The sequence below is a fragment of the Longitalea arenae genome (assembly GCF_016924755.1).
Lineage (GTDB): Bacteria > Bacteroidota > Bacteroidia > Chitinophagales > Chitinophagaceae > Niastella > Niastella arenae.
The window spans coordinates 1-57,671 of the sequence record NZ_JAFFJX010000025.1 but is presented as its reverse complement, the minus strand read 5'-3'; the positions used below and the strand labels follow the sequence as shown (position 1 = coordinate 57,671).

At 41.8% G+C, this 57,671-nt stretch carries 57 protein-coding genes (1 of these 57 running past the window's edge); 14 read left to right on the top strand and 43 right to left on the bottom strand.

Annotated features, from left to right (window positions below):
- The 22 genes from JT717_RS26780 to JT717_RS26680 all read right to left on the bottom strand — a co-directional run.
- A protein-coding gene (locus tag JT717_RS26780) for a Z1 domain-containing protein (RefSeq protein ID WP_205514353.1) crosses the window boundary here: on the bottom strand, positions 1-919 show its beginning. 1,859 nt of this gene lie to the left of the window's left edge; the window shows 919 of its 2,778 coding nt (coding positions 1-919); the start codon lies at positions 917-919; its stop codon lies beyond the left edge, outside the window.
- Positions 920-925: 6 nt separating this feature from the next.
- On the bottom strand, positions 926-2,392 hold the full coding sequence (locus tag JT717_RS26775; RefSeq protein WP_205514351.1) for an ATP-binding protein: 1,467 nt from the start codon (positions 2,390-2,392) through the stop codon (positions 926-928).
- A 1,618-nt stretch (positions 2,393-4,010) separates the two neighbouring features.
- Positions 4,011-4,346 (bottom strand): DNA-binding protein, encoded by a 336-nt coding sequence (locus JT717_RS26770; protein ID WP_205514350.1) that lies wholly within the window; start codon positions 4,344-4,346, stop codon positions 4,011-4,013.
- A gap of 95 nt (positions 4,347-4,441) precedes the next feature.
- The gene (locus JT717_RS26765) at positions 4,442-4,786 is read right to left on the bottom strand and encodes a hypothetical protein (RefSeq protein WP_205514348.1); all 345 of its coding nucleotides are present in this window, start codon (positions 4,784-4,786) and stop codon (positions 4,442-4,444) included.
- 167 nt (positions 4,787-4,953) lie between these two features.
- Entirely contained in the window at positions 4,954-5,088 is a 135-nt protein-coding gene (locus tag JT717_RS28705) for a hypothetical protein (RefSeq protein WP_255553058.1), read from the bottom strand.
- A 64-nt stretch (positions 5,089-5,152) separates the two neighbouring features.
- Positions 5,153-5,920, bottom strand: coding sequence for a hypothetical protein (locus tag JT717_RS26760; RefSeq protein WP_205514347.1), 768 nt, complete (start codon positions 5,918-5,920; stop codon positions 5,153-5,155).
- Between the two features lie 117 nt (positions 5,921-6,037).
- Positions 6,038-6,856 carry a conjugative transposon protein TraN gene (gene traN, locus JT717_RS26755; protein WP_205514346.1) on the bottom strand — a complete coding sequence of 273 codons (819 nt, stop codon included), beginning with the start codon at positions 6,854-6,856 and terminating at the stop codon, positions 6,038-6,040.
- Positions 6,857-6,886: 30 nt separating this feature from the next.
- Positions 6,887-8,179: a conjugative transposon protein TraM gene (traM, locus tag JT717_RS26750; protein WP_205514345.1), complete on the bottom strand. Its 1,293-nt coding sequence runs from the start codon at positions 8,177-8,179 to the stop codon at positions 6,887-6,889.
- An 8-nt stretch (positions 8,180-8,187) separates the two neighbouring features.
- A complete protein-coding gene (locus JT717_RS26745; RefSeq protein WP_205514344.1) occupies positions 8,188-8,685 on the bottom strand; it encodes a hypothetical protein in 498 nt (165 codons plus the stop codon).
- Between the two features lie 2 nt (positions 8,686-8,687).
- Positions 8,688-9,305, bottom strand: coding sequence for a conjugative transposon protein TraK (gene traK / locus JT717_RS26740; RefSeq protein ID WP_205514343.1), 618 nt, complete (start codon positions 9,303-9,305; stop codon positions 8,688-8,690).
- A 31-nt stretch (positions 9,306-9,336) separates the two neighbouring features.
- A complete protein-coding gene (gene traJ, locus JT717_RS26735; protein WP_205514342.1) occupies positions 9,337-10,407 on the bottom strand; it encodes a conjugative transposon protein TraJ in 1,071 nt (356 codons plus the stop codon).
- A gap of 52 nt (positions 10,408-10,459) precedes the next feature.
- Positions 10,460-11,098: a TerB family tellurite resistance protein gene (locus tag JT717_RS26730; RefSeq protein WP_205514340.1), complete on the bottom strand. Its 639-nt coding sequence runs from the start codon at positions 11,096-11,098 to the stop codon at positions 10,460-10,462.
- An 11-nt stretch (positions 11,099-11,109) separates the two neighbouring features.
- Positions 11,110-11,751: a hypothetical protein gene (locus JT717_RS26725; protein WP_205514338.1), complete on the bottom strand. Its 642-nt coding sequence runs from the start codon at positions 11,749-11,751 to the stop codon at positions 11,110-11,112.
- A 59-nt stretch (positions 11,752-11,810) separates the two neighbouring features.
- Positions 11,811-12,485, bottom strand: a complete 675-nt coding sequence (locus tag JT717_RS26720; RefSeq protein WP_205514336.1) for a conjugal transfer protein TraI — start codon at positions 12,483-12,485, stop codon at positions 11,811-11,813.
- Between the two features lies 1 nt (position 12,486).
- Positions 12,487-12,702 (bottom strand): hypothetical protein, encoded by a 216-nt coding sequence (locus tag JT717_RS26715; protein ID WP_205514335.1) that lies wholly within the window; start codon positions 12,700-12,702, stop codon positions 12,487-12,489.
- Positions 12,703-12,962: 260 nt separating this feature from the next.
- Positions 12,963-15,422 carry a TraG family conjugative transposon ATPase gene (locus tag JT717_RS26710; protein WP_205514326.1) on the bottom strand — a complete coding sequence of 820 codons (2,460 nt, stop codon included), beginning with the start codon at positions 15,420-15,422 and terminating at the stop codon, positions 12,963-12,965.
- A gap of 40 nt (positions 15,423-15,462) precedes the next feature.
- Positions 15,463-15,783: a DUF4133 domain-containing protein gene (locus JT717_RS26705; RefSeq protein WP_205514324.1), complete on the bottom strand. Its 321-nt coding sequence runs from the start codon at positions 15,781-15,783 to the stop codon at positions 15,463-15,465.
- A 353-nt stretch (positions 15,784-16,136) separates the two neighbouring features.
- Positions 16,137-16,478 carry a DUF4134 domain-containing protein gene (locus JT717_RS26700; RefSeq protein WP_205514323.1) on the bottom strand — a complete coding sequence of 114 codons (342 nt, stop codon included), beginning with the start codon at positions 16,476-16,478 and terminating at the stop codon, positions 16,137-16,139.
- A 114-nt stretch (positions 16,479-16,592) separates the two neighbouring features.
- Positions 16,593-17,054, bottom strand: coding sequence for a hypothetical protein (locus JT717_RS26695; RefSeq protein ID WP_205514322.1), 462 nt, complete (start codon positions 17,052-17,054; stop codon positions 16,593-16,595).
- 560 nt (positions 17,055-17,614) lie between these two features.
- Positions 17,615-18,763 carry a hypothetical protein gene (locus tag JT717_RS26690; protein ID WP_205514321.1) on the bottom strand — a complete coding sequence of 383 codons (1,149 nt, stop codon included), beginning with the start codon at positions 18,761-18,763 and terminating at the stop codon, positions 17,615-17,617.
- Positions 18,764-19,116: 353 nt separating this feature from the next.
- On the bottom strand, positions 19,117-19,683 hold the full coding sequence (locus JT717_RS26685) for a Crp/Fnr family transcriptional regulator (RefSeq protein WP_205514320.1): 567 nt from the start codon (positions 19,681-19,683) through the stop codon (positions 19,117-19,119).
- Positions 19,684-20,384: 701 nt separating this feature from the next.
- On the bottom strand, positions 20,385-20,663 hold the full coding sequence (locus JT717_RS26680) for a helix-turn-helix domain-containing protein (protein WP_205514319.1): 279 nt from the start codon (positions 20,661-20,663) through the stop codon (positions 20,385-20,387).
- A 410-nt stretch (positions 20,664-21,073) separates the two neighbouring features.
- On the opposite strand from JT717_RS26680, the gene JT717_RS26675 reads away from it, so the two are divergent.
- The 3 genes from JT717_RS26675 (at position 21,074) to JT717_RS26665 (ending at position 22,955) form a co-directional block, all read left to right on the top strand.
- Positions 21,074-22,051, top strand: coding sequence for a hypothetical protein (locus JT717_RS26675; protein ID WP_205514318.1), 978 nt, complete (start codon positions 21,074-21,076; stop codon positions 22,049-22,051).
- A gap of 70 nt (positions 22,052-22,121) precedes the next feature.
- Positions 22,122-22,724, top strand: coding sequence for a S24 family peptidase (locus tag JT717_RS26670; RefSeq protein ID WP_205514317.1), 603 nt, complete (start codon positions 22,122-22,124; stop codon positions 22,722-22,724).
- An 18-nt stretch (positions 22,725-22,742) separates the two neighbouring features.
- The gene (locus JT717_RS26665; RefSeq protein WP_205514316.1) at positions 22,743-22,955 is read left to right on the top strand and encodes a hypothetical protein; all 213 of its coding nucleotides are present in this window, start codon (positions 22,743-22,745) and stop codon (positions 22,953-22,955) included.
- Positions 22,956-23,787: 832 nt separating this feature from the next.
- Here JT717_RS26665 and JT717_RS26660 read toward each other — a convergent pair.
- On the bottom strand, positions 23,788-24,267 hold the full coding sequence (locus JT717_RS26660) for a hypothetical protein (RefSeq protein WP_205514314.1): 480 nt from the start codon (positions 24,265-24,267) through the stop codon (positions 23,788-23,790).
- Positions 24,268-24,553: 286 nt separating this feature from the next.
- Here JT717_RS26660 and JT717_RS26655 point away from each other — a divergent pair, with 286 nt between their 5' ends.
- Positions 24,554-25,816 carry a WG repeat-containing protein gene (locus JT717_RS26655; protein ID WP_205514313.1) on the top strand — a complete coding sequence of 421 codons (1,263 nt, stop codon included), beginning with the start codon at positions 24,554-24,556 and terminating at the stop codon, positions 25,814-25,816.
- A 31-nt stretch (positions 25,817-25,847) separates the two neighbouring features.
- On the opposite strand, the gene JT717_RS26650 is transcribed toward JT717_RS26655, so the two are convergent.
- The 3 genes from JT717_RS26650 to JT717_RS26640 all read right to left on the bottom strand — a co-directional run bounded on the left by JT717_RS26650 (position 25,848) and on the right by JT717_RS26640 (position 29,495).
- Positions 25,848-26,996 (bottom strand): serine hydrolase domain-containing protein, encoded by a 1,149-nt coding sequence (locus JT717_RS26650; protein WP_205514311.1) that lies wholly within the window; start codon positions 26,994-26,996, stop codon positions 25,848-25,850.
- Positions 26,997-27,173: 177 nt separating this feature from the next.
- Positions 27,174-27,605 (bottom strand): hypothetical protein, encoded by a 432-nt coding sequence (locus tag JT717_RS26645; RefSeq protein ID WP_205514309.1) that lies wholly within the window; start codon positions 27,603-27,605, stop codon positions 27,174-27,176.
- Between the two features lie 921 nt (positions 27,606-28,526).
- The gene (locus tag JT717_RS26640) at positions 28,527-29,495 is read right to left on the bottom strand and encodes a hypothetical protein (protein WP_205514308.1); all 969 of its coding nucleotides are present in this window, start codon (positions 29,493-29,495) and stop codon (positions 28,527-28,529) included.
- A gap of 144 nt (positions 29,496-29,639) precedes the next feature.
- Between JT717_RS26640 and JT717_RS26635 the strand changes: the two genes are divergently transcribed.
- Positions 29,640-29,954 (top strand): hypothetical protein, encoded by a 315-nt coding sequence (locus JT717_RS26635; protein WP_205514307.1) that lies wholly within the window; start codon positions 29,640-29,642, stop codon positions 29,952-29,954.
- Between the two features lie 1,016 nt (positions 29,955-30,970).
- Here the strand turns inward: JT717_RS26635 and JT717_RS26630 are convergent.
- The 3 genes from JT717_RS26630 to ligD form a co-directional block, all read right to left on the bottom strand.
- The gene (locus JT717_RS26630) at positions 30,971-31,282 is read right to left on the bottom strand and encodes a hypothetical protein (RefSeq protein ID WP_205514306.1); all 312 of its coding nucleotides are present in this window, start codon (positions 31,280-31,282) and stop codon (positions 30,971-30,973) included.
- Between the two features lie 257 nt (positions 31,283-31,539).
- The gene (locus tag JT717_RS26625) at positions 31,540-31,893 is read right to left on the bottom strand and encodes a response regulator (RefSeq protein WP_205514305.1); all 354 of its coding nucleotides are present in this window, start codon (positions 31,891-31,893) and stop codon (positions 31,540-31,542) included.
- 1,893 nt (positions 31,894-33,786) lie between these two features.
- Positions 33,787-34,665 carry a non-homologous end-joining DNA ligase gene (ligD, locus tag JT717_RS26620; RefSeq protein WP_205514304.1) on the bottom strand — a complete coding sequence of 293 codons (879 nt, stop codon included), beginning with the start codon at positions 34,663-34,665 and terminating at the stop codon, positions 33,787-33,789.
- Between the two features lie 47 nt (positions 34,666-34,712).
- Here ligD and JT717_RS28980 point away from each other — a divergent pair, with 47 nt between their 5' ends.
- A complete protein-coding gene (locus JT717_RS28980; protein WP_439650918.1) occupies positions 34,713-34,955 on the top strand; it encodes a DUF6965 family protein in 243 nt (80 codons plus the stop codon).
- A gap of 429 nt (positions 34,956-35,384) precedes the next feature.
- Here the strand turns inward: JT717_RS28980 and JT717_RS26615 are convergent, their stop codons facing one another.
- Positions 35,385-35,735, bottom strand: coding sequence for a hypothetical protein (locus JT717_RS26615; RefSeq protein WP_205514303.1), 351 nt, complete (start codon positions 35,733-35,735; stop codon positions 35,385-35,387).
- Complete coding sequence (locus tag JT717_RS26610; RefSeq protein WP_205514302.1) at positions 35,690-36,019, bottom strand: hypothetical protein; 330 nt, start codon at positions 36,017-36,019, stop codon at positions 35,690-35,692. Before JT717_RS26610 ends, JT717_RS26615 begins: the two co-directional genes overlap by 46 nt.
- A gap of 168 nt (positions 36,020-36,187) precedes the next feature.
- Here JT717_RS26610 and JT717_RS26605 point away from each other — a divergent pair, with 168 nt between their 5' ends.
- From JT717_RS26605 to mobC, 6 genes are all read left to right on the top strand, one after another.
- Positions 36,188-37,084: a DUF8464 domain-containing protein gene (locus tag JT717_RS26605; RefSeq protein ID WP_205514300.1), complete on the top strand. Its 897-nt coding sequence runs from the start codon at positions 36,188-36,190 to the stop codon at positions 37,082-37,084.
- Between the two features lie 222 nt (positions 37,085-37,306).
- A complete protein-coding gene (locus JT717_RS26600) occupies positions 37,307-37,696 on the top strand; it encodes a plasmid mobilization protein (RefSeq protein ID WP_205514299.1) in 390 nt (129 codons plus the stop codon).
- The gene (locus tag JT717_RS26595) at positions 37,681-38,079 is read left to right on the top strand and encodes a relaxase/mobilization nuclease domain-containing protein (protein WP_205514297.1); all 399 of its coding nucleotides are present in this window, start codon (positions 37,681-37,683) and stop codon (positions 38,077-38,079) included. Before JT717_RS26600 ends, JT717_RS26595 begins: the two co-directional genes overlap by 16 nt.
- Positions 38,080-38,632: 553 nt before the next feature.
- Complete coding sequence (locus JT717_RS26590) at positions 38,633-40,441, top strand: reverse transcriptase/maturase family protein (protein ID WP_205514295.1); 1,809 nt, start codon at positions 38,633-38,635, stop codon at positions 40,439-40,441.
- Complete coding sequence (locus JT717_RS26585; protein ID WP_205514293.1) at positions 40,425-41,552, top strand: relaxase; 1,128 nt, start codon at positions 40,425-40,427, stop codon at positions 41,550-41,552. The genes JT717_RS26590 and JT717_RS26585 overlap by 17 nt, the downstream gene beginning before the upstream one ends.
- Before the next feature lie 15 nt (positions 41,553-41,567).
- Complete coding sequence (gene mobC, locus JT717_RS26580; RefSeq protein WP_205514291.1) at positions 41,568-43,553, top strand: conjugal transfer protein MobC; 1,986 nt, start codon at positions 41,568-41,570, stop codon at positions 43,551-43,553.
- A gap of 22 nt (positions 43,554-43,575) precedes the next feature.
- Here the strand turns inward: mobC and JT717_RS26575 are convergent, their stop codons facing one another.
- From JT717_RS26575 to JT717_RS28935, 10 genes are all read right to left on the bottom strand, one after another.
- Complete coding sequence (locus JT717_RS26575; RefSeq protein WP_205514289.1) at positions 43,576-45,618, bottom strand: hypothetical protein; 2,043 nt, start codon at positions 45,616-45,618, stop codon at positions 43,576-43,578.
- 1,088 nt (positions 45,619-46,706) lie between these two features.
- The gene (locus JT717_RS26570) at positions 46,707-47,294 is read right to left on the bottom strand and encodes a hypothetical protein (RefSeq protein ID WP_205514287.1); all 588 of its coding nucleotides are present in this window, start codon (positions 47,292-47,294) and stop codon (positions 46,707-46,709) included.
- 212 nt (positions 47,295-47,506) lie between these two features.
- Positions 47,507-48,580: an alpha/beta hydrolase gene (locus JT717_RS26565; protein WP_205514285.1), complete on the bottom strand. Its 1,074-nt coding sequence runs from the start codon at positions 48,578-48,580 to the stop codon at positions 47,507-47,509.
- Between the two features lie 354 nt (positions 48,581-48,934).
- Positions 48,935-49,015: a hypothetical protein gene (locus JT717_RS28940; protein ID WP_369411764.1), complete on the bottom strand. Its 81-nt coding sequence runs from the start codon at positions 49,013-49,015 to the stop codon at positions 48,935-48,937.
- A 17-nt stretch (positions 49,016-49,032) separates the two neighbouring features.
- Complete coding sequence (locus tag JT717_RS26555) at positions 49,033-49,515, bottom strand: transposase (RefSeq protein ID WP_205514283.1); 483 nt, start codon at positions 49,513-49,515, stop codon at positions 49,033-49,035.
- A gap of 48 nt (positions 49,516-49,563) precedes the next feature.
- A complete protein-coding gene (locus tag JT717_RS26550; protein WP_205514282.1) occupies positions 49,564-50,133 on the bottom strand; it encodes a transposase in 570 nt (189 codons plus the stop codon).
- A gap of 9 nt (positions 50,134-50,142) precedes the next feature.
- A complete protein-coding gene (locus JT717_RS26545; protein WP_205514280.1) occupies positions 50,143-50,523 on the bottom strand; it encodes a transposase family protein in 381 nt (126 codons plus the stop codon).
- Positions 50,524-50,909: 386 nt separating this feature from the next.
- Positions 50,910-51,779 carry a hypothetical protein gene (locus JT717_RS26540; RefSeq protein WP_205514279.1) on the bottom strand — a complete coding sequence of 290 codons (870 nt, stop codon included), beginning with the start codon at positions 51,777-51,779 and terminating at the stop codon, positions 50,910-50,912.
- A gap of 273 nt (positions 51,780-52,052) precedes the next feature.
- On the bottom strand, positions 52,053-52,253 hold the full coding sequence (locus JT717_RS28700; RefSeq protein WP_255553055.1) for a hypothetical protein: 201 nt from the start codon (positions 52,251-52,253) through the stop codon (positions 52,053-52,055).
- 28 nt (positions 52,254-52,281) lie between these two features.
- A complete protein-coding gene (locus JT717_RS28935) occupies positions 52,282-52,533 on the bottom strand; it encodes a hypothetical protein (protein ID WP_205514277.1) in 252 nt (83 codons plus the stop codon).
- A 680-nt stretch (positions 52,534-53,213) separates the two neighbouring features.
- Here JT717_RS28935 and JT717_RS26525 point away from each other — a divergent pair.
- Positions 53,214-54,464 carry a homocysteine S-methyltransferase family protein gene (locus JT717_RS26525; protein WP_205514275.1) on the top strand — a complete coding sequence of 417 codons (1,251 nt, stop codon included), beginning with the start codon at positions 53,214-53,216 and terminating at the stop codon, positions 54,462-54,464.
- A gap of 391 nt (positions 54,465-54,855) precedes the next feature.
- Positions 54,856-56,403 (top strand): right-handed parallel beta-helix repeat-containing protein, encoded by a 1,548-nt coding sequence (locus JT717_RS26520; RefSeq protein WP_205514272.1) that lies wholly within the window; start codon positions 54,856-54,858, stop codon positions 56,401-56,403.
- A 78-nt stretch (positions 56,404-56,481) separates the two neighbouring features.
- On the opposite strand, the gene JT717_RS26515 is transcribed toward JT717_RS26520, so the two are convergent.
- Together JT717_RS26515 and JT717_RS26510 are read right to left on the bottom strand one after the other, a co-directional pair.
- Positions 56,482-56,811 (bottom strand): DUF3875 domain-containing protein, encoded by a 330-nt coding sequence (locus tag JT717_RS26515; protein WP_205514271.1) that lies wholly within the window; start codon positions 56,809-56,811, stop codon positions 56,482-56,484.
- Between the two features lie 12 nt (positions 56,812-56,823).
- Positions 56,824-57,087, bottom strand: coding sequence for a DUF4133 domain-containing protein (locus JT717_RS26510; RefSeq protein ID WP_240348445.1), 264 nt, complete (start codon positions 57,085-57,087; stop codon positions 56,824-56,826).
- Positions 57,088-57,671 lie beyond the last annotated feature (584 nt).

Genomic DNA, 57,671 nt, shown 5'->3' with positions numbered 1-57,671 from the left:
GAAGATTATTTATAACCGGTTCACGACCTTCGGGGTGCAGCACATATTCATCTCCCAGGGTATCCAGGCATTCACGAAAATATCTGATAAGATTACCAAGCACAGAAACATTCTTTTTTATAATCAGGATCATTGGCCTGTCGGAACCTGGCTGAATACCACCTACCTGATAAGCAAAGCTTCTGGAGAAATCACCGCGGTCATCCTGCGTTGTGAATGTATCGACATTAATATACCCTTCGCCCGGCAGCGTAGCCACGCCAATTTTTTTTACCTGTGCCTGATCGCTGGTATCCCTTCCTATCACCTCTTCATCTATTCTCATCTGGGTCTGGCTTCTGAGGTTTTTATGTAACCCGCTCAGCACAACTATAACCCTGTATCCGGCGTCGATGGATTTATTAATCAATCCGGTGAAATTGGCGGTTTTACCTGATTGTACATATCCTACAACCAACCCTCTTCTGTCAAATGGCCTGTTTTTCACGGTGGGATCTTCCAGTCTTTCCAGAATATCATCAGTAATCTCATCAAGCCGGTCTGCAGTAACTGACGACCAGCCTTTTATATTGATCAGGTATTTTTTGTACCGCTTCCAGAACCTGAACCGGATCTCATCTGATGCAATTTTTTCGCGGTACCACGGGATGTGATTTTCGTAGTCGGTAAGCGAGCTGTAATCGCCGGCCTCAATCCCCTGATTAATAATTACTTCATACTGAAGTTCAGACATAAGCAGGTCTTTGATATCCTGCTTTGAACCAAACACCATATTGGGGTGGATAATTGCGGTATATTCAAGCCCGGCAATAACAGTATCTATAGCAGATTCTATGGCCTGCCCGTAAGGCTTCGAATCCTTAAACAACTCATACATATCTTTGACGATGCTTTTTATGTTATTATATGGCCGGCTCATCTTACATTAATTTAATGGTTGAAAACAATCCAGTTTTTTTAGCTTTTCTATGGCTTCATTTTCAGGCATTCCGTTATCTGTCAACGCGCAGAGCGCATTATGATAAATTTCTTTCAGGTCATCTTTTGAATCTTCAAAAAAATCCTTCATAATGACTGACGGATCTGCAAAATCTGATACTATGAGGTTAACAGGTAAAGTCTCCCCTATCAGTGTCATATAATCGTTGAATACAGTTGCATTATCCTGGAGATACTCCGCTATGAGTTTATACAGGGGATGTGCCTTATTGGGCTCATAATATTTTTTTCCCTGCTTTTGTTTTGCCATCCACAGATAAGTGATTTCCTTTTGCCCGCTTTTCCGCTTTAAATAGGCGCCCCTGTGTGTGTATACCTTAACAGCTTTCTCGATGGAGGCCATGCAGATTCTTTTAACCCTTTTGCGGATGTTATCAGGAATTTTTGCAGATGCTTTTTTTACATCTATCTGCCACTCCTGATCCAGCGTATTGGGAATATCAATTCTTATTCTGCAAAGGCGCTGATTTTCCTTTTTTTTGAATTCAAGGTCAAGCCATGAACCATCGGAAATCAACCGCTTATTTCTGTAAAGAAAGATGCCCTGATGTTCAGTCCATCCTCTTATAATTTCCAGGTTTCTGCGGTCCTTTTCCTGTAATTTTGATTCATGAGGAAGAATAAAAGGCTGAATCTGAATGTGTTGGCCTTTGATGGACAAATGTTCCTCTGCCAGCTCCGTGGATGGATACGCGGGAGAAATATGGAAGGGATTGATTGGTTCTATCTCATCTCCCAGAACAGATATTAAGATAAGCCTGTTTTCAATATACCGGTGAAAGATCAACCCGAGATGCCTGCGGACATTTTCAAATTTTCGGTAAAAATGCTCTTTGTCAGCATTACTTTCCATTGATTCCACCAACCGGTCAAGTTTCTCCCACAAAATGATTGTCCCTGATCCGGTCATGGTGAATTCACCAGTATTAGTTTCAGAAGTTTTATCGGCATATGTACGAAGAAGTACCCAATCCTGTTCTTTGGCTACCAGGTCCAGATCCCAGCAACGTATGAACTCTTTTCCTGACTGATCCCTGGTTTTTACTGTCAGGCGCCTGCACTGGGAAAACGAGGCTGTTTTCAATCCCAGACCGAACCGCCCTAAATCCTCCTCATTTCTTTTAATAAGGGGGTTCACACTACCGACTTTCATGGCATTTAACAATTCCTTTTCATTCATACCGGTACCATCATCCTCTATTCTTACGAATGACGAATATTGATCAATCCCGTAGTTGATTTTTACCTGATTTGCTTTTGCCGTAATACAGTTATCAATCAGATCGGCGATTGCAGTTTCAATGGAATATCCAAATGATCTTGCAGACTGAAGCAGGCTCCCGGGATCAGGTCTTACAATGTCATACTGTTCGGCATGGCCGTTTACTTTCATTTTAAGTAAAAGGGGTTTAGATTATAGTGCTTTAGGGTTTCGGATTATCAGCGCTTTAAGTTATAAATAATTTGCCCAATATGAAAGCATAAAGGGCTTGACATAAATCAAGTTTTGTTCAATTTAAGTAACCCTACATTACATGCGAAGCCTGAACGGGGAACGACACAGCCTGACCAAATAATATTATACGTTAGCATAATATGTTCCCTTGTTATGAAAACAATTTCATTGCATTTTATAGTTATTTCAAAGTAACAGTTATGAGCATTTGAAAACTAAAACCTTCATTTTAAAAAATGTAGTCATTTCCGTTTTTACAGTGTTAAACTGTATTGAAATAAAAAAGTTAGGCCGAACCGCAAAGTAACTACCGGATTTAGTTTTCTTTTGAGCCAGCATAATACTGATCGAGTTAATTTTTATAACTTTAAATAAAACCGTTATATGTGAAGATTCAATTTGAGGTGTATGGGATACTTCCTAACAGGTGAGCACACCTGGATATTAACATCTAAAGATCAATTTTATTGTTTAACATGAGAAGTTCCTCCAGCTTGTTTGGCATTTTCGTGGCCTTTGCCCGTATCATTTACACTACACTACTACAGCCGGCTTGCGTTAGGTACCTGCTTTATTTAGTCTAACGGCGTTTATTTTGTTTGTAAATTCTTGCCCATCGTGGAAGTAGGTACTAGCGAACAGGAAAAGTTGGCAATGCAAGTAGAAAAAAACATACTAGTGTAAACGCAGACAGTTCCAGGCGCCTACGCTTATTATTATATATTGCGTCAGCTCTAGAATAAGTAACACACCGTTACTTCCTGCCAATGAGCAATCGGTAGCACTCCTTAATAAGCTCGATGGCTCAGACAAAGACAAATTAAACAGAACCACTCCACGTTGTATAGACTATCCAGTCTTTCGGCTAAACAGCGTGCTGAAATGCTTAAAGGAGTTGAAAATGCAAAGGTTTCTTTTCAAGGACACAGCAAACGTCGGCTTTTCCATCATCCTGGGAACTTGAAATGAAATTGAGACAATAATTTGAACTTAAATTCTCGTATTATTCTCAACATACGGAAATGCTTTTAGCAACGCATGTATTCTTTCAATATCAACGGACGTTTGCTGCCTGTAGGTAAACGTGCGCTTCTTACAAAAATTAAATAAACCCTGTATTTCGCTCTTGAAAGTGCTACAAAACCAGGTTAACGATACGTCCAAAACCCACCGTCTTCCAACCAAAGAAAATAACAGTATGATACTCCAGGTCCTTTGCTCTTATACGAGGTCATGACCGGAATTACATTTATTTGCCAATCAGCGCTTCCAACGCGCTAAGCATACTACCATTAGTCATAAGCTTATTCGATACGTCGGCTTTGCCAAAATCCTGGATGCACTTGAAATGAAATTGAGACAATAATTTGAACCTAATTCTCGTATTATTCTCTGATTTTCAAATTTCTAATACTCAGGAACTTGTGGTAATTTCAGGGTATGGAAGGTGGAAAAGATATTGGCATTCTGTTTCCAAAGTATGCATTTTGGCAATTCAAAAGTTTCGCTCGATGAGCTGCTTTTCGCAAGCTGCCAGCATGAATTGGATGTGCGCCTACAACTGCTTTAATAACACCTCTATATCTGACCATAAAAAATAAATTTTTCCCTTCATTTTCTTTAGCTTAAGTTTTCCGCATTTGACCCATTCATAAATCGTTGTACGACTTACGTTGCTAAATAGTTGCCGCATTTCCTTCATGTCATAGAGCGGTTTGTATTGAATGTCATTCCTATCTTGATCTTTCGGACTTTTTTGAGGCAGTTTATTGTATGCAATGAGGGACTGCAGCTCTTCCCGAACTATGCTTCGTACCTGCGCCCAAAATTTGTCCGTCTCAATAGAAATTAATATAGGTGTTTCAGAACTACCCATCACTTTCAAATTCACTGTACAAAAATTTGTTATTCCTAATGAAGGCGCTTTGAATCCGGCGGAGCAGACGTCTAACAATCTCGTAACTGCTACTTTAGAGTAAGGCTAGCCTAATTGATTTTGATCGGGTACACCGAACTGCCCGATACTGGGTTATACGAAGGGAGGTACTGTATGAAGCCATAGCGATGCAATTCCTGAATATACTTGTGATAAGTGTTTGATGCAGAAATTTTTGCCAGGCGCATCAAATCCCTGCTATATACAGAAATCGGCAGCTTATATTCCTGTAGTTTATATTGATGCAGGATAGCCACATAAAGACTAATATGTACGGGACCGATCCGGGGATCTTCAGCCGCCGCCCTTAAAAATTCGATCAAAAGCGTGTTAACGTCTTTTAAGTATTCTTTGTACTCTTTCATAATCTTGTAATTAAGTTTGATCATATCCATGACCAAAAGTGTTATCCAGTGTGTTGTCCTACATCTTGATGCGGTGCCTTGGTTTTGAAATTCTGTCAATAAGTATTTCTTTGTGCTTTGACCAAAGATGCTTCGGCTTCCTTCGCCTTATTAAAATCAGGGAAATCACTCTCAAGGCCCTTCCTTTATTGCCATCCTTATTCTACGAAGGTGTGAGGATGTTTTATATAGGGAACGCCGTTTTTGATCTGCTCCGCCAATTTAGCAGTAAAGGCATCTGCCTTACCAACTTTCTTAAATTCACTGGCTATATATTCAGCGGGAGTTATCATACATATAATTTTAATTATCACTTAATCATTTTCACGCTCCAGCCCCTGGACAATACGCCTTCGGCTACTGCAACCTACGGCGGTGCTTATGCTTTGTTTCTTTGGCAGGCGTTTCTGCTTTCGAGGTCATATGATTTTTCTTTTCATTCTCACAGAAGGCGTACTCAGGCCGGATAGAGGGGCGCTCGCGGTTTAGCTGTTGTTCCTGATACTGCGCCTTGAGAATTTCATGAGCCTGCGAAATTTTAATGTCGGCAGGAAATGAGCTTTTAGGGTAAAGATCATGGGCAGCTTCGATAGCGGCAATGAAGTCCGGCTTGGCTATGGTATTCAACGGAACATGGTTGTTCCAAAGTTGCGCGGCCAGGATCGTTCCTTGTTCATTCCGGGATAGTAGTCGTAAATCCAATTCGATAGCCTCCGAATTCTTAAAGCCGTTGATTAACTTCTCTTGGCTTTCAGCTATACTGTAATACCAATCTGCATTTTTCATCCGGTGGTCCAGCTCCCGGGTGTCAACACCATTGATCTGCCGGTGGGCGATCGGCGTATGATGAAGTAAGGTTACATCATAACCGGGGAAATCGAAACTGGAGCCCTGATTTATAAAATGTAGTTTGATACCGAGCTTATCGCCGCCGCTTTCAGTTTCTAAAGAAAGGTTAAACCGGTCGGTATCCTTTTGAATGTTGCTTTCTAATGCGGACCGAACATCCCTCTCAAGACCAATAGCATTTACTTGCTGCTGAAGCCGTTCTACGGTAAGGGCAAGCCCTACCCTGTTTTCAATCACAGGTGCAGTTTGCCTGAGCTGTTCTAACTTATGATCCATATTCTTGTGATTTAAAGAGGAAAAAAATTTCAATGGAGGACTTTTGCAGGCGATCACCCCAGAATCCGCTTGATGCAGTAGTGGAAAGTGCCGGCCAGAGTAGTAGTCCTGAACCCGTTATTGCAAGTTGGGAAGTACCTGGGCACGAACAATTTTGCGGTGGTTCACTCTCAGCCTTAAATGGCGCCCACCATTTTTTTCCATGATCTCGATAGCCAGGTACTTGGCGTCAGGTAAGGTGAACTTTTGCAAAGCGAATGACACGATGCTGCGACTCATGCCTTCTACCGATGTCGTATTGCCTGCAACATGAAGTGGTTTCACCTCTAATTCCTGATTGGCGGTACGTTTACTTTTCTTTTTGTCGCGGATGTAAAACCGGATAAAATCAACATCATAGTTAATGGTAGACTGGTTAAAAAGAAGCAACTGATAAAAAATGACATTATCCTTTATATAGATACCATCCACCCGTGCCATTACATCCCAACTCGCATCTGCAATACCACGCATGGTGCGGTGGTTATCCAGGATGCCCTTGCAATACGCTTCCAGATCCTGCGGTTTCAGGAGCTCACCCTGAAATGTGATGTCCGCATTGTTAGCAGCAGCGCAGGCGGACAGCCGGTGGACCAGCATGGAGGGACTCGGGTCATATACCACCTTAAAAGAGTAAAGTCGTCCATCAGCTGTTACCACCGTCAGGTTTGTTTCTTTAAAGTCAGCCTGACCCGCTTTCACGAGCAGCAGGTTTTCGGCCTCCTTTACCTGCTGGGCAAGCACATCCGGCGTGCCCAGGTCCACATGGCGGATAGCGGCCGGGAATAGCAGACTGGTCGTCTTGTCAGTGGTAATTCCCATGCGTAAGGCCACCGGTTGGGATAATGCAAACAAAGAAATCGAACACACAAAAATCAACATCACGAATTGTTTCATATAATGGTTATTTAAGATTGATGATCTATGTTACTGTTGATCGTTTTTACTAACTAGCAGCACCTTATAGCCAGCTTTTACCGTCACTTTCACCAGGCGTACTTTTCGGCTTAAAAGGTTTTTCGCCGCAGAAATACCAGCCTTGGCCGCCTGAACACCAATATTGGGATTCAAGCTGGCCATTTCAAGGCCCTGCATGCTGTTATCTACAGATTGATTGGCCACGTCCCGGATAATGCTACCGGGTACGTATACGCCGGCCATGCCATCTATGTCGTGTACCTCCAGTGCGGTGGGAAAAACGGATTGCCGGTAGCGAATAGAGTTGATGGTTATTTCCAGCCTTTCGCCATTGAGGGCGGCGCTACCATATACAAAATTGTCTTTAGGTATCAGTGTGCCCGCAATATAGATGTCGTTCAGCAGCCTGAATTTTACAACTGAACCGTTCACCAGGGTCTGCGTTTCATGCACAACCGCTTCAATGGCGTTGTTGGAATGCTGAGCAGCGTCAGGCTCAGTGACACCATGAAAACCGGACGGCCGAGGCTGCTTCTTTTTATCGCCTGTATCTTTTATTCCAAACCGGGACACCTTTTTGCTATCGTCATACCGGCTAACGGAGAACACCGTTTTTTTCTGCTGTAGCGACTTTTCCTTGAGTCGCTCCCTCACCCTGTCGGGGTGTTGTATATCCATTACTTTATCGAGCATTCCCTCGATACGCTCCATTTCCGGATCGTCCTGCGGGCGATCCTTCATCATATTCATCATCGCCTCCAGCCGGTCCACATCACCGGAAATAGGCGTCGTTTCTTTCAAGTAATCAGCACTCGGGGGAGGCGCGCTACGCTGCGGCTTGTCGATCTGGCTCTGGATCATCGAGAGCCGTTCCATAATTTTTTCCTCGCTGGGATCTTTGTACCCTGGCCCATGCTCCGGGGAAGGATTAAGGCCGGTGGTATACTTCGAGGGATATCGGGCCATCATACCCGCCAGCTCGTTGGTATCCCTGCGCGCCGTTCCCTGGTTGGGTAATTGATAGTAAGGGTCGTTTTTAATGGCGTCCACTGCCTTCTGCTCATCTTGCTGCGCCTTTTCATAGAAGCTTAACTTATCTTCCCGGCCTCTCTCCTTGATATTGGCTGAAGGAAGGTTCAGGTTGAGGCCATTTGACTTTTGAGCAACAGCTCCCGTAGGCTTTCCCTCGCCCCCACCCATGGCCCAGAACGCCATTGTGATAAACGGCACCACCAGAACAGGCAGCATCAACAGGAACTTTTTTTGATTCTGTAATTTTTTAGATCGCACATTGTTTTCCATACTCACATTCATTTTTGTTGTAATAAATACAGTTCTTCAAGCATACCGACCGTGTCCATCAGGCCGGGCCTGGCCCTCAGTATGCTGTCATAAAGGGATTTGCCGTTTACGGAGCTTTTCAGACTATCCATATAGCGTTTGAAGTTCCAGACCTCTTTCATATCTTCCTCGGTTACCAGCATACGTGGATGCAAGTTTTCATCCCCGGTTTTATTTGCATGTTCGGGAACAGAAATGGCCTGTGGCTTCAGCGATGAATCTGGTTTTGACGGATGCCAAAAGGGTTTGACCACTAAATACAGGCTCATACCGCCAAACACCAGGCATACAGCAAGCAGGAAAAGCTTTTTGGCGGTGACAGAGAGTCCTTCAGTTTTATAATTGAGATAGCCAGCGAGCTTTTTTTGCCTTTCAGCTACATAATTATTAATACCACTTGTAATCCTGCCTGACAAACGACCATCAGACGATCCATTTTCCTGCTTCTTTTTCCGATTCCACCACATAGCTACCGGTTTTCAGTTTTTAAATCCCTGTTTTCGAGGGTTTTCCAGCGCTCTATTAAAAACCCATGCGGGTTGTGATCGCTTCGCGCTACGCTACGCAGGTATCCTTCCGTTACCAGGCTGCGGGTAACGATCGTAGATGGACGGATAATCTTCTGCTCGGCGTAACACTGGAAGTAGACGGGATACTTATTCATATCCACCATAACACTGTCAATCGTTATCTCCTGGCTGATATTACCCGAAATCAGGTTACTGTAATAGCTGTTTTCTTTCAGGTTGTCATACTGGATTTTTGCCGACTGATCGGCGAGGTATAGTGCTTTTGTAATATTTGTCTGGATCACTTGCTCGTCCGGGTCGAGGGAGAAGAAGTAGTGATGAAACATCCGTACATGGTCACGCGCCTCCACCGGTATATTCTCCCTACGGTCAGAAGCCACAGCCTCCAGCACTTTGCCGTTCGCCAAAATATAGATGCGCTGGTTGGCCTTCTCCAAAACCTTTTCGCTTGTGTACAGCGAATAGCCGGCGATGCACACACATGCAAGTATCAGAAAAATGGAGAACAACCTGATATGCCGAAAGGCACTATCGATATTTTTTAACTGCTTAAACATCCTTCACACATTTTTCAATCCTTTCAATAATTTATCTGCCCGTAAGCCGGCTTACCAGGCTACTTCCCATACCTACTGTCGCCTGCCCGGCGGCGATCAATTTATTACCCAGGGCATTGCCACCACCACCTGCCTGTATGATATAGTTGGCAACCGTAGGCACTGAGAAATAACCGACAATTCCGATGACCATAAATACCATATATGCCGTATCCGTTGCACCAAAGGACGTATCGCCGTTCTGGTATACCTGCTTGATGTCGATCTTCAACATGTTTTCCTGGATCTTGCCGATAATTGCCCCGAATATATTGGCGACGGGTAACCACATATAAGAATTAATGTACCGGGCAAGCCAGGCCCTCAACGTATGTTGGAAACCATCGAAGACACTAAGGCCAAATACCAGCGGCCCGAGGATCGCAAGGAGGATCATATAGAATGTTCGGATCGTGTTAATACAAAGTGAAGCGGCTTCAAAAAGAATTTGTAAGACAGTACTTAACCACTCCTTTATGGAGTTACGCAAGTTATACATAACCTTTTCGGAATAGAAGGCGATACGGTTACCGATATCACCAAGCCAGCTCTGGTCTTCTTTGGGGGTGTATTTGTACCATTTGTCATAGTCGCCACTACCATTCGGCCCCGCATACATTTTCCATGCCTCGGTTCCCTTTATAGCTGCTTCCTTCATTTTCAGTAATTCGGCCACCGCTTTGTTCGAGTTCTCCACCATTGCACTGGTACCCGACACCGTGGGTTCCATTACAAACCGAATCATGTCAATGACCATAGTGAAATTTAAAATTGCAAAGCCGATAACAAAGGGCCTCAGCAACGGGTAAAAGTCTATGGGCTCTGCACGGGCAATATGTCCCCATACTCGATACGCTATATACCAGGTGGCCGCAAACCCGGCTATGCCCCTGCCGACGTCACGGAGCTCCCTGCAAAGCGGGTACATCTCCTTATATAGATCCGCCAGTACCTGATGCAGGCTTTTTATCTCTCCGGCCATAGCTCCCTGAGCAAACGTTAAGGCAGGTGTAATAAGCATTACTATAAGACACAGCAATGCCTGTATAAATGTTTTATTCATATACTTGATGATTTAGGCGTTCTCTTCCTCAAGTCCCAGCCCTGCTGGCAACTCATTTTATCCCCGATATAATTCGTGACATTTCCACTTCACTTTTTTCTTTGGCCCGCTGCTTACTCATTAGGTAGGCAATACTGTTGAAATGCCTGAGAAATCCCAACTGATCTTCGATGTCTTCAAAAATCGAGTCAATCGCTCTGATCCGCTCGTGATCCGACATCCGAAGTTTGCCGGCGGTAATTACCATCAGCAGATCATCGAGGTTATCGACACTGCGGTCAAATAGATTTTTGTACACTCTGGACATGTATTCGATTTCAGCAGTCGTGAAATTCTTGTCGTCTTTAAAATGTTTGTACGCGGCCTCATACTCCTTGACAATACGGATCTGATACTGGATAATATCCGCAACGCGCTTGTATTTCTGCACCGCAGGACTGACGCCCAGGAGATTCTGAAGGAACAGGTCATGTATACTGAAGTTGCCCTCGGAAATATTTTTAATCGTATTATAGCCTTTACTGACAATTTCGTAACCATCGTACATTTTTTGTAGTATACTCTTTAACTGGGCCAGCTTTTCAACATTCAACAGCAGTTGCTGAATTTCAAACTCCTGGGCAGCCAGGCGTGTTGGGTGCGCCAACAAGAATAATCCTAAACCACACAGATACACGCTCAACTTTTTCATACACTGCACATTTATTCAAAGCCATATAATTTTTTTAGCAGGAAGGACTCCCGGGCAGCCTGTGCGCGCTGATAAGCCAGGACGCCGGCCTCGCGGCAAAAGGAAGAAGTAAAGGATAGCTGATCCTTTGTATCCGCGTAAATCCGGTCAATAAACGCTATACGTTCATCATCCTTCATTTCGATTTCACCGGATGTTAAAACCCTTGTAAGATCACCCAGGTTTTGCAGAGAGGCCGATTTGATGTTCTGATATACAGCGGACATATACTGGCGCTCAGTTGTCGAAAAATGGCCGCTTTCAGCGGAGAACTTCAGAAACTCATTAAGATGCCGGACGATCGTTGCCTGATCAGAAAGGATAACGGCGATCCTGGAATAATTTCTTATCGCAGGGTTTACAGACCGTAAAGAACTAAAATACCCCTTGTGTAAATTGAAATCTCCTTGTTTTATGTCCCCGATTAACCGGGTGCCGTCCCTTACGATGGTATACCCTTTTTCCAAATAATCGGTATACACTTTTAATGCAGCAATCTGATTGAGCAGGTATCTGATCTGCGTTCTTCTCTGGCGAAACCACTCGTTCCAGGTTTGCCCATATACCACCTGCATACTTACTGTAAGGGTAAGCACCCACACCAACTTTTTCATTTTTATATGCTTTTACATTATCACAATATCTCGCTGCACCGCATATGTAACCAGGATGGTTATTGGAGACCATACAGCTTTTTCACTACCTCTATCTCACCTTTAGCCGTGGCCCGCTGGAGACTTACAAACTTATTTTGTTCATTGTATTGATCCAGGTCGCGTTTATGAATAGCAAGATTTTCCGCTGCCCTGTTGATGATCTCCATTCGTTTGGCGTCGGTCATTTGGGTTGCAAACGAATTGATCACGAGGTACACCTGATCTATATTTTTAAGGCTGGATTCCAGAATCGCCGAATACATTTGGTACATCCGGTCGATTTCCTCAGGTGTAAAGTTTTTATCCTGCCGGAACAATGCATAGGCTGTTTTGTAATTTGTTATAATCTGCCCCTGCATTTGAATGATCTCTTTTATCTTATGATAAGTGATCAAAGCATTTTTTACACGCCACAGTTCGTCAAAATAATTATCGTATAAATCTTTTTGTTTTTGGACCCAATCACTGATCTCATCCAATTTTAACTTCGACATGGTATTCTCCACCGTTTTTTGTGCGTTCTGCAGCCAGATCGTCGCATTTTGCAGCCGTTGAATCTGCAAGTCCATTGCTTTGATTGCCTTTACCACGGCCGCTTTTATTACTTCCAGGATCGGGTCTTGAGCCCTACTTTGAATTGGGATCACCATTGTCAACCCACACAAGATCACAACACACAATTTCCTGTTCATATCATTCAATTTTTTTAAATTCCATTTTTCCCATTTTTAAAAGGCGGTTCTTTACATCAAATGCAATGACACTTCCCGTATTGGTACTACTATATAAGGTTTTATCGCTGTCGCGGTAAGTGCAGGTCCAGGTCTCTGTTTCATATTTATCTGGTTGCTTTTTGCCTTCCCTGATACGGGCGATACGTGTAGACCGGTCAACGTGGGAATGTTTCACTGCCAGCCTGCGTCTGTTTTTCTATATGAAGTGTATCATTGCCACCGACACTTGTATTCTCATATATCTGCTTGTTGCATGAACGAACATATGTACCGGGAATAAAACCTTTAACGGCATTGTCACTGGTAGTGCTGCCACATGCGGTAAGAAATGGGATAATCGCGAGACTAAGAGTTATGTCTTTCATTTTAAAAAGGTGTTTGATTTCTAAAAAAAGGCCAGATTCTTTATCCACATTGGTGCACGAAAAAGACACATTATTTTTCGCTCTGTGAGGCTACATATTCAATGGCCTTCCGGTAGTCGCCCCCGAACTTTTCCACGGCCTCGAGCACTCGCAGTTTTTCTTTTTGGTCCGACGTGTAAGTAAAATATTCTTGTCGCGATACCTCCAGCCGGTACACCTTGGAATATGAGCTGCCCAACCCCACCCACAGTTCTTTATACCGCCGGCCTGGTTCCGGGGATTTATTCAGGCTTAAGATCTCGGCCTTTTGTTTTTCAGTGATACCGAGCATCTGTTGGATGAGGTCAAACTTGTTCTGGTACTTGGATTGGTCCAGCAGAATTTTTACATCGGCGTTATTAATGATAGCCTGCTTGATAATATCGGAACTGATAATGTCTTCGATCTCCTGGGTTACCAGGCCCACCGACCCTGCGAACTTACGGACCGTCTTAAATAAATATTTAATATATTCAGCCATGCCTTCACGCGCGATGGCCTTCCAGGCTTCTTCAATAACGATCATTTTCCGCACTCCCTTCAGCTTTCGCATTTTTTCAATGAACGTTTGCATAATCGTTATGGTCACGACCGGAAACAAAATCGGGTGATCTTTAATGTTATCCAGTTCAAAGACCAGGAACTTCTGGTCTAACAGATCCAGGTTTTCGGTGGCATTGAGCAAAAAATCGAACTCTCCACCCTTGTAGTATGGCCGCAACACGTACAAAAAGTTCGTAACATCAAAGTCCTTTTCCTTCACTTGTTCTGCCTTGAGCACATCAATATAGTCCGATTGCAGAAACTCATAAAACGTATCAAAGCAGGGAAACAAATCCGGGCGCTCTTTTAGCCGGTTGTAATAAAGTTGCAGGGCGTTGGACAGGGCCACATATTCGCTCCTGTTAAAGTTTTCATCACTTCGTTTCCAAAGGGCTAGTAACAAGGTCTTGATAGATTCTTTTTTTTCGGTATCCAGCGTTTCGCCTGCTTTAATGAAAAAGGGATTGAATTTGATCGGGTTGTGTTCATCATAGGTGAAGTAATACCCCTTCATCAACCCGCAGGTGATATTATAGGAATGCCCCACATCGACGATCAGCACATGGGTACCCTGCTCACAGTAGGAACGGACAATATGGTTGGTCAGAAAGGATTTACCGCCACCCGACCCAGACAGACAAAAAAGATTACGATTGGACGTTAGCCCCCGTTCCATTGGCTCCTGCCAAAGATCGGTATGTACGGGCCTGCCTGTCAGCCGGTCTCCAAACCGAAGGCCAAAAGGGCTGATGGAGCTGCGGTAGTTTGTCTCCAGGTTTAAAAAACAGCAGGCCTGTTCCGCAAACGTGTCAAATGTGTCGTTCAAGGGAAAATCACCACCATTACCTGGGATGCCCGCCCAATGGATCTGCGGCGCACCATCCACTTCGTGTTTGGGGACAGCGTCCATCTGGGCTAAGGCACTTGACACCAGGTTTTTAAGATCCTTCAGCCGTTCTTTTTCCTCTGTCCAGACCAGTACGTTAAAGTGTGCCCGTACCGGTAAGCGCTGCTGGCTGATGGCCTCATTTAAAAAATCGTTTGTAGCGTCACGCGCAATCGCGTTCTCACGCGAATAAGCGGACAAGGACTGCAGCCTAAGCCGTTTGCTTTCCAACTGCTTCATAGTTTTCTGCGGATCCTCGATAAAAATGAACTGGTTGTACAGGTGGTTACAGGGTAACAACTGACCCAGCACCGAAGCAAAGCCGACACTGAACTTCGTGCGCTCCGTCGAAAACTTGTCATAATTGATCCTGGAACCGCAGTGCGACGGAAGATCAGCAGCGTCCGCGAGTGTATACAGCTGGCAATACTTATCGCCCACCCGAATACCATCCTGAAAGTTGATATCGTTTAAATAAACGCCCTCGCCACCCGGTTGCAGGTTCATATACCGCTCAATCAGACCGGCGTGATCATCGGTACCGGCCAGTTCATCGCTCGTCAACCGGCGTAAGGATATAAAACCGCTATCCTCGAGAATTCGGCAGAACTGGCTGGCGGCATCAAAAAATTCTTGCAGCACTTTTGGCTTAACCGACTCCTGCGGCACAATAGAGCTGCGAATTAAATTCGACAGTAACGAACTACCAGCTTTGCGGCCCTGCGGCTTTTTTGTCAGCATGATGTAACAACTGTGGTTCAGGAAAGGCCGATCCATGAAAAACCGCTCACTGCTCCTTGCCAAAAAACTCCCCTCGGTCTCAAAATCGGCCTTCACCCTGTCCTCACAGAACCAGTCCTGCTTGTGAAACACACACTGCCTGGGCAAGACTTTGATTGCCTTGATAAACGTCTGGTGCAGGGTCTCATACTCCTGATCGCTCAAAGTGAAGAGTTCAGGAAGTGTCACCTCAAATGCTACCGTCACATCACCCTGCTTCGATACCACACAATCCTTCTCTATACCCAGTATGGGCATGATTTCCTTCAGCTTTTTTTCCATAACTCGCGGTGTTCAATCACACTGCTGTGGGCAGAACTGATTATTTTTTTAATCCTGTAAATTCCTTTCTCGAATAGCTTTTAACAGTGGCGGGAATGCTCCGCTTCGCCATATTTCTCAGCATTCCGTACTCACCATACTTATTACTTAGTTTGTAGACATATGATACTACACAGGCGCCAAGCGCTAAAATGATTCCCAAACAGATGAATGTATTAACACCACAAATAAAAAGGATGGCAAACAGAACCAGGAGCGCTAACAGGGCACCACCCAGGTACCATATATATTGGGCCTTCAGCCCTTTAAACTGTACGGGTTTGTTAATGCCCTTATTGATCTGGTATACGCTGGTTTGCATAAAGTATCTGTTTTAAGTTTGCATACGCGCTTCTGATCTTCGCTTACGTTCTTTTTAGTCTTTGCTGGGATGGTTGCGGCAGCACCCTCAGCAATGCCTGCTCCTGCTTGGATGGTTTTATCCCCATCAGTGCATGTTTGCGGATCATCACATGCACTGCCCGCAGATTTAGATCCTGTATGTCATCAGCAGACTGAATAAAAGTGAGCAACCTCCTTGTCATTTTTCAACCGGGAAAATGTAATGCTATACTTTGGATTGTTAGCAGCAATGAACTTTTTGCCTTCAATGTCATACAGGTACCGGGCGACTTTTTATCTTCACCACCTGTAGCTTGTTTTTCATACCACTGTTTATTGGATTCCGAAAAAGCTCTTAATCACAGTGGCCACGACTACCAGGAATACACAGCTACCAAACCATGCAGCGGCTACACGTCCCGTGTCCGGGTCACCACTGTTCCACTTTTGAAAAACTTTAACGGCTCCGATGAGCCCGACAACAGCGCCACAGGCATACATCAGATTGGTTCCCGCAGCATAATAGCTGCGCACCTTTGTATTGGCTTCGTTAATACCTGAAACCCCATCCTGCGCATAGATCGATGCGCTGACAAGTAGTAGCGCCACTGTAGACGCCGAGGCATAAACGATCCTCCTTTTGCTTTTTAAGCAATTCTTTACTCGGATTTTCATAACTCACTTGCTTATTTAGATTTGATTAATAATCATCCGTACACACTGGGCAACTCTGGTGAACCAACCGGGTTCCCCCTTGACGGGGGACCGGTGGCTCCACTTCCCGAGATCTTACCCCATCCATACACGCTGAATCTCCTCATCACTCAGATCAACAGCACAGTGATTTTCTGTTTCAATTCTTATGAATTCGTCAATGTAACTTCTGTAGTCTGTCTCTAAAAACTCTTTATACTCGCGTACAATCATCTGAAGACCCATAATTATTTCCTCCTTGATAAAGGATTTGCCGGCGATATCTTGTAGGAACCCGAGCAGTTCACCGGTGAGATCTTTTAATCGGTTTTCCGTTTGTGCCTGATTACTTAGCTTTGCAACGGGCTTTCCGGCCTGGGCAGCCGCTGGTACAGAAGAGGGCGACTGTGATTGGGTCCTGGTTGGCGCCAGCTTTTTAATTGCAGGTTTATTTAACAACCCGTTTTTGTATAACAGGAGAAAAACAATCGCATAATACACCGCAACCACTGCTATCACCGCCGTCCAATAGTCTGTCCAGGAGAATTTCTGTAACATCGTTTTTAAGTTTTGTTCGTGAATCGCTTTGGTAGATCAAAGAAACGACAAGAAATAAGGGCTTTTCACACCTAGTGCTCCTAGGAGCCCTTTTAAATCATTGAATATGATAGAGAAGTATTTTTAAAAAGACACTCGTTACCATGTGTAACGTAGCAACAGATCCGGATCAGGGAATTTTTCTGACAACTTTTACCATTTCCATGAGCAGATCGGTGACCTTGCGTTTGGTAGATTCTTCGACCGTATAGTACTTGCCGTGAAAGTTGGCGGGCGAAATGGATTCACTCCTTTGGGAAGTGTAATGTGCGGAAATGGAACGGAACAGTTCCTGGATGGGTACCAAAAGATGGCGCCAGCAAGATCAGGGAATTTTTCTGACCACCTTTACCATTTCCATCAGCAGATGGGTGACCTTACGTTTGGTAGATTCTTCGACTGTATAGTATTTGCCCGTGAAAGTTGGCAGGGGAAATGGATTCGCTCCTTTGATAAGTGTAATCTCCCGAAATGGAACGGAACTGTTCCTGGAGTGGTACCAAAAGATGGCGCTAGCAAGATCAGGGAATTTTTCTGACCACCTTTACCATTTCCATCAGCAGATCGGTGACCTTACGTTTGGTAGATTCTTCGACCGTATAGTACTTGCCGTGAAAGTTGGCCGGCGAAATGGATTCACTCCTTTGGGAAGTGTAATGTGCGGAAACGGAGCGGAACAGTTCCTGAAGATTTGTATTGGTGATAATACCCGATTCCTTGAACACCCGGGTTAAAAGTGCCAGAACAGGTACGGACACAGAAGTATTGATTTTTGGGACGGTATCTGCTGCTGTGGCGCTTTCCTTTTTTTGGTCAGTTTCACCGTATAAAAGCTCCTGCTCTGCCCAGGTTAATAGATACTCCCGGACGGCAGGTTGATGGGCATACAAACCGACTTGCTGCTGTATGGGAAGTTGAAAAAGGTATTTTTGAAATTGCTTTAACCAGTCCCTTTTTTCTTGTCCTGTTTGAAGGGAAGATAGTTTTTCAGAATAAGAAGCAAAACAATATTTTAAAAAGGATGACGAATTGAAATTTTTTACTATGCAATAATCAATTAGCCGGGAATGAAAACGTACAGGTATATTATCTGTAATGGCATCTACCGTGCCCTTCAGAAAGTCATTCAGGTAGGAATAATGCTTAAAGCTTAGTTGTCCAGCACAAATGTTTTTAATCTCGGCCAAGACCTGCTGACCTTCTTTGGCATTCTCCCCTAACTCGGCCAAGGTTTTCTTGATCTGGGGTTCAAGCAGCTGGAGATCTTGACGGAGTATATTTATATGGCTCTCGGGCGCGAAAGCAGCCTGGTCAATATACTTATGAAAATAGACATGAACAAACTCAAGGGTGGCCTCCAGATCAGTAATAACAATCTTGTATAATTTCTCAAATTCTGGCCGGTTTTCGCATTGGCTTAGATAGCCGTAAACTTGATTTATTAAAAAAGTAAGAAGTGATTGGTATCCAGTCATGATCACTTCCATCTCTGACTCTTTCCTCAGGCTAATCGCTTCGGCTATCAGACCGTTTATAAAATCTTCCCGAGCTTGAGCTGATTTTTTCAGGTAGAAAGAAAAATCTACGCTTTCAGCCATTTGAACAAACAAATGCGCTGGTGAGATCTCATTTCGGATAAAGTTTAGCCATATTTCTGCTTTCCTCTCCATAGATTCTGTTGCCCATTCAATATATAACCCAAGCAAAAGACAAGTAAAAGAATACGCCTACATATAAGTTTAGCCGTGAATCATTTTGTGACGGTCTATAGTTAGCAATCACAGTGTACAGTGAAAAAAAGCCTCTAGAATAGTTTACAAACAACGCCTATCCGTTTATCTAAAAACAGAACCAGTTAATCAGGTAACCAATTAAAACTATTATAGAAGGCTTGAATCCCGCAAGTGGATTCATCTACCTGAAAATAGAAAGATTGCTATAGTAATGGATAATAGCTTTCTTCAGATAGTAACTTTACAATTCAAAAGTAATTTTAAAGGACTTGCGGTCAGCTTGACATTTATCAAGATTTTTTACGAATACGACTTAAGGTTTCTTCGGTAACCCCCAAAAACGAAGCAATATATCGCATAGGCACCCTGGTGACGAGTTCTGGAAACGTACTTATAAACCAATCAAATCGGTCTTTCGTTGTCGTTACTTTTTGCAACTGAAAGGTATGTTCTTCCTTCAACATATAATACCTTTCAAGTTGTGAACGAATAATATAGTTTAACTCCAGGTAGTTACTATATGCTGTTTGCAATTCCTGGTAGGTCAGATAAACAAGCTCACACGGTTCCATAGCCTCTATAGTCTCATAACTTATTTTTTGTGTAAAAAAGCTCCCGACGCTTATTGCCAGCTTTCCTTCCTGTAAGAACCAGGAAGTAATCTTTCTGTCGTTTTCTGGATAGTAGCAATGAAGCAGGCCCGAGCACAAAAATGATCCGATTGTACATATATGGCCTTTCTTAACCAAAAGTTCCCCTTTCTTTAACTTACGAGATTTCAAATTGGTTGAGAGGTAATCTTGCAATCCGCTGCTCATTGGATATATAGAATCAAAAAGGTTGAATAAGGCTTCCATGGAATGTCTTCAAGTTAAAAAACGATCTGTTAAAACTTACTAATCGTAAATTACCAGTTATGATAATTTCATTAAAATAAACATATACTAACGGTAATATAAAGTTGAAATATTATTATGGAATTCCTAAATTACAGAGGGGCTTCAGAAATTCCTATCATATAACATTTATTAATTATTCGAAGTGCTTATTTATGATGAGTGCTCAGATGAAAAACATAGCCGTTGACATTAAAGTGGCGATTATTTCCTAAGAGAGGAGACTATATGTTTAAGTCCATCGTATAATAGAATGCTGTTCAAAGTAAAAAAGAACCCGGTAATTAAGAATGTCCGCTGCAAGTTGGCTGTAGAGCGCCTTTGATGGTATGAACGACACACGTGGCCCTGCATGCCTTAAAAGTAAGGCTTGCAGTTTCAAAAACCCTTCCTTTTTACCAGGGAAACAGAGAAGCATCCATGTACCTTTATTAGAAATCCTCGATCAGCAAGTATTCTTACCAGGTTAAAAGAAAAAAAGCCGTCGGCGCATACTTTCATAACTAAGGGGAATGTAATTCTGCTATGAACCGGTTGTACGACAATTGAAAGCATAAATCTTACTTATTGGGGCAACGGCTATTAAGAGTAGATTCCGCTTCATGCATAATACAAGTTTCTAAGGCGCAGGGTGGCCATTTACGTTGAATGCCTAGTTATATTCAATCAAACCCTTCAGAAAAAAACTCTTTTGGAGTAATTCCTAAACCATCGATTATCTTCAAAAGTGTTCTCATCCGAATATCATCAAATGCCCCTGATTCATAGTTAGACATACCGGTACGAGAAATCTCAATATCGTACGCAAATGTTTCATAAGACTGAAACCCTTTTTCCTTCCTAAGTGTCTTAATTCTCTTTCCGAGCTTTTTTAGAAAAGCCTCATGGTCAAAGTGACCTAGCTGTGCTTTCTTTCGAACTGGCTTTTTTGCTTTACTCATGAGTGCAAATAAAATAATAGGCGCATCAAAATCAACCTATTATAATGTGCACATTAAAATATGTACATTATAATGTACATTCAACATGTTTTTTTATTAATTTGCATTGGAAAATATTAGAAGTACTTCCTAGAGGTACTTACTTACGAGTCTCGTCAGACGAATCCTCACAAATTCACAGAACGCGGGAGTAAGTAAAGTGCCCAATCCCTATATTGCACTATAGGGTTGGGCTTACTTATGCGTTTGCGTTCTGGCCACCGAAAGGTGGTGGGCCTTGTGAGGGCCCGTCTGGCAAATGGCAGGGTAGGTTCCAACCCTTTAGTTTATTGGCCCGTTTAAATCCGCTATTAAGGAACTCCCTTCCATTTCGGCTCGTCAATAATCTTTAAATATCAAAAAATCGTAACATGACCGAGCCATTAACCAATTCCACCAATCTTACAAGTTTTCTTGGTAAAACTTACAACTACCACCCACAATGGTACAACCAACCATTACGTCTCTCAAAAGAGCAAAAGAAAGATCCGTTACCAGTTCTAGATGACTTTTTCCAATGTTACCATTTAAATGAGGTACGCCAAACTTTATGGGAGTGGCTGACGGATATCCTTTCCAGTCAGCGCAGCATATCAATTGAACCACTAGACCGTAATAATCACATCTACTTTTATGAAAAATTAGAGGGAATTGTAGAGGCTGCCTATGTGATAAAAAGAAAAATTCACAAACAGCGACAGCGAAAAGAAAAAAGGCGATTAAAGATCATTGAAAAGTATAATCAACAACGGCTTGAAAGTGGGCTAAAGCATGCAACTATAGCTCAGCTTAAGCCTGAGACCGAAACTTGGAAGACGGCCGAACAGTTTAATAAACGGAAACAACTTAACGAATTTGCAGATGAAAACCCAATGTATGTAATTACTGAAATATTTAAAAGTGCCCCCCTGTCAGTTTTTAAAGATCAAATTAAGGATTGGCGATACCTTGCCGTAGCCGCCACAGGCTGCACGATATATGAGAAAGTTGAGCAAATTGGTCAGTTGGCAACCTTCATTGATGAACTACTGGAACTAACCGAGGCGCTGTTTATCGTTTGTATGAACACTGAAAACTCGGTATTGACCGAGCGTTTAACGGAAAATGATAAACCAACGTTACTTAGCCAGGATCAAATTGCCAACCCCATGAAAGTCGTGGCCGGCTTTTATGAAAAGTATCCATTGGAATACATTATTCGGGAATTAGACGACTGCCTAGAGGCTTCTCTTTGCTTTAGTGGCAGCTCTCCGGAAAATATGGGCAAACTGGACGCTTTAAATACATATCGCACTGTATTATGCCTTATAAAATCAGCGCACCGGCTTATGTACCCCAAAACGGCATAATATGTTACGAGGCGACATTATAATGATCGGTAGCCGACTACGGGAATTCAGATCGAAAACAAATATTAAAATGCCTGCGATTGCCGCATCAACCGGTATTACCAAGGGAACTTTATATAAATGGGAAAAAGGAACCCGCCCAAGCAATCTGGAAGAATATTCCAAGCTAAAGTGGTACCTGGATGCGATGGAAAACAAGCTGGAGATTGAAAGACTTGACCAGGAAGACAAAAAACCGGCCACCCTCAGGCTTCCGTTAAAAAGCGGAAAACCTGCAAGCCCTCAAGTTGATGGTAAAGCTGCAGCTGGTACCATCGTTATCACCGATAATGAACCCGAGCTAATTGTTGACAGAATCACTGCTCCATTCCTTGGTCCAGCAGAAGGCGTAGTCGAAGTAGTAGGCCAAAGTATGGAACCTACATACATTAATGGCTGCAGGATAGTTATATCCCGGCTCAAAGATTACAGAAATCTTCACTGGGGCCTATACTATTACATTATTGATACTAACTGGCATGCAATTGTCAGGCGCGTTTACGAGGCAGGCAACCAGAACAGTTTAAGGTTGGTTGCGGACAATCCCGACCAGCTAAGATATCCGCCCATTGAAATAAGCATGGATCAGATTGAAGCTATTTTTAAAGTGAACGCAGCAATAATTAAATACTAAAACATAACCTATCCATTTATGAAACTTAATCAAAAAGCACTTAGAGCTATAAACAATCCAGTCACTCGCCGGCGGCTAATGGATGTGCTGGGTTGTACAGAATTTACTATTTCCCGGTATATTCAAAAAAACAGCGATAATCTTACAAAAGCAGCCGCTCTACAAGTGATCCGGGAAGTGACCGGATTATCAGATCCCGAAATTCTGGAACAACCACCAAAAACTGTATAATCGTTAAAGGCAAGCCACTGTTTTCATAAAGCTACTAATCAGTACCATTATACCATGAAGCCCCGATGTTTCTACATTGGGGCTTTAAATTCATGTACCAATTTTCCTTTAATAAAATATTCACATGGCAGAAGAGGGATTGGGTAATAGGTTGCTTATGAATTAACTGACCAATGTTGAGCTACTAACTGGACAAAATCTACCAAAGGCCGACAAGCCCATTTGGTTTAATTCAATCCATTAATCTGGATCAAACAGAAGGTATTGAATCTCCCGAGATTGAAGAAGCTATTTGTCCTTGTTGGTGTACTCACACATATAACACGAGAAGGCAAAAAATATGGCTAACAACGATTCACAGGTAACTTTTGCCAACCTATGGTTGTCAAATCCGTCAAATTGTGGCACCGATGTTTCCAACCGCGTTTCGGGCTACTCGCCTCTACTGTCCCCCCAAAAAAGCAACGCATTCCCAAGGTGTACACGGCTTTGCCGTCTCACCTAAATACCCCATCACCGCTATTACCGATATTGCGGTGAAGCATACCAGATCGCAAGCAGAATGTTTTGGAAAGTATTGCAATGAGCAATTCAGATATGCTCAGTAATGTCGTTGCAACGATTGTGCGGAGCAATGCAGGATTGCTAAATAGAGCTCCTTGCTTCTCGATTCCTCGCATCATATGCATACATATCATCACAGTATCTTCGTCGTATGTAGCGGGGAGATCTCTTAAAGCAGCACTCAGTCAGATAAATGACATAGGAAGGGCTTCGATGGTGATACGAATACCTACCCTTTTTAACTGCGGTCTTAAAGGAGATTGCTATGCTACTTAACTTTTCTGAATTTAATTTCAACAGCAGGCTGGGTTGATGCATTGCGAATGACAAGTGAAGTATCCCCAACAATGAAATATTGAACGTTTGTAGTGTCTCGATATATAGCTTGCGAGATACTATCTTTCTTATAAAATATAAATGACAATAAATTGTTTTTTATCTGAACGTTTCCCGCTGTATCAACGCTGATTCCCAGGTTGGCCGGATCATACCGGTATGCGCCGGTGTTTTGAATAGATGTTCCTAAATCTTCCATAAATTCCCACCATACAGTCAAGCGATTACCATCCGGAATTATTTCCCAATTACCACTTCCGCTTTTCATTTCCGCTTCTTCCCAAACCTCTATATGAGAAAAAGTTGGCGGGTCAACAATCGGTGGTTCTTGAAGGCCGTCTTTTCCACAAGACGACAAGAATATCAGAACCATGGAGAAAAGTGCAACGGTTTGCGTAATTCTTAATTTCATAATCTGAAAGATTTTTCTAATATAAGTATCGCCGGTCCCAAGCACATTTCAAAAATAAACTACTTTCCAGGCATCCGCCAATTTATTTGTAATTCTAAGATACGTCGACGGCCTTGTGGCCAGTTCAACTTATTTTATTTAATGAAACACATATTAATATCGACGGAGGATAAGACCGTTTATGTTTCTCTGATCAGAAAAAATTTATATTATTGCGGTACACTTTCACCGGCTATACTTTCACATAGATTTCCGGATTGAGCGCGATTTACAAAATCACAAACTAATGTATAATCTGTTACCACAAAATATCCTCAGTAAGTATGCTATTACATACAGCGAGTTGGTCTACCAAAACATTACAATTTTTAAAAATAAAGACGGAAAATGGGGTGTGATCGCGGAGACGGCAGGTGGCAGTTTTGATATCCTACTTAAGCCTATTTACCATTCCGTTGGCTTTAACCGTGCACTGAATTATATTGAAGGGGTTAAATATGAAAACACCCCCCCGCAGGAGCGGTATTACTTTTTTGATATTAGCGGCAAACTGAAAGGAAAGTCTAAACGAGGCACGACAATAACAATTGACTCTTTTGGCAACTTGCTGATAATAAAAAGTGATTTTATCGGTGCATTGGACCAAAGGTTTAGAGTGATTATACCTCCATCCTATGAGTTCTTACATGGCCTGCGCCGCAACATCTTCAAGGCCAAACGCAACGGGTTATTCGGGATTATAGATATCAATGAAAACGTACTACTCGACTTCCAATATAAGAACATCTTATCAAGCATCAAAGATTCAGGTACAATAGTACAGAACCTGTCGAACGATTATTTTTCTTTTAATCTTGATACCCTACAATTAAAGCCCTTGAATGTCGATAGGATATTGCTAGCCACCAGCAATACATACCAAGCGCCCTCTTTCGAAAGCCCGCTTTTGTACAAGGCTATCATACACTGCCAGGAAACGGAGTTCGACTGGTACGATAACGACATGAGCCAGTATACCGGTTTGTGGGGTATCCTTCGCACCGATGGGAGTACAATGTTACCTATAGAATATGCCTATGTAGATCCTTTCCGCAATCCGAATTTTTTCAAAGTTGCCAGGGGCCGCTTTAGTTTCGAATACAATGTCGAGCAGAACAGGTTATCAGCCAAAGGCGTCAAATGGGGTGTGGTGGACTGCAACAACAATGTCATTGTTCCTATAGAATACGACTGGATAGAGGAAGTTGAGGACACAGTTTGGGTAGTGAATCAGGGAGGAACTGTATTTTTCAGTAATGAAGACCATAAAGGACGCTGGGTGGTGAAAGGTGGTAAGTTAGGTGTCTACAATATGAGCAGATTGGTGACCCCGATAGTATACGATGCCATCAGGACCAACTGGTATCGCATTAAGGATTTTATTTTTATCCAGAAGGGTAGAGCCTCTTTTAACGAACAATACGAATATGATGTATATACCTTGCATGGTGAGAAAATTGAGGAAAACAAACCTTTGCCTAAACATCATACATACTATAAAGGGGCCTGAATAGATCTAAGAGCTAAAAGGGTGCAGTTTATCACTGCGGAGATATGCCCCCGGCTGTGCCGCAAGCTGACGCAAAGATTTTGTCGGCTATTTGTATAAGCCCTCCCTGTGAGGCTTCGTCGAACTCGTTGGAGAGTAAGATGATGCCCGTCTTTGTATCGGGATAGACAACGCAATAACTTGAGAAGCCGAACGTACCGCCCGTATGCCATAACTTATCGAACTTATTGTTCACCCTGTTTATTCGCCAGAAAAAGCCAATGGCTGTACTGTCGGTATACCTTTGCGTGGGCATATGCGATAACGCAACCACTTTGTTTTCTTCCTGCAATTGCAATTTGATGTATCGTACCATATCGGAGGTAGAAGAACACAGGCCGCCGGATGCCTTCATCAGCGCAGGCATATACGGCATAATATTCCCTTTGGCATCATGTCCTTTCGCAAGCCAGGTATTCGGTGAACGGATGAAAGCGGGTGATTGTTTCATAGACAGCGGATCGGAAATATATCGTTTGACCAGCTCCTCAAAACGCGTGTTATATACCCTTTCCAGAATAAAACCCAGGGTCTGCGCCGCCGTATTGGAATAACGGTAATTGAAGCCGGGGATCGTATCAAGTGTTACATGATGCAGATCTCTAAGGAAAAGCGCTTTGGTATAAGCGGCATGTAATTTGGCGAGGAGGAAAGCAACGGAGTCTTTAGCATGCTGAAAAAGGTCAGGCCTATGCGGCAAAAACGGGGGCAGGCCGGACGTGTGATTCACAAGATGCCCGATTTTTATGGGCTGCCCCTGATACGACAGATTCGGATAACGTCCATGCAGGTATTGCCCGATGTCATTATCCAGTTTTATTTTTCTGTCGATTATTGCATGGGCAAGCAGCAAACCGGTAAAGGTTTTTGAAACAGATCCTATTTCATAGATTGTTTCATTGGTTGGAAGTTTACGGGTTCCCTTCTCCAATGTGCCATAGTTGTAAAAATAACTATTGCCGTTGTTTACAATACCTATCGACAAGCCTACACGTGATGTATCCTGCATAAAAGGCAATACGGCGTTTTGAACGATCGTATCCATCCAATCACGTAAAGGGTTATCGGTAGGTACTGCTCGCTGTGATTGGGCAAAAAAAACGGTCACTACAAATAAGGTGGCCAGCATTATTTTTTTCATACCGGTTCTTTTGAGGCTTCCTTTCTTTAAAGTTAATCCCAAACTATCTGGTTATATCGGAGCCATTACAAATTATTTATATTCAACTAAAACAGCTCTGCCAGTCTACCACAGTCTTCGCGCAGTTGGCGTTCGGTACTGGCTGTTTGTATAGGCGCTGCCCTATCCATCATCGTGTTAATATTGCATCCTTCTCACACCAGTTATCTTGTTGTGCATAAAATAGATTTTGAAATATCCATAATTATCTACCCATGCTTCACTAATGATCTCAAAGTCCAGCGAATATTCGATGTAATATTCAATCGTCTCAAGCGGGGGCTCCAGCCAGACTGCGCTCAGATCAAAGTCAGTCATCATGTTGTTTTCCTCCTCTTTATAAAAGCCCGACTCCTGTACAAACAGCCGGATCATTTTTTTTGCACGTTCAACCGACCCATCCAAGGATTGTTCAATAAGCGCTCTCGTTTTGAGCATGTTTTCGGCACGGCCGCGTTCGCCGTGTGTTTCTGGATCAGTTTCGGCAAATCTCACGGGTATTCCGGTTCCTTTGTACTGGATCCTTGATTCCCACAGTTTTAAATCATCGTCAAATGTGAAGTCTGTCATTTAACAGTTTTATTGATTTCGATTAACAACGACTAAAATAACATCCTACAAGCACCTTCGCAAATATATGGGTAAGCACGAAACTGATTTGTCTTTAAACTGCTCATATTTGTTTTGTGTTGCTCCGTCGTCTTCCATTTTTTCATAAATTCCCAACGTTCCATTACCAAGCTTTTCGGTCTTCAGTACATTTAAAGTCGTCAAGCAACACGTATAGCCATTTTTGGATTTAAAGAAGTTTCTTAGATAGAAGAAATCTCCGACACTTTACAACATTGCATCCATATAAAATCAAATAATAATGTGAGGTATATGATTTGGATGGCAGGCCAGCGACCGTCACCGAGCTGCCAGAGGCCATAAATCAGGCAGGTAATTGCAAGGAGTTTCGGCATGTAACCCCCTCCTTCGTAGAATGGATAAATCGCCTTAACGCTTATTGGAGCGATCTTTATGACAAAAAAATTGCACTTCAAAAAATGCTAAATTCTAAGTCTGACCAGCTTTAAAATAATCGGAAGTATAAAGGAATGTGGTTCCCCTCACTTTTTTGAAATTCTGTAGAAACGGTTCATGCGGCGTCGAATTTGATGCTGATCAGACGGGCGTTGTCATCTCTTTTAAACAATGCCTGGAAGCTGCCGTTCAGCATAATATGATGAATAAGGAAGGCAGGACGGGTAGCTTGAATATTTTTTAGATTCATTACACTTAATCCGGTAACCATGTATTACTATAGTGAACAAGACATATTTGACAGAAATATGGGAGCGTTTAGATGTGTTGCCCGATTACTGGTGAAAACCTTGTTATATTCCCCGACGCTGCTCACCGGTTATATTCTGGCCACCTTTGTATGACAAACAGCAAGAACCGGCGTCCGGGGCCATGTTCCATATGCAGCCTTAAGAGTTCGAGTCATTACTTCAGCGAGTCACGTTGGTTCATAGCCATCTTAAACACTTCGTCAAGCGAGGCACTAACGACCAGGAGCTTGGTTTCCAATATCGCCTCCTTACCAGGGGCCAACGATGCCTGGGGGTCCACGTGCTGACAGGTCAGCTCCGGATTGCTCCAAACATTGCCTGTGTTACGGGTAAAGCTCCCAATCACCCAGCGACCGTCCTGGGAAAGCGTGGCAATGAAAGGCGCATCAACTGCCCGCGACTTGTTGTAGTACGTAATGCCTTCGCGACGCTCAATTTTCTGCGACGGTATGGGCCAGGTGTACGAAGCAAGATATCGTGCCGGCAACCATTGACTGAGCGGTATCGTCAGTCGGTCCGGTGTTTCGGATGCGAGCAGATCGAAGCCATCTGCATGATGGACGTAGGTCCGCTCCAGCCGGATGTCATGGAAATCTGCGGTAAGCCGTGGATCGATCGGAGCCCAGATGAGATCGTAAGTCACTTTGGACTGGTTATGAAGCCTGAAGTGAAAGCGAACACCATCTTCCTGGAGAGTGGCTCTGGCCAGCATATGCACTTTACCCGGAAAATTTCTCTCATACTCCAGAATTCGCCCAGACTGGCGCCATTGCGGCCGCTCACCGTATCGCCCAGGCCGCCACATATAGATCTGATTTGCATCAGTATTCCCACGAGGTCGTATCGTAAGGTGCTCTGGAAAGATGATCTCGAGCGTCCGATCCGAGGCAGGACGACCTGGCAAGACAATTCGCAGCGTCGGTTGCGTGTTTTCTTCCACCACCCTGAGCTGCATACCCATGCTGTTGCGAACGCTTTTGAAAGACACCGGCGTCTCTCGTTGAAATACCTGAAGAGATGCTAATATCCCCAAAGGGAGAGCTATCACAATAATAAAAATGGAGCTTCTTCCGGGCATAATTTTGTAACACGAGTGTTCATACAATTTAGACATTTTAAACATAACGACCGGTTAAATGAAGGCGACACTCGCCTAAGTAATACTAGTTGGCTCATCAAATATTGGAGTCTTTTATAATTTGAATCATATTAGCATGCCCTCCATAATAAATCTTGCGCCTGTCATCATCATTTCGTCTTCTGCATCATGTTCGTTGCAATTTTTGACTGCGCACAAGCACTTAAAAAGGAGTTGACAGTACAGCAATTCGTTCGAAAATTTCAAACCCAAATGCCCAAGGGTTATTATGCGGATGTGGAAGCATTATACTGGTATGTGGATTTTGAATACCTGTTTGTCGTTAAGAAAGGTAGACGCTGGGAATTTGACGCGTTACACAATATGGCACCATCAAAGAAAAAATATATCACTTTTTTTGGTGACGATAAAACAGTACATAGCGATGTGCTTGAAATCGTCGAAAAGGCGTTATTTAAAAGCGCACTTAAGGCCCAAAAGTAAGCTGTGGCTTCCCAACAGCCACCACTGAAAGCTGCCGACATATCGGTCGGCAGCTTAGTCATTTTAAACACACGGTCAATATTTTATGCCAGGCGATTTCATACCGCTTGCTGCCTTGGCTTCGTCTCACACAACAACTTTGTAAGATCCAAAGATCTAACTGCACATAATGATCATATTGAAGCAGTTTAAAAAATGTATCTGGTATTAAGAATAGGGAAAGAAAACCAATCAGGTAAAAAAAGCAGGCAATTCATTTGCTTAATGGAGTTAAACGTTGATCACGGTCATTAACCAAGAGAAAATTAAATTCTAATTTCATGGTTAATATCTGATAGGAATATTAAGGATTACGACGGGGCTGGATGTCTATCCGGCCCCTTCTAATTTGGCTGCAGTTATAACCCAGGTGAAATTAATTATTTGTGTTTGCTAGATTTAAACGCCTTATAAAATGAACATGTTATAAAGGGAACATGAAGGATGAGAAAGATGATTTCCATATTACCGAAATTGCAAAACACCAAATTCTCCAGTGACGGTTTTCAATTGAAGTCAACATAAAATTAGCCTTAGACAACTTTAATTGATGGGTTTATTTGACGTTCAACACGATTTATTGGAATCATCCGCAAAAGGTCCTGCACAAGAAATTCCCGCACACTTAACCGGTCGTATAATTCCCTCATTATATATTCGTCTGATAAATGAAGGAACAATGATTATAAACTGCATTATGATCTTCGATCTGAGATATGGAATGGTGCACAAGTTGCTAGCCCGCGGGATTATAAAAAAGTTTTCTGAAATTTTTACGTGGTTACCACCTGCTGGGCCACTGACTTAAAACAGACAAGCGTCGGATGGCTAAGATTGTTAGCGATCCGACGAATGTCCAGAAAGTAGAATTAATCCGATTATCTGACTTTATAAAGTATGATCCAGAGGAATTAGGCCTTATGATTTTGAAAGAGTTTAAAGAAAAAAAGCGAGGTTGAAAGCAATTAAAGTCTCTATTAGATTAGCTGCTTTGCCATACGATAAATCTCTAACATAGCAATACCTCCAGGATCCTGATAACATTTCTTTACATTCCACATACCATTGTCTTGTTGAACCTCTACTAATAGAGTTTTATGCCAACAAACAGCCCTAAAATAATATCTTTTGTGCGCAAAGTCTTTAATTTCATACATCAGTGTTGGCCGTTCAATTGTAGTAGCTACATAAAATTTTAACAAGTCAGTTTCTTGAGCCCTTTCATCAAATAAAGAATCGCTAAAAAAAACGAGTGAGTTAAATGGGTCTTGCGCGTGTTGCAAAATCATAGGTAATAGTTATTTGATTAAACAGTATAAGGGCGTTCAACTACTGCTTTGCTTTCATTCATAAAAAGCAAAGCAGCCCCTAAGGTTACTGCCTCCTAATCAAATTACCTTAACCGAGTTTAGCAAAAATACAAATACCAATTAGAGAAAATCGTAATTTTTGATAATTTGGTAAATTATTTCTGGTGAGTATATGCGAGATCTTTGGGAAACTTTCCAATATATAGACAAGATGTCCTTTAGTTTTTTTGGCGCAATTAAGCAATAGTTGCAGGTTTTGTAAGGAAATATGATGCTCCAAGACGCTTTGCTTCTTCTTGATCTGTTTGGGTATCCGACGTAGTGTATATGACTATCGGGAGATCTGCAATCCTCAACATTTTTCGAATTGCTAAAAGACATTGCCGGCCAGTCATCCGGGGCATATTCCAGTCTAAAAACAAAACATCAGGGACAGCGTCTTTGTCCTTTCTAAGCTTTTCAATAGCCGATTCGCTATCTCTATCAAAAACGAACTGTACTGGAGAATCGAATTCTTCGAGGGCAGTGCCGAAAAAGATACAGTCATCTTCGTCATCATCAATAAGCAGAATACGTCTTGCAGTCTTCATTATAATTGGTTTGGAAAATTTAGTCAGCACCGAGTCGATACTGGCACTAAGTTCTTAGCCCGTCTACAAATCTGCCTAATATAATTGATCTTAAACAACTATTAAATACAAATCAGCTGTTAATGAGGTATTAAGTGTTAAATATAAAATATTAATATTTTTAAAATGTTCGAAATTGAGCGAAAAGACTTTTATGTAGAAGATCTGCTTTATTATTTTTTTTCATAAATTCATGTAATTCGGAGTACTACAAGGTTTACGGCTTTAGATTGGTGGAGCCTCAGCCTCCGGCAGAGGCTTTTTATATTCTTTGTGAACTGAGGCTGTTATCAATTGCAGACCTGACTATTATTAAAAAGGTTAATGTTTCTGCAAATTAAGTAGTTTAGGAATGCGCAGTCAAGGCTCTTGGTGTATTGAATACACCAAGAGCCTCTTTTTATTAGGCATTTCATTTTGTCATTAATAAAGCCGCGACAAAATTTTTCCGAAGTTACATGCCCTGTACATATATTTCTTTCTAGGTCATTATCTAAGTTAAGAGGAATATTACAGTTTTAGTCCACACCAATTGTAAAGTGTAAAGGTTACACGTATCGAAAATAGAGTTAGGTTCATTTAATTTAAGTATTATAAAATTCACAGGAACGCCTAAATATTCCTTGCCTTTTATAACCGGACATAACCCGTGTTACTTTGTATTGTCCCTATCGCTTTTGAAATTACAATTTAAACATATGGTCTTTAAACCCGTCAACAGAATTCTGCAATTAATATTAAAATGTAATATTGTACATTCTTGTACAGGAATCTATGTATTATTATTGATTACCTATTTTATTTTCCGAGCATATTAACCATAATTTCTAACTTGTAACAAAGGTTAATGGTTAATTGAATTGATTAGTGTAACCTCCCTTAGGGGAGGTTTTTTATTTTTGTGAAGCCACTAAATATATTAAAGTATGTTGTTCCAACGATCTACTAGGTACATACTCAGATACCTTCTGTAAATATATACTTGTCCGTATAAACCCCATCGAAGCTCTTCCCTCCCCCGCCCTCAACAGCCTATGATGTCTTTGTTTTGATAAGAAAAATATAGGCGTCATTATTTTAATCTGCCACACATATTATTCAGCCCTTGATTTATCCATCGCATATTTACAGACAAAATCTAATCTACTGAAGCTTTTTTAATAATCTGCCTGCTGGTGACCAGATTAATCAACGCAAGGCATATAGGTACCATTGTACTATTTAGGCACATAGTGCTGGAACTGAAAAGCCAGCCAGTTCGTGTGTAACGACAAAATAAAAGCAGCCTTACGGCCTGCTTGTATCCATGATAAGAAAGTCTCTAAAAACGGTTCAGAGACATTGAATTTGATGCTAATCAGACGGGCATTCTCATCTCTTTTAAACAATGCCAGGAAGCTGCAGTCCTGCATAATACGATGAGTAAGGAAGACAGGACGGCAGCTTAAATATTGTTTTTACAGAAACCTGGCAGCCATTGGATGGGTTGCCCGATTACTGGTGAAAGCGTTGTTCTATTCCCCGCTGCTGCTCACCGGTTATATTCCGGCCACCCAGGTGTTCCATATCTGAATATAACAGGTATTTTTTCCCCGAGTCAAAATTACGGACCTTCGCAAAATGCCTGACAGGCGATATTCTACAATTAGGGGCTTATTAGCAGAAGGCGCAATCAAATCATTCAGTGATATTTTCGACTGGATCCCTCCTAGCATTGTCGCAAAGGATTTGAATTGTTCGTACAAAAAAATTTTACAAATAAAAAGTAATCCTAGAAAGCTAACTGTAAGACAAATATTTAAACTTGTTGAGTTAATAGGGTTAGACGAAACTCGGCTAATTGCTGCAACTACATTATGACACCAAATTCTTAAAAGAAGCATGCCGCAGTTCCCCGCCCTTCGTCATCTCCAAGTATTTAACCGTACAACTCAAAACAGGCCGGCACCAAACTATAATATCCGGCTTATTCCGTCGCCATCGAGTGGTTAATTTTGGTTCCTTTTTAAATGGGCACTTGGGAACCTGTAAAACTCTTCTAATAATTTCTTCCATTACTTGGGCTGACAGCCCGGTACCAACTTCACCGGCAAACTGTAATCGTTTGTTTTTATAAGCTCCGAGGATCAGAGTGCTGATGAGACCAGCGCCTTGGTTGCGTGTGTATCCGGCAATTAAAAATTCGTCTTCCTTATACGCTTTCACCTTTAGCCAATCCTTGCTGCGAATGCCTGGCCGGTAAATCGATTCCCGCCGTTTGGCTATAATGCCTTCAAGGTGATTCTCCTTTGCCATATTGAAGGCCGCGATCCCATGAGTCCGGATATCACTTTGATAGCGTACTATTCGGGACCGGGGCAATAACTGTTTAAGCGCTTCTTTTCTTTTATATAACGGGACGCTCATATAATCTTTACCGTCAAGCCACAGAAGATCAAAGACATAGTAATACACCGGTACTCCGCTGCCGATTTTCCAGTTGATGAGAGCTTCAAAATCGCTAATGCCATCACTGTTTAAAACTACCACCTCCCCATCGAGAATGGCGCTATGATTCCACTTTAAAAGGTCTGTTGTGATTGACGGGAATTTGTTTGTGTAATTAACCAGTTTGCGAGTTTGTAGCGTTACAAAATCCGGCTGAACGTAACCAACGATTCGGAAGCCATCCTGCTTAATCTCGAACAGCCAATCTTTACTATCAAATGGACCTGCTGCAACGCTTGCCGCCATTGGCACTATATTAACCGGCATCCTCATTTCATAATCCCTATACAAAGATGGAAATATTGTGCCATCTTTGTAACATGTACACAGAGAAGGAACTACTTGAACTCGAACGGTTTTTTAATTCAGTGAAATTGCCCCAAGAAGTCGAGGTTATAAAAGCTCAGAAAGTGACTGACGTCCCTAAATTTATTAAAAATCATTTATCCTGTGCCCGCGCCAATATTGGTAAGAATACCTTTTCAGCCTTTTACGAACGTCTGATCATGCTCAAAGAATTACTCCAAAACCAATAATCTCAGTACATATGCAGGAATTTCCTGCCGTATTTAGTCAATAAAAGCCGGGGCGCCGAAGGACATCCATTAGGCTTCGAGCCCTATAATATGGCCGGTAAATATTGCCTGATGAGCCGGTACTACGTCCGGCATTCCTGGGAACTTTTTCCTATCGTTACCAGCACTTCATTGGCTGGTTCGGTTGTCAGTGGCTTGAAAATCCTCCTATGCAACAGATGCAGCGTTTTTATGACCCACCTCAAACTCTATTTGTTTTAAAATAGGTGCCCATTGCCTGAAGCATACCTGCGAACGCCTCCTCGTTTAAAAAAGACGTTTATTCCAATACTTTTCTAAGAAATCCTTAAAGGTAATATTTCGCGGTTGTACGACTGAACTGTTTATAAGTCCAATGACGTCGTTGATGAATAATTCTGGCCGATTGCATTAGTATTTCATTTGTGCCTGGATAAATCGAATCTTTTTCTTTTGGTCCGCACGTACTTCAATGACGTAGACCGTTTGTGTAGGATAACTTACAAAATCAATCTCACCACAGGCCAACATGTAACGTCCCGCTTCCTTGCAGTAAACCGTCAGTTGAATTTTTTGATAGGTTCGTGTAATTGTGAAGTAGCAGTTGATGGCCATTATTTTCTTCGCCCATATTTCAAATCCCAGTACCGCTTCATACGTTCCCAAGGGAACGCGATCGGCGGTATAGTGGTAGTGACTGGGTTGACAACCGCATGCTATTGCTTTATCCCACGAAAAGATATTACGCAGGTCATTTGCCATTGCGGACCAGGGTGTTGATTTTTTGATAGGTTTCCGACCAGTCCTGCTGAGGTGAGGATTTCACTGGTAATATCCTGCAGCTTTTCAAGCGAGGCGGCGTCTGCTGCCTGAAGCAAACCGGCGGCTTCATGATCAGCTTTTATGAGTAATCCAATCTCGATTGCTTTGGATAAAAAAGGGACGGTTTTTCGGGGGACCCTTAAATTGAGTTTAACCTCGTCATTCATGCCGGGAGTGGCTAACATCATCTCATAAATTATCTTGACATCCTTACTTGATAACATATAGTTTTTGTTTCGTTCTCACTAGATCTTGTTCCCGGTTTAAAATTATTATACAAGATTGAAATGAAGGGATTTCACCACTGTAGAATTTGTAGGGGTCATTAATTTCTTCAGCCATCTCGTTAAATTCACTTCGTTAACTGAATTGTGAACAAGAAAATGTGAAGTATGAAAATCAGCGAAGCAAATGCAAAAGACATGGTGGAATTTTTGTCTAAACTGGGCTATGAGCCAGCCCGTAAAAGTGGCCAGCATTACTGGTATCTATCTCCATTGCGCGAAGAGAAAACGCCGTCCTTTAAAGTGAATTTAAAATTGAATATGTGGTATGATTTCGGCGGCGGTGGAAAAGATCATGGCGACCTGGTAAATTTCGGAACACGGTACTTTAATTGTTCGGTTAAGGAGTTCCTGTCTAAAATGGATGATTACTATCGCCATATTACACCGCATATACTTCAACCTCATACTAACAAAGCTAAAGAAGAAAAGGACGCTGAGATCAAAGTCACATCGGTCCGCTCCTTGACCTCCTTTGCACTGTTGAATTACCTGAAAAAAAGAAAAATTCCACAGCATATTGCCCAGCGCTATTGCCAGGAAGTGAACTACGAATTAAAGGGAAAAATGTATTACAGTATCGGATTTAAAAACGACGCTGGGGGCTATGCGCTGCGCAATCAATACGTCAAATTAGCCAGCATGCCCAATACCAGCACATTTATTAACAATGGTGAACGCGATCTGGTGGTTTTCGAAGGTTTTTTTGACTTCTTATCATACAAAGCTTTGTATGCCAAACAGCAGGAGCCGCCACGTAATTTTCTTATCCTGAACTCAACTTCTTTCTTTAAAGACAAACTGCCAATTATGCATGAACACCGCAAGGTTCATCTTTTCATTGACAATGACAAAACGGGTGATAACTGCATGGGTATGGCACTAGCGTTAGATAATACTAAATTCATTGACGAACGTAATCTATATAAAAATTACAATGACCTCAACGACTGGTTGGTAAATTTCGGTCTTTCCCAAAATCAGAGCAACCGCCAGCATTTGTAACGTTTTTTTCGACCGCCTAGTATGCGGTCATCTTTCAAATGCCCCTACCGCGCAGCGGGAAAACCCCGGTTCTACCCGGGCGTGAGATAGCTGCAATCGTGCTATTGGGCAGATGTAGCTTTGTCATACAACCAAGGAAAAACAGACCGCCCACTCCCAAGTCGTAGGTGTCATTTGGAAGATCAGGATATACATTTTTTGAACCGATTAAATGATACCGTGATGAGTGAAAAAGCAAAAAGGAACCGCCTGGTGCAGGCCAGGCTTACCCCGGCCGAGTACGACCGCATCTTTAAAAAGCTTTCCAAAACAACCTGCCACAATCTCAGTGATTACATGAGGAAGGTGCTGCTCGACAAGGCTGTTACCGTGAATATACGAAACCAGTCGCTCGATGACTTTATGTCAGAGATGGTGCGCCTGCGAACAGAGCTAAACGCGATCGGAAATAACTACAATCAGCTCGTCAAAAGGCTGCATGCGATTGAGCAAGTTTCGGAGATAAAAGAGTGGCTCACGCTCAATGAATCCGCCCGCAAACTGCTGCTCTCGAAGGTCGAAGAAATCAAGGCAAAAATCGCTCAAATCAACGATAAATGGTTGCAGTCATAAAGTTCAGTTCGAGACTTAAAAATGTGCTGAACTATAACGAAAGTAAGTTGAAGCAGGACGTCGTAATAAAGGATGAAAAGGGGCAGGAAAAAAAGATAAAAAAGGCTGCTTTTATCCACGCGTCGGGATATGCAAAGGACACCGAAAAGCTCGGCTATACCGACAAGGAAAAACGCCTGGAAAAATTGATGAAACTGCGCGAAAGCAGGCAGCGAAGCGTGGTACATCTTTCTTTGAATTTTCATCCGTCTGAAAAACTGGATCAAAACCGGCTTCGGGAAATTGCGGACGCCTACATGCAGAAGATTGGTTTTGGAGAACAACCCTATCTCGTGTATGAGCATCGGGACGCCGGCCACCCGCACATTCATGTGCGCCCATAAGGGCATATAGTAAATAGAACCCTAGCAAGTTCTTTGACAAGAGTTTAAAAGTCAATCATCACCTGACTTATCCGGGAGGGAAACCAAACGGGGAGTGTAGCATGTCGGGGACACCCATAAGTCGATTAGTTATCGAATCGCGACTGAATGGCTGATGAAACGATAAATACGAGGATAAAGTCCATACTGATTGAACGATAGCCTGAGCGGTTACATGCGGGAGCTATGACGGAAGATAACTACAGACGTCATACTGTGGTACTCTGCATCTTATGTGAAAGAGACAGAGCATAAACTGATCACAGCGCAATTACAATAAGTTATAAAAGGCGGAAGTCGTATCCGACAATTTATCGAGCTATGTTACTATATGTACTAAATGGGGATTACCTAAACTGGAATGCCACAAAAATGGCTATGAAGCGATGAGGCTTCTGAATATCCGGCATGGTAACGGAGCTTTCGTAGTAGTCGGAGCAGGGGAAAGCCCTGTACATGGCGAAGGGAAGCAGTTAATATTTTAATACAATTAATGGAAAATGTGAGAGACATTATGAGACATCCATCGAGCGTATTAAACAGTCTGTCGGAGCACAGCAAAAACTCATGCTATAAGTATGGGCGGCTCTACCGGATTTTGTTCAATGAAGAAATGTATAATGTAGCCTACCAGAACATCTATGCGAAGGAAGGCAACATGACACCAGGCGCTAACAATGTAACTATTGATGGCATGAGCCTGTCACGCATTGAACAACTGATTGAAGCATTCAGAAATGAGAGCTATCAACCAGCACCTTCAAGGAGGACTTACATACCGAAGAAAAATGGTAAAAAACGTCCTCTGGGCATTCCATCTTTTGATGACAAACTAGTGCAAGAAGTGATACGGATGATTTTGGAAGCCATATTCGAGAAGCAGTTTGAGAACAGCTCTCACGGCTTTCGACCAAACAGAAGTTGTCACACAGCGCTAGTTAGCGTACAAAAGACTTTTACAGGAACGAAATGGTTTGTTGAAGGCGACATCAAAGGATTTTTCGATAACATCAACCATGATGTATTGATTACTATTCTTGGTGAGCGCATAGCAGACAACAGATTTTTGAGACTGATCAGAAAGTTTTTAAATGCAGGGTATCTCGAAGACTGGCAATATCACAACACGTTTAGCGGTACTCCGCAAGGCGGAATTGTCAGCCCGATTTTGGCCAATATTTATCTGGACAAATTGGATAAATACATGAACCAATATATCCTCCAGTTCAACAAAGGAAAGGAAAGAAGGATGAATAAGGAGTCGTCCAGACTTAAAACACAAACTGATCGAATCAGTAAGAAGCTTAAAACAGTGAAAGATGAGAATGTAAAACAGCAGTTATTAGAAAAGCACAGAACAATCAGAGAACAGCGTATGCAAATAAAGCATAGTGATGATATGGATCAGAATTTTAAGAGATTGAAATACGTTAGATACGCTGATGATTTTTTAATTGGAATTATTGGAAGTAAAGATGATTGCCGAAAAGTAAAAGAGGATATCAAACAATATCTGGCTGATACTTTGAAATTGGAATTATCAGACGAAAAAACATTAATTACCAATGCAAAGAACCCTGCAAAGTTCCTGGGCTTCGACGTCTTTGTTCGACAATCAAACGCAACGAAGAGAAACAAAGATGGTGTTAATATGAGGCTTTACGGCTCAAGAGTTGTTTTGAATATAACAAACGAAACAATGAAGAAAAAACTTCTGGAATATGATGCCATGACGATTGTACATCACAATGGTAAAGAAATCTGGAAGTGTAAGTCACGGCCATGTATGCGCAATAACGATGATCTGGAAATCATCGATCAGTATAACGCAGAAATACGAGGCTTATATAACTATTACGCCATCGCTAATAACAGTTATACACTTGATTCCTTTTACAACATTATGGAATACAGTATGTACAAAACATACGCCTGTAAATACAGAACTACCAAGAAAGTGATCATTGATAAGTTCACTTCCAATAAAGAGTTTATGATTCCCTTCACCAATAAAAAAGGAATAATCAAATACAGACGATTCTATAATGAAGGTTTTAAAAGAAAAGCAATGAGTTTAACGTTTTCGGATCAATTACCACAAACACAAAAAATTGCTGCAAGAACCAGTCTTATAGACAGGCTAAAAGCACAGCAATGCGAGTATTGTGGTGAAAAAGATAATCTGCAAATGCACCATGTCAAAAAGCTCAAAGGACTTCAAGGAAAAGAACTTTGGGAAAAACACATGATTGCAAGAAACAGGAAAACATTAGCTGTGTGTATCAAATGCCATAAGAAGATACACAATGGTACGATGGACTGATAATATTAATGGAGAGCCGGATACGCCGAGAGGTGTAAGTCCGGTTCGGGGGCGAGTTCTTGGAGATCCTGCTGTAGTAATACAGAAAGGCGCCGGGTGCTTAGCCTACATCGTCTCCACGATAATAAAAGAGAATGGAGAGCCGATCAACACGCACTATATTGGGAAGAATGTTTCTAAACCTGCCAGCCGCCGACTGGAAGATGAATTTGGCCTGGTAAAGGCGGAGAACCGCAAGCAGAAGGAACACTTTGAATTAAAGCCGGTGGATACTGTCAAAGTCCAATACGGTAGAAGTGAGACAAAGCGCGCCATAACGAATGTATTGGGCACAGTTTTGCCCTATTATAACTATACCTCTTTGGCAGAGCTGAATGCCGTGCTCAGGCACTATAACGTCGTGGCCGACCAGGGGAGCGAAAAGTCGCGGATGTACAAAAATAACGGCCTTGTCTACCGTGCTCTGGATGAGCAGGGGAAAATGGTCGGCGTACCCATAAAGGCCAGTGATCTCTACCTCAAACCGACGATGAAATACCTGCAGAAACGCTTTGATAAAAACGCGCTGCTGCGGGCGCCACTGAAACAGCGGATCAAAAACGCCATTGACCTCGCCTTGATGAAAACCGCAGTCACCACAGTTGAGGACTTACAGGCCGTTCTGAAAAAGGAAAACATTCAACTGCTAATACGCCATAATAAGGACGGGTCTGTGGGTGGTTTGACCTTCGTGGACCACAAAAAGAAGGCGGTATTCAACGGAAGCGATTTACACGAAAAATACAGCGCCGCATCTATCCATGAACAGCTGCGGGCAAAAACTCAAAAGCAAAACGAAACGCAAACGCTTCAGCAAAAACAGCGACCTGCGCAAACCGTGCAGAAGCAGGACCAAACACTTAAACCGGCGCAACAACCGAAGATGCAGCCACGCCTTCCTGCAAAGGAAAAGGAGCTGCCCTCCAAACAAGGAGAAAAAGAAGCCATGTTACCGTCTACCGGACGGGGACCGCTGGAAGTGCTTTTACAACCCGAATCGGGGGCGGACCAGGTACCCTATGATCAACCGCAACAAAAGAAAAAACGCAAAAAGAAACGACTTCACTTATAACAAAAAGGAGGATACATGGGAGCAATGACCGGTGAGAATGAAATGGGGCTAAGGAAGATCATTGACTTGACGCGCATGATCTCGATTGTTGTTTTATTGATTCACTTTTATTATTACTGCTATGGAGCTTTTGAGCAATGGGACTTGACCCACACAATTGGCGACAGGTTCCTGGCAAACATTGGCCGATCGGGCTTTTTTAAACACTTCAATGAGTCAAAACTGGTATCCCTACTTTTCTTGGCAATTTCCCTGGTGGGCGCCAAAGGAAGAAAAAATCCAAAATCCAATTACCGGACATCTTATGTCTGCATCGGCTGCGGGCTGCTAGTCTATTTTATAAGCGGGCTGGTGCTGTCCATAAAGGGACTGGAACTGACTGAGGTGGCCCAACTCTACATGGTGCTTACCGGGACCGGTTATCTGTTGATCTTAACCGGCGGAGTAACGCTTTCCAGGATCATTAAAAGCAAATTGAGTAACGAAGTTTTTAACCGGGCGAACGAAACGTTTCCCCAAGAAGAACGATTGTTGACAAACCCGTATTCCATCAATCTTCCGGCTGTCTACAAATTAAAAGGCAGGACGCGGAAGATGTGGATCAATTATGTCAATCCAAGGAGGGGTCTGTTGGTGCTGGGCTCTCCAGGATCGGGAAAAAGCTGGTATATAATCGAGAATGCGATCCGGCAGCTCAGTGATAAATCCTTCGCCCAATTTGTCTTTGATTTCAAATATCCGGAGCTGACAAACCTGACCTATAACCTTTACCTGAAAAACAAGCATAAGTACCCTATAGAGCCGAAGTTCTTCTGTGTCAACTTCACGAGACCGATTCACCGGCTCAATCCATTGTACCCCGACATGCTGCAGGATCTCGTCGATGCCATTGAAGCGAGCAAAACAATGCTGCTGAGTATTAACAAGACGTGGGCCAGCCGACAAGGAGAATTTTTCGTGGAGTCTCCAATCAACTTGCTGGCGGCCGTGATCTGGTTTTTGAAAAAGTTTGACGGAGGTAAGTACTGTACACTGCCCCATGCGATCGAGCTGCTCCAGCTACCTTACGATAAGCTTTTCACAGTATTAAATTATGAGCCGGAAATCGAAACGTTGATCAATCCTTTCAGCAATGCCTACCTGAATGATGTAATGGAGACGGTAGATAATCAACTGGCGTCGGTGAAAATTCCATTAGGCCGGTTATCATCGCCCAGTTTGTATTATATACTGTCCGGCAATGACTTTACGATGGACATCAATAACCCGAAAGAGCCGAAGATTTTTTGTTTGGGAAATGACCCCTTAAAAGCTGATGCGCTGGCCCCAGTTATTTCCTTGATCTGTGACCGCCTCAATAAGATAATCAATCAGCCCGGCCGGCACAAGTGTGCCACCATCTATGATGAGTTCGCTACGATCCGCGCTTCCAGCGTACTGAGGGTGATTGGCCAGGGGCGATCAAACGACATCATCTGCATAATCGCCGTACAGGATTACAGTCAATTAAAACAGGTCTATAGCCGTGAGGAAGCTGAGGCGATTTTCAATATGACGGGAAACATCATAAGCGGCCAGGTAAGCGGGGAAACCGCCAAGCTTCTGTCGGAACGTTTTCCCAAAATCATGCAAGATCGCCAAAGCATGTCGATCAACAGTAGCGATACATCGATTAGTCACTCAAAACAACTGGAAGCGTCGATACCGCCAAGCACAATTTCCAGCCTTTCGAGCGGCGAATTTGTCGGGATCACAGCTGATAATCCGGACCAGCCGATTGAACTGAAAGGCTTTCACTCGCGAATTATTAATGATGTGCCGGCGCTTGCTGAGGAAAAGGCGGCATTTAAGCCTTTGCCGGAATCGGAAAAAGCAAATGACCCAAAAGAGATCCAGCGGGTATTTTTCGAAATTAAGCAGCATGTGCAGGACATTGCCGAAGTGGTTATGGAGCGGATGTTGAACGATCCGGCAAAAGAACATTTGGTTATTAAAAAGTGATACCAAAATATAAACAGTTGACTTAATCCTTCTTGACAATACCTGTTAAACCGACAACAGCTAATGTGGTTATTAACCACCCTAAAAAAATGTGTACCCAATAATAAGTCATATAAAAACTCCCTCCGTGTATCGGTAACCAGTATACTTCCTGCTTCAGATCTACAATGGGTAAAAATACATCCAATGAATATATAAAAGCATTAAATCCGGGTTGCGTTTCTTTTACTGGTGTCATTATACCTAATTGGTTGGCGCGGGAGAATACTATAGTTCCTAATATTGTTATAATTGCAGCCGCTATCAAGATGCGGTAAACCTGATAGCCGTGTCCAATTGTAACATCAAGGAACAAATTCCAACATTTTTCAGGTATGCCCAACTTTCCTCGCTTTCTAAGGTCATTCTGCTTGGCTCGCGCAACTCTCCTTGCATACTTATCATGTCCAACCGATCGCAATACCTTAACTACCTGTTCGTATGGTTGTGGGCTAAACTCTTCCTGCCTTCGCAACCATTCGATGCGTTCTCTTATATTTATGACCGAGTTATGAAATGAGGAGTATGAAAAGTTCTCAATTATCAGTTTGCCTTTGCTCGGCCAGCTCTTGAGATCATCAAACAGTTGACCAACTTTTCCATTTAACAACACTACCATTCCTTCTGATGCAATTTGTATGTCGCGCCAATGAAATGTTCTCTTCACATCAATTCCTGCTGCAACAAAAACGATATTATTCGTTCGAAATCCTTTCCAACCAATCTGATCATTATTGTCTTTTTTTTTGAAGCTAGCACCCGAACAATTTAAATCGCCTTCAACCTTAAGCCCTGTCAAGACGGTCAATCCTTCAGAACAAACCCTTGCCATATAAAAGTCACCACCTATTTCGCCGTTAGAAAGTATCAAGGAACCTTCTATTTTAGAACTTTCAAAAATAAAATCGTGTTTAATATTTACCCTGGTGGCATTAAAAGCCTCACCATTTTCTTGCATAAACTGAGAATCTTTACAAATTAAAGCACCACCTATATTCGCCCCTATTAGATTTATGGATCCGATTCCTTTAAATTTCTTACCCAAAAAAATTGTACTTTTAGTAGTTAATTCCTGGGCATCAAAGATCATCCCGCCTGGACATTCCAGAGTCGCATAGGCGAAATCAATAGTTCCACCAACGGTTGCAAAAGAAATATTTATCGTCCCCTTTACGACTGCTCTACTAAATATAACAGCACCAGCCACGGAAATACCAGCTGCATTTAACACTCCTTTTCCAGGGTTCACAAATATTGCCTCATCACAAACTAACCCGCCACTTATCTGACCAAGGATTAAACTAACTTTTCCATTCGATGTAAACTTTTCGTTAAGATATAAACCTCCTTTAATAACAGCCCGATCTCCAATAAGGGTATATCCAGAAGGGTTTTCAAGTGTAGCGCCATTAAATGACACAGTTCCTCCAATCTTTGCATCTATTAAATCGATTTCACCAATTGAACTAAATTTGAGCGCAAAATATACCCCCCCATGTACAACCATACGACGACCATTAAAAACCGTTTTCGATCCATTTTTAAATTGTGCCCCTTGTGCATTCACACTTCTCCCTATGTAAGAATCTCTTAATTCAAATAATCCTTCACAAACAAAGCCATCATTAACGAATAATGTACCCTTTAAATTTAGCCGTTCTGCAAATACATTCCGAACCCTACTTCCGGAAAAATTTAACAATACAGCATCTGCACCCGTTAGTACAATATCCTCATCAAACCAACAATTTTTTAATATCAAAGGAAATTTTAAAGTCAAGTCTTCAAAGTCCAAGCGCCCCGTGATCCTGGCTGCTTTTATACGAACACCTTTGGGATGCACCAACAAGTCGTTGGTTTGACTTATAAAAAGTTCTACAATTATCTGGGCTCTAATTATTCTTTCTTCTCCCCATGTATTTGCAGGTATGGGTGACTCGTTTTCAATGCTAAAATCAACCAATTCGCCCCTTTTTACAGCCTCCAATAATTTCAACTCGGTTTGTGTCAAATCCGATGTGTGCATGGAAGTATATTTTGCTAACAATTCTACGAATAAAGAATATGATAGAATACGTGATTATCACCCATTTTGTAATATATGCTGGTATTTAGAATAATAGAAGACGAATTGAAAGATTGTTGAAGTGTCCGTTTTTATAAATAGTTCTTGTAGCTGTTTCGCACGGCAGTAGTCGTCAACAATCTATTATATTTGCAATACATTACATTACCCCAAAAAATGACTTTATACCGGTGCTTTAAAATATATAGTACATTGATGACGGTCAAAATGATTATGCAGATACTTTGGCGGCGCCCTACTCCATCCGGCCTTATCATCACCCGTAAGTAAGTATCTATAGCAGGGTCTTTGTTCAGCATTCAAGACCTTTGTCTTAATGAGAGCTTTACTTAGCCCAGCTTCTTCCACGTACGCCATGTGACCTCGAGCGCATTTCAAACCAAGGCATTTGTCCGTTTTTTAAGCATTCACCTCTTATTATATATTAACCTAAACGCAAATCCAACTGCAATTATCAATACACTAATAATAAACAACTTAGAAATGAGATCCTTTTTATAAGCAACTTGAAACACACACATGCTTTTTATGTAGTTTATACACACAGATAGAACCAATATAAGAACTCGAATGAAGAATAAGTATGAGGTTCACCATTTCAACAAGAGCACAAATAGTATTTGATCGTTCGGTGTTAGTTCTTGCCCAAAATCGTCGTTTTTTAGATTACTTTTTTCTTTCGGTATCTCGACCTTTTGTTTTAAACTCCGGGAAAAGTATTATGCTGTAAAAACTTTTCTGTACGGGATTCCTTAATAAAAAAGATCGCCCAATTGTATTCAACAAATGCCCAATGACACATGGGCAATATACGTTCCAGCCTAATTATTTTAAGGACTTAAAATAAGTACCATTAACTGTGAAGGCTTCTTCCGGAGGTCTATAAAGTTAAGGGAACTCAAGTTGTCAATGGTATTCAACGGTCGGACCCGTCAAAGATTATTTTACAGTCTCGGTCGTTGTTCCTATACACCTGTAATGAATTACATGAAATATCTTAATAGTCCCGGATTTCCGGGCTTGTTATTTTATTCAAACAAACTTATCAACTCTTTATTATTTGATTTTTTTGCCAATTTGCTTCCAATTGTCCAAACCTCAGTCTCCCACCTTTTCCAATCAGCTGTATTAGGGTTGTTGACCTGAATGAATGTATTTATATTCAAGGCAATGATTCGCACATTATAACTTACACCATCAAACGTAACTCCTTTCTTAGCGTCAAACAGATTTAAGTTAAAATGTCTAATTATGTCCTGAGAAGTATCTGCTAAAATTTCAGAATAAAAGTTTCCTATTCCGTTGTTATTCGAAATGAAAACGCCCTGAAAAAGCTCTTCTTTGTTTGAGTGTTCACGAAATATGTTTTCGTTAAACTTGATTGCAAAAACACCACCCCACCCAACAAATGAACGTGAAATTTGAACCACCCATATATACTCTATTGACTTTTCGTTTTCGCGCCAACCATTTTTGTCTCTAATCACTTGAACACCACTTTTAAGTTCTGTAAGCCCGAGATTTGTTGCAAGCGACCTTTCCAGCAGTTGAAAGTACTCAAAGCTATTGAAGAAGATGTCGATGTTGTCAATTTGTCGTTCATACTGTCTTTTCATATTAATCATAATTTTTTACTTGGCGAGTTTATTAGTTGATCTATGATGCTGCAACTGGACAAATTTTATTAAGCATTGCACCGCCTATCCTTACGCTTTAGTTTTCAATTAATTCTTGCTTCAAACTTTCATATGTCAGATTATTTGTTACTAATTATTTGCATCAATTTTAAAAAGTGCATCGATCTGCCCATTATTGGTTCCTTCAATTATTAATTTGCTTTTATGTACTTGCTTTCACGCCCATCTGGCCACATTACAGTAAGATTATTTCCGTTGAATGTACAGAACATTCGTTCATATTCTTTAAGGTAAAATGTGTTTTTTGAACTGGCTCGTAATTGAAAAGGAAAGTCGCCGGTATATCCGTGTAAAACAATATATAGCTTCCTATTTTTCACATACAGGCGAAAACTTTCATCAGCGACGGTGTTCCGATAGGTTCCCGCATAACTTTTAAGCTGCTTCACTGAAATATCGATCTCCTTATTGGTTTCCGCGTAGGTATTTTTGATCGCTTCCTGTAATACGGCAGGTATTGCCGCCCCATGATTCATTTCTGGCGCCACCCAAGTGGTAACAGGTATTGAAGGAGATTGAGACTGCAACCACTGGCAAAAGTCCTTTATGTTTTTAACTGTTTCACGTTCAAACTCTCCCGTTGCTAAAAAAACCTTTGACCTTATTTCCACAGCGTTGCTTACATATTGATTAGCCGTTGGTAATAGATGTCTGCCACCATCGGCAGGTGCGCCTATCATTACTGACGTGAACAGCTTAGGCTCTTTGAATAAGGCAAACGTTGCAAACTTGCCGCCAAGTGAATACCCATACAAAGCCCGGTTATCGTTTACTTTGAAATTGGCATTCATCCATGGTATAAGTTCTTTCTTTAAACACTCTAAAAAGGCGTAACCGCCTTTCTCAGGATCAAGATCACGGTCCCTGCGGTTGGGACCATCACCATAACCAATCGCTACTATAACAGGCTCTATTACCCGGTAATCCTGCTTTAAGCTGCCAAACGCATTCACTGCGGCAGTAAAGCTCCAATCGCCATCTGTTAAAAATAGTACAGGATAAGAACGTTTTGAGCTGTCATAACCAGGTGGAAAAAAAATATATGTACGAAAACTATCATGAACAATTCCCGAATGCCAGTCGATCACTTTCCCGTATGGTAATGTTAAGGGGTATAAATTATTACCGACGGGTTGGGCTCGTGCGGTAGATAATAATAGCTTTGCTACAATAATAACAAGGAATCGAACCACCAGCTTGTTCATAGCAATTAAATGATAATTTAGCTAATTAATTGAAGATTTGTTTAATATACTAAAATTGCGGAAAATGATGCCGTGGAAATTGTATGCGGTAGCAAATCCAGTTTAAAATCGCCCAAAAGACTGGAGCCATCACGCAAAACTTGTTGTCGTTTGTGAGTTAATGTTAATAGTAAAGATCAGTTAAACATTAGGTTTGATTGCAGCTTTTCTCTCTTTGGCCTAAGTTTACGAGCCGCAGGTTTATCATTTAAACATTGTTTTTTACTACCACATAAGTTAAGCGACCAGAAATATGAAGGCAAGTGTATAATCCTGTTGATCTTGACCACTCACTCCTACAATGCTGGTTCTTCGTCAAGCTTGGTGGTTTACTAATCTTTTTCTTAAAAGCTCAAAACTTGCCCTACCGTACATTTGACGCTTGAATATTTTCAACTTATTAACCAGGCCTTCTACCGGGCCATTACTCCATGGTAATTTACGCCATTTTCGATTGCCTCGAAATCAGAAAGTAATCCTTTTGCAAATCCTTTGATTTCTTTGATCTTTGATGATATAGCATTTTTGATCCATGCATTTAACATTGAACCGTCTTTTTTCTTGAGCATGCTTTTGAATTGCCGTATGAGTTTTGCAGCCCTTTTAATTTCCTTACTCTCCGTGCATAGGGTATTAATAAACAATTTCTCTTCCTTTGATAAGCGTCGTCTATCAATATAAAAGAGATTGCTGGCTTTAGGTGGCACCCAGAATATCGTTACCAACTGATTCGTAGTATTATTTATTTTTCCTTCGCGCAATTTTCTGACATTCTCATAGCACATTGTTGTTGATCCCTTGTACCCCATTTCTGTAATTTTCTCTAAGACTTCCTTTGTTTCAATCCTTGGATTTTCATCCAGCATTTTACTTACTGCTTCATCATAAAGGTGCATGTTGGTCATTCTGGGTGACCTCTTGGGGGGCAGAAAGTCAAATGACTTTCACTTTCTGATAGTAATCCTAGTTACGCCGGTATCCCTTGCAATTTTTTTAATACTATTACCATCCAACAACATTTGCTTCACTTGATGGAATTTTTTGGCTATCACGCCATTCTCAGTTTTTTCATTTTCTTTTCTCACAACGGGTTGAGGTTGAACTTCGTTATTCGCTTGATAGCTCATTCGCTGCCTGGCAGCTTTTAAACTAACAACATTTCTATCCAATGCTTTTTGCATTGCATCACCCAGGTTTTTAAGCAGGTGCCAACGGTCGGCGACATGCTTAATGGATGAAGATGCATTTTTTACACCATTGGCAAAATTAGAATACCGGTCTCGACTTACAATTTCAACACCGGGGTGTGCTTTTAGCCATCCTTCAACTGAAACAGTTTCTCTATCAGGTAACAAATCGATTATTTGTCGCTTCTCAAGATCTACGATAATTGTACCATATCGAGAGCCCTTTTTAAAAGCCCAGTCATCAATACCCAATACCTTAGGAACAGTGCTCTGCTCAAGGGGTTGCTGATGTATTAATCTAATTAAGGTCGAACTGCTGGTCGGCATATTCATTAATTAACATATTCGAACACCTCCATTTCCTCCCATTAACGAAGCAATTTTTAAAAACTTTTCATTTACTCGTTTCGTAACTGTTTTACGGCTGACTATATGCTCCGAAAACCGTTCTGCAAATACTTTTCGGATGCAATTGACATTAAGGCAATAAAACTTTCTTACATGGAGAATTAACCAGGTTTGGCTACCCGCCAGTGGCAAATCCATAATCTTTCTTGTATAATAACTGTGTAAACGGGAGCTTAATTCATTACAATTTGGACAATTACTTCCTGATTGCTTACTTCTGACATAAATCAACACCTTCCCATCTTCTTTTTCTGCATTAATCACCTCCAATATTTCCGATCGTCCAAACATCAATTCATTATATGGCATTCCAGTCGTTTCCCGAGATTACAAACTTCATCTTACTTAATAAAAGAGATATGCCAATTCAACACGACCACCAAACCTGACGAAGAACCTGGTGCTGACCACACCAGTGGGCAAGAATGCTGTAAATGTCCGGGATGCTAGCTTAGCCTTTCTAAATTTTTATGTTTCTTTCTAAGTGAAGTTATAGACTATTACACCTTCTTTCCTATAGTCTTTCATCACTAGCATTACATTTTAAATGGAAGTTATGTGTATCTTTTATATAAACTTCACTACCTCAAAAATTCAACATAATCCATAAAGAAATATAAACCGAAACTGCGCAATGTAAATCGCACAAAAAGAGACTGCATAGACAGCCTCTTTTTAGTTTTGAAATAACACTTCTACTCATTAATAATATAATCTTCCCAGCCGGGCACAGGTGTGGGGGAATCAGGATTAGGACAATAAGAAGGACATTTTAACCCACCATCCGCAATGGGTGCCTTTATGGTTTCGCCATCGCTCAGTCTTTTGAATTCCCTAATGTTGTTATTGCGGCCATCAACAGCCACAAAAACAAAAGTATGTGTGGCATTATCATCATATGCATTAAACACGCGAATTCCCTCGCAGCCAGGAACAGCCAGCAACTGATCGAATATCTCCCTGCCATATAAAATTGACTTTATGCCTTCCGGCTCTTCACTTTGCCACTTTTCTACCATTTCCATAGCCTTTTTACGGGAAATAAGTTCTCCCAGATCAGCAATTTTGCGAGTAATGCCATTTTGTTGATCAACAATATACGTTTCCCAGGTCGGTGATTCAATGTCAGTAGCTGGGGCGGGACAATACGTGGGACATTTCAATCCACCATCTGCAACAGGCGCTTCTACCACAACCATACCATCCGTTGTGTTAATTGAATAATTCAGGATGTTCTGATTTCTTTCACTAACAGGGACAAACACCAAAGCCTGCTGACGATTATTATCAATTCCATTGAAAACGCGTATGCCTACGCAACCAGGCACCTGCAGTAGTTGTTCAAAGATCTTTCTGCCATACAGGAACGATTTAACGGCTTCAGGTTCCTGGTTTTGCCAGGCTTCGATCATTTCTTTTGCTTTTTCGAGCGAAAGCATTACTCCAATTTTGCGGACTTCTTTTAGGATCGTTTTTCTTACTTGTACTTGCATACAATTTTGTTTAATGATAAAAAGGTTTTTGCTCATTAAATATAAAAGAAAAACGATGGCTGGCTGCTGCATAACAAGGTTAAAATTATTTCACAAGTTATCATGTACGACCTTAATCATAAACAATAGTAAAGATCTTCAGTATTTAGACTTACCACTCCTGCTCGCGTTATCAGTTTTATATACCATTGAAGGCACTTGTTTTGAGATGGCCTCTTTCGTTTGTAACAGCTTCTACACTCATTAGTGTTTCGATACGGACGAGTAAAATAAAAAATATTGTTGCATTCTATAATGTTGCACATGTCTGTCACTGTGCGAGTCGGTCTCTATAGCCCAAACATCTTATTTTGCATAATAACTTTCCGGAGGACCCAGTCTCGACGCTTTCAGACCGCCGGTATTGATAATTATTTTTTCTAGCACTGCACCGGGATCTACCATCCAAACCTTTAACGTATGATTTCCTGCTCCTGATAACTTCAATGTTTTTTTTACAATAGCGAGCTTGCTTACGACAGTTTGTGCCCAATCCGGATTGACCAATGTACTTTGAATTTATCAGGCACATTAGTCACAAAAAAAGGTTCCCGTCATCAATAGATACCGCCAGTTTAATATCTCTATCCGGCATAACATTTAACAGCGGCGATGCTATCAGTATGATTTCAGCAGTATCAGATGAGAAGAAATGTACCGGGTATTCCAAACAGGGCGCATTTTGTTTAGGCCTGGCTGCGGTTGCATCCGCCGGTGCAGTTGCCCGCATGCCAGACAAGGTCAAACCATAATACTCAATCTTTATCCATTTATAAATTCCCTCCACAATATTTTTGCGTAATGTTCAGATGAATTTGTGATCGGTGGCTGAGGAAGAGCCTGACGAAAATTGGGAAGCAAAGGTCAAGATTGACATTTTTTCCTAAGCTATAGCAAGCGATCAAATTTTTAAAAGTAAGATGTGTTGCACCGCCCCTAGCTGTAACGCATATATCTGCAACGAAAGTTCTACAATTCCCACGGAAATAAGAACGAAACCTTATCTTACCACATTAAATCGACAAAAGAAGTAACTGCCCTTGTCAGGTGTTGATTCCAAACCAATTTCCCCATCCATCGTCTCTGTAAAATGTCCTTGCTAATGGCCAAACCTAACCCAGTGCCCTTTATTCATGCATGGTACGCTGTAAAACCGGTCGAAGATCTTTTGCTGCAAGGAGAAGTCGCTGGCTGTTCACTCATTACATATTTCTAGATCCGTTTAAAAAGAGCATCCGGTGAAAGCACTTGACTTTTGCTTGTAAAGCCAGGATAAAGCGATTACGAGCATTGATATTCTGCCTAGATTTTATTTATACATTATAAACTAAATAAACAGGAAAGGCTTCCTAATCCCAACCCTATTTTGCTCATTTTACTCCTTATCAACCAAAAGTGGAACAAAAATTTACGTATATTGAAGGATTAGCGGTAAGTTTCAGTACCAAACCAAAACCAATGAATTCTATGGACATAATAGAACGAGAAGCATTAGGCCGTATACTCCTTTTGGATGGAGCAATGGCAACTATGATACAGCCACTTGAACTAACAGAAGATGATTTCAGAAATCAAGCCTTATTAAATCACCACATTGAACTAAAAGGCAATAACGATCTTTTAAACCTAACAAGGCCCGATATTATAAAGGACTTACACCAGCAGTATCTTAATGCTGGCGCCGACATACTTTCTACTAATACCTTTGGCGCCAACCGCATTTCGCAGGCGGACTATGAAATGGAAAACCTTGTTTATGAGATAAACTACCAGGGTGCCAGGCTTGCGAAAAAAGCCGTGTGGGAGCATAAACGAAAACACAATTTTAAGCCCTCTTTTGTAGCAGGCTCTATGGGACCGACCACAAAACTGGCCTCCATCTCGCCTGATGTGAACAATCCGGGATACAGAGCCGTGACCTTCGATGAATTGAAAGAAGCATACATGGAGCAGGCGTGTGCTTTGATTGACGGTGGCATTGATCTGTTCCTGCTTGAGACCATCACCGACACCTTAAATGCAAAGGCAGCGTTATTCGCATTGATGTCTGTGTTTGAAACGAAAGGACGTCGCTATCCGATTATGGTTTCAGGTACGATCACTGATGCAAGTGGCAGAATATTGTCAGGACAAACAATCGAAGCATTTATCATTTCTATTTCTCATGCTCCAATAATGTCCATTGGCTTAAACTGCGCCTTAGGCGCAAAGGAACTACGACCTTACCTTGAAATACTTAACAAAGAATGTCCGTTTCTAGTAAGCACTCATCCAAATGCTGGATTGCCCAATGCATTTGGTCGGTATGATCAATCGGCAAAAGAGTTTGCAGCATTAGTTGAAGAATTTGCAAGCCAGGGGTGGTTAAATATTGTTGGTGGTTGTTGCGGTACAACACCTGATCATATTGCAGCAGCTGCTAAAGCCGTAAGCAGATACAGGCCAAGGGCAAAACCCCTTTCGGCTTCTACCCTCAAAAAATGGAGGACGACCTATAAAACCGCTTCCCTGATTGAAAAGTGGGTGTCATCACCTTCCACACCCAGTTCCGGTCTTTCCATGGAACAATTACTATCGATAATTTCCAGCATAGAGGATAGAAAATTACTTGACCAGGTGTATATAAAGTTTGAAAGAGAGAAAAACGTATATCACTCAGAACAGGCAATGTTGGTTGGTGCACATATTATGGGCAGGTATCAATACGTACAAGGGTAGATTCAATCTTCAGGCAATGTAAAATCAGAAGTGAGCTGAGCGCTAATTGATACTACGATTTACAAAAACAAATAGCGTCTAACGCTAATAGCCTGTTTAAGTTACAATTATAATGATGCTATGTCAACAGATACCGTTGTAAAGACAATGTTGGATAGTTCTAATAAAACCTATGGCCGGGAACATCTCTAGGACCGACGTGCAGTCTCGGCCGGCAGGCTGACGACGTTGGAAATAAGTGGAATAATATAAACGGCTGATCTTCTCCCGGGTTACTAATACCATGGTCTGTGACCTGCTGTTGTTGTATTTTATCTTCGCACACTTCCCGTTAGAAGTAAAACGGCACTATTTTTTCTGTATAGGCTTTAATAATTCAAACCTTATGTTAATGCGCAACATTTTAATGCTATCCGTGCTGTTTTCTTTCTTTTCCTGTAAAAAAGATAGTACTGTAAATCCTGAGAGTTCTGTAAATCCTGATGGTAGTCCTGCTACCGAGTCCTCCGTTCGTGTTTATTACGTTGATGGAGCGCGGGGCAACGACCAGAATGACGGTCTCACCCTTGGTACAGCCTGGAAAACCATCCAGAAATCCTTTGATGCCGCCGTGGCTGGAAGCACGGTACACATCAGAGGCGGCATTTACTATGAGCAACTGGTGGTACGCGTCAGCGGTACTGCGGGAAACCCTGTTACATTTACGAATTACAATAATGAACAGGTGATCATAGACGGGTCAAAAATTGCAGGCACTACCATTCTTACTGTCACCGACAAAAGCTTTCTCGTTTTCCGCAATTTTACTGTGCAAAATATTACGAAGAACAACGCCATGGGCGTTCTGGTTTCGGCCAGTAAAAACGGGGGAGTAAGTGATCTGACCTTCCGCAATATGGTGTTCAAAAGTATTAGCTGGACCAGTAATGCGTCTACTACACCGAATTACAGCCAAAATGCTCAACCATTCATTGCATTCGGCTATGGGGCAACGCAGGCTAATGCCATTAAAAATCTGGTCATTGATAGTTGCGAATTCACCAATAACATTACCGGCTACAGTGAATCATTATCATTAGATGGCAACATCGACGGATTCACTATTACCAACAACAAAGTGCACGACAATACAAATATTGGAATTGCAGCGCTGGGGCATTATGGCGTAAGCTCCAATTCACAGTTAGACCAGGTACGAAATGGTTTGATCAGCGGAAATGTCTGCTTCAATAACTGGGCCGCCTATGCTACAAGCGGAGGGATTTATGTGGATGGGGGAAAGGATATTAAAATTGACCGCAATATAACCTATCAAAATGGTTATGGAATTGAAGTAGGCCATGAGGAAAATGGCACCACCAGTAATGTCACCGTCACCAATAACCTGATTTACCTGAACGAGATTACGGGAGTTGCCATTGGCGGATATGACGCAGGTACTACCGGGCAGGTGATTAATTGTATTATCAGGAATAACAGCTTTTATAAAAACGACTCCAAAAACGATGGTTCCGGGGAAATATACTTGACAAAAGCCTCCAACTGCACTATCGGGAATAATGTTTTTTATACCAATAGTCAAAACACCCTGTTCTCATTGGAGAATATTTCTCCGCAATCGGGAAATACATTTGATTATAATGCCTGGTTTACAGAGACTGGAAATGCTTCCGACATCACGGTCAACTGGCGTAGCAATAGTTACCATTCATTTACTGCCTACAAAACCAAAACTGGGCATGACGTCCATTCTTTCTTCCAGGATCCGCTTTTTGTTAATGCCGGAGCTTCGAATCCTGACCTGCACCTCAAAACCGCAAGTCACTGTTTACGTGCGGGCAATCCTTCCTGGATCACTGATGCCACAGAAAAAGATCTCGATGGTAAGCCCAGGGTAGTGAATGGAGTGGTTGACATGGGCGCTTATCAGCAACAGTAATAAAAAACATAGAAGAGGTGTGGCATACTTTGAAAGTGTGCCACACTTTTTTATTAAGATAAATTGATAGCGTCTCTATTAAGGAATAGCTGCTCTTGAAACGGTAAATGGTAATTGTGGACCTGCGTCGGAATTCCGGCTGCTTTTGCAATAGTAAACGGGAATGGAATTTTTGAAACTTATGAAGTGAAAATAATTATCGGTATGTACAATACAATTGCTTGGCAAAACCCGGATTGCCTTGATCCAAATTTGATGAAGTGCTTCAAAGTCGTTAGTGCCAAGAGTGAATATTTCCGGCAGTTCCATCTGAAAGGCGACAGTTATATCACCGGCCTTGGATAATATACAATCCTTTTCAATTTTAAACACTGGCAGTATTTTTCCCAGTTGTTTGGTCTTCTTCATGTTCATTTCCATTTAATTGAATGAATATTTTCCTTGACCTCGATTGAATCTTGGAAGTTTTCTTTGTGCAGTTCGTTTCATTAACCCAAATTCCCCAAACTTCTTGCTTAGATGTTGTACAGTCGCAAAAAGGGCAAGCCCTATGGGTTGTATGATACTAAGGCAAACGTAACTGCTGACCCCGGCAATGAATAGAATAGCAAATAGTAAAAGAAGCGTAACCAGACCGCAAGCCAGAAATATAATGTACTGCCGCCTTGATACCTTTGAATACAACGGAGCGGTTCACACCTTTATTTATTTCATATACACTTGCCATAAATATTGCTAAATAGAGTTACAGGAGATGAACGGAGCGTATTCTAAGTCAAAAACAAATATTTGAACAGAAAAAATGTGAAGTAGTGTAAAACGAAAAAATGTAGGAATAAAAAAAGCCTGAAGACCGCGAAGACCTTCAGGCTCGATGAAGTAATTATGTATTATTGATTAAAAGTCCACGGGAGTGTAAAATAATCTTTTGACGGGTCCGACCGTTGAATACCGTTGACAACTTGAGTTCCCTTAACTTTATAGACCTCCGGAAGAAGACTGTTAATGGTACTTATTTTAAGTCCTTAAAATAATCAGGCTGGAACGTATATTGCCCCATGTGTCATTGGGCATTTGTTGAATACAATTGGCGATCTTTTTCATGAAGGAATCCCGTACAGAAAAGTTTTTACAGCATAATACTTTCCCCGGAGTTTAAAACAAAACTCCCATATGACTAAGAAGGAATTGACTCTTAAAATCGTCCATCCCCATGCTGCTGGTATCGATGTCGGTTCACGCAGTCACTTTGTTGCTGTTGATCAGAA

Bases quoted from the DNA above. Each gene is read 5' to 3' on its own strand.
- JT717_RS26775 (WP_205514351.1), bottom strand. From the start codon at position 2,392: ATGAAAGTAAACGGCCATGCCGAACAGTATGACATTGTAAGACCTGAT.
- JT717_RS26765 (WP_205514348.1), bottom strand. From the start codon at position 4,786: ATGGATATGATCAAACTTAATTACAAGATTATGAAAGAGTACAAAGAA.
- JT717_RS28705 (WP_255553058.1), bottom strand. From the start codon at position 5,088: ATGATAACTCCCGCTGAATATATAGCCAGTGAATTTAAGAAAGTTGGT.
- JT717_RS26760 (WP_205514347.1), bottom strand. From the start codon at position 5,920: ATGGATCATAAGTTAGAACAGCTCAGGCAAACTGCACCTGTGATTGAA.
- traN (WP_205514346.1), bottom strand. From the start codon at position 6,856: ATGAAACAATTCGTGATGTTGATTTTTGTGTGTTCGATTTCTTTGTTT.
- traM (WP_205514345.1), bottom strand. From the start codon at position 8,179: ATGGAAAACAATGTGCGATCTAAAAAATTACAGAATCAAAAAAAGTTC.
- JT717_RS26745 (WP_205514344.1), bottom strand. From the start codon at position 8,685: ATGTGGTGGAATCGGAAAAAGAAGCAGGAAAATGGATCGTCTGATGGT.
- traK (WP_205514343.1), bottom strand. From the start codon at position 9,305: ATGTTTAAGCAGTTAAAAAATATCGATAGTGCCTTTCGGCATATCAGG.
- traJ (WP_205514342.1), bottom strand. From the start codon at position 10,407: ATGAATAAAACATTTATACAGGCATTGCTGTGTCTTATAGTAATGCTT.
- JT717_RS26730 (WP_205514340.1), bottom strand. From the start codon at position 11,098: ATGAAAAAGTTGAGCGTGTATCTGTGTGGTTTAGGATTATTCTTGTTG.
- JT717_RS26725 (WP_205514338.1), bottom strand. From the start codon at position 11,751: ATGAAAAAGTTGGTGTGGGTGCTTACCCTTACAGTAAGTATGCAGGTG.
- JT717_RS26720 (WP_205514336.1), bottom strand. From the start codon at position 12,485: ATGAACAGGAAATTGTGTGTTGTGATCTTGTGTGGGTTGACAATGGTG.
- JT717_RS26710 (WP_205514326.1), bottom strand. From the start codon at position 15,422: ATGGAAAAAAAGCTGAAGGAAATCATGCCCATACTGGGTATAGAGAAG.
- JT717_RS26705 (WP_205514324.1), bottom strand. From the start codon at position 15,783: ATGCAAACCAGCGTATACCAGATCAATAAGGGCATTAACAAACCCGTA.
- JT717_RS26700 (WP_205514323.1), bottom strand. From the start codon at position 16,478: ATGAAAATCCGAGTAAAGAATTGCTTAAAAAGCAAAAGGAGGATCGTT.
- JT717_RS26695 (WP_205514322.1), bottom strand. From the start codon at position 17,054: ATGTTACAGAAATTCTCCTGGACAGACTATTGGACGGCGGTGATAGCA.
- JT717_RS26690 (WP_205514321.1), bottom strand. From the start codon at position 18,763: ATGGAGAGGAAAGCAGAAATATGGCTAAACTTTATCCGAAATGAGATC.
- JT717_RS26685 (WP_205514320.1), bottom strand. From the start codon at position 19,683: ATGGAAGCCTTATTCAACCTTTTTGATTCTATATATCCAATGAGCAGC.
- JT717_RS26680 (WP_205514319.1), bottom strand. From the start codon at position 20,663: ATGAGTAAAGCAAAAAAGCCAGTTCGAAAGAAAGCACAGCTAGGTCAC.
- JT717_RS26675 (WP_205514318.1), top strand. From the start codon at position 21,074: ATGACCGAGCCATTAACCAATTCCACCAATCTTACAAGTTTTCTTGGT.
- JT717_RS26670 (WP_205514317.1), top strand. From the start codon at position 22,122: ATGCCTGCGATTGCCGCATCAACCGGTATTACCAAGGGAACTTTATAT.
- JT717_RS26665 (WP_205514316.1), top strand. From the start codon at position 22,743: ATGAAACTTAATCAAAAAGCACTTAGAGCTATAAACAATCCAGTCACT.
- JT717_RS26660 (WP_205514314.1), bottom strand. From the start codon at position 24,267: ATGAAATTAAGAATTACGCAAACCGTTGCACTTTTCTCCATGGTTCTG.
- JT717_RS26655 (WP_205514313.1), top strand. From the start codon at position 24,554: ATGTATAATCTGTTACCACAAAATATCCTCAGTAAGTATGCTATTACA.
- JT717_RS26650 (WP_205514311.1), bottom strand. From the start codon at position 26,996: ATGAAAAAAATAATGCTGGCCACCTTATTTGTAGTGACCGTTTTTTTT.
- JT717_RS26645 (WP_205514309.1), bottom strand. From the start codon at position 27,605: ATGACAGACTTCACATTTGACGATGATTTAAAACTGTGGGAATCAAGG.
- JT717_RS26640 (WP_205514308.1), bottom strand. From the start codon at position 29,495: ATGTTTAAAATGTCTAAATTGTATGAACACTCGTGTTACAAAATTATG.
- JT717_RS26635 (WP_205514307.1), top strand. From the start codon at position 29,640: ATGTTCGTTGCAATTTTTGACTGCGCACAAGCACTTAAAAAGGAGTTG.
- JT717_RS26630 (WP_205514306.1), bottom strand. From the start codon at position 31,282: ATGATTTTGCAACACGCGCAAGACCCATTTAACTCACTCGTTTTTTTT.
- JT717_RS26625 (WP_205514305.1), bottom strand. From the start codon at position 31,893: ATGAAGACTGCAAGACGTATTCTGCTTATTGATGATGACGAAGATGAC.
- ligD (WP_205514304.1), bottom strand. From the start codon at position 34,665: ATGGCGGCAAGCGTTGCAGCAGGTCCATTTGATAGTAAAGATTGGCTG.
- JT717_RS28980 (WP_439650918.1), top strand. From the start codon at position 34,713: ATGGAAATATTGTGCCATCTTTGTAACATGTACACAGAGAAGGAACTA.
- JT717_RS26615 (WP_205514303.1), bottom strand. From the start codon at position 35,735: ATGGCAAATGACCTGCGTAATATCTTTTCGTGGGATAAAGCAATAGCA.
- JT717_RS26610 (WP_205514302.1), bottom strand. From the start codon at position 36,019: ATGTTATCAAGTAAGGATGTCAAGATAATTTATGAGATGATGTTAGCC.
- JT717_RS26605 (WP_205514300.1), top strand. From the start codon at position 36,188: ATGAAAATCAGCGAAGCAAATGCAAAAGACATGGTGGAATTTTTGTCT.
- JT717_RS26600 (WP_205514299.1), top strand. From the start codon at position 37,307: ATGAGTGAAAAAGCAAAAAGGAACCGCCTGGTGCAGGCCAGGCTTACC.
- JT717_RS26595 (WP_205514297.1), top strand. From the start codon at position 37,681: ATGGTTGCAGTCATAAAGTTCAGTTCGAGACTTAAAAATGTGCTGAAC.
- JT717_RS26590 (WP_205514295.1), top strand. From the start codon at position 38,633: ATGAGACATCCATCGAGCGTATTAAACAGTCTGTCGGAGCACAGCAAA.
- JT717_RS26585 (WP_205514293.1), top strand. From the start codon at position 40,425: ATGGTACGATGGACTGATAATATTAATGGAGAGCCGGATACGCCGAGA.
- mobC (WP_205514291.1), top strand. From the start codon at position 41,568: ATGGGAGCAATGACCGGTGAGAATGAAATGGGGCTAAGGAAGATCATT.
- JT717_RS26575 (WP_205514289.1), bottom strand. From the start codon at position 45,618: ATGCACACATCGGATTTGACACAAACCGAGTTGAAATTATTGGAGGCT.
- JT717_RS26570 (WP_205514287.1), bottom strand. From the start codon at position 47,294: ATGAAAAGACAGTATGAACGACAAATTGACAACATCGACATCTTCTTC.
- JT717_RS26565 (WP_205514285.1), bottom strand. From the start codon at position 48,580: ATGAACAAGCTGGTGGTTCGATTCCTTGTTATTATTGTAGCAAAGCTA.
- JT717_RS26555 (WP_205514283.1), bottom strand. From the start codon at position 49,515: ATGCACCTTTATGATGAAGCAGTAAGTAAAATGCTGGATGAAAATCCA.
- JT717_RS26550 (WP_205514282.1), bottom strand. From the start codon at position 50,133: ATGCCGACCAGCAGTTCGACCTTAATTAGATTAATACATCAGCAACCC.
- JT717_RS26545 (WP_205514280.1), bottom strand. From the start codon at position 50,523: ATGCCATATAATGAATTGATGTTTGGACGATCGGAAATATTGGAGGTG.
- JT717_RS26540 (WP_205514279.1), bottom strand. From the start codon at position 51,779: ATGCAGCAGCCAGCCATCGTTTTTCTTTTATATTTAATGAGCAAAAAC.
- JT717_RS26525 (WP_205514275.1), top strand. From the start codon at position 53,214: ATGGACATAATAGAACGAGAAGCATTAGGCCGTATACTCCTTTTGGAT.
- JT717_RS26520 (WP_205514272.1), top strand. From the start codon at position 54,856: ATGCGCAACATTTTAATGCTATCCGTGCTGTTTTCTTTCTTTTCCTGT.
- JT717_RS26515 (WP_205514271.1), bottom strand. From the start codon at position 56,811: ATGAAGAAGACCAAACAACTGGGAAAAATACTGCCAGTGTTTAAAATT.